Source organism: Nocardioides marmoribigeumensis (assembly GCF_031458325.1).
Classification (GTDB): Bacteria; Actinomycetota; Actinomycetes; order Propionibacteriales; family Nocardioidaceae; genus Marmoricola_A; species Marmoricola_A marmoribigeumensis.
Map to the genome: position 1 here is coordinate 1181689 of NZ_JAVDYG010000001.1, position 55405 is coordinate 1237093.

Genomic DNA, 55405 nt, shown 5'->3' on the forward strand with positions numbered 1-55405 from the left:
AGCAGCCCGCCCTTCTTGCACGCGGCGACCACCTCGTTCATCGCCGGGCTCGAGCCGCCGTACGGCGCCAGCGGGGCCTTGGTCTCCCGGTCGCTGACCAGCTCGACGGCCCAGAAGACGCCGAGGCCGCGGACGTCGCCGACGCACGCGTGGCGCTCCTTCAGCTCGGCGAGCCCGGGGCCGATCACCTCGCGACCGACGCGGGCGGCGTTGTCCACGATGCGCTCGTCGCGCATGGTCTCGATCGTGGCGACGGCGGCGGCGCAGGCCAGGGGGTGCCCCGAGTAGGTCAGGCCGCCGGGGTAGACCCGCTGGGCGAACGTGTCGTAGATCCGCTCGCCCACGATGACGCCACCGAGCGGGACGTAGCCGGAGTTGACGCCCTTGGCGAAGGTCACCAGGTCGGGCGTGACGTCGTGCGCGTCGAGCGCGAGCCACGAGCCGGTGCGACCGAAGCCGGCCATCACCTCGTCGAGGACCATCACGATGCCGTGCTCGTCGCAGAGCTCGCGAACCCCGGCGAGGTAGCCCGGTGGCGGCGGCATGATGCCCGCCGTGCCAGGAATTGTCTCCAGGACAATTGCTGCGACGGTCTGCGGACCCTCGAGCTCGACGGTGCGACGCAGGTGGCGCAGCGCGCGCTCGCACTCCTCCTCCTCGGTCGTGGCGTCGAACTCGGAGCGGTAGAGGAACGGTCCGAAGAAGTGGACCGTGCCGGCGGAGCCGTAGTCGCTGGCCCAGCGCCGCGGGTCACCGGTGACGTTGACCGCCACGTTGGTGCCGCCGTGGTAGCTGCGGTAGCGCGAGAGCACCTTGATGCGACCGGTGTGCAGCCGCGCCATGCGCACCGCGTGCTCGACGGCCTCCGCGCCGCCGTTGGTGAAGAAGACGCGCTCCAGGCCCTCCGGCGCGAGGCCGGCGATCAGGTGGGCGGCCTCGCTGCGGGCGTCGTTGGCGTGCTGCGGCGCGATCGTGCACAGCTTCGCGGCCTGGGCCTGGATCGCCTTGACCACGCGCGGGTGCTGGTGCCCGATGTTGGTGAACACCAGCTGCGAGGAGAAGTCGAGGTAGCCGTGGCCCTGGTCGTCCCAGACCCGGGTGCCCTCGGCCCGCTCGACCACCATCGGGTCGAGCGTCGCCTGGGCGGACCAGGAGTGGAAGACGTGGGCCCGGTCGAGGTCGTACGTGCGGCTCATGTGTCCCCCTACTTGTTCTGCGGGAAGGCGAGCTCGAGCCCGCCGGTGGGCTTGACGGCGGGGTCGTCCCAGCGCGAGGTGACCACCTTGCCGCGGGTGAAGAAGTGGACCCCCTCGGTGCCGTGGGCGTGGGTGTCCCCGAACAGCGAGGACTTCCAGCCGCCGAAGGAGTAGTAGGCCATCGGCACGGGGATCGGCACGTTGATGCCGATCATGCCGACCTCCACGTCGACCTCGAACTTGCGCGCCGCGCCGCCGGAGGAGGTGAACAGCGCCACCCCGTTGCCGTAGGGGTTGGCGTTGACCAGCGCGACCGCCTCGTCGTAGGTCTCCACGCGGACGACGGAGAGGACCGGGCCGAAGATCTCCTCGGTGTAGATCGACATCTCGGGCCTCACCTGGTCGAACAGCGTCGGCCCCAGCCAGAAGCCGTCGCCGGAGGCGTCGGCCCGGACCTCCCGGCCGTCCACGACGACCTTGGCGCCGGCGGCCTCGCCCTCCTCGACGTACGCCGCCACCTTGTCGCGGTGGGCCCTGGTCACCAGCGGCCCCATGTCGGTGCCCCGCGTGCCGTCACCGGTGCGCAGGCCGCGGGTGCGGTCGGCGATCTTGGCGACCAGGTCGTCGGCGACCGGCCCGACCGCGACGAGGACGGAGATGGCCATGCAGCGCTCGCCGGCCGACCCGAACCCGGCGCTGACCGCCTGGTCGGCGGCGAGGTCGAGGTCGGCGTCGGGCAGGACGACCATGTGGTTCTTGGCCCCGCCGAGGGCCTGCACGCGCTTGCCGCGGGCGGTCGCCGTCTCGTAGACATAGCGGGCGATCGGGGTCGAGCCGACGAAGCTGACCGCCTTGACGTCGGGGCTCTCCAGGAGCGCGTCGACCGCCTCCTTGTCGCCCTGCAGCACGTTGAAGACGCCGTCGGGCAGCCCGGCCTCGCGCCACAGCTCGGCCATCCAGATCGAGGCCGAGGGGTCCTTCTCGCTGGGCTTGAGTACGACGGTGTTGCCGGCCGCGATCGCGATCGGGAAGAACCACATCGGCACCATGGCCGGGAAGTTGAACGGGCTGATCACGCCCACCACGCCGAGCGGCTGCCGCTTGGAGTGCACGTCGACGCCGGTCGAGACCTGCTCGGAGTAGCCGCCCTTGAGCAGGTGCGGGATGCCGCAGGCGAACTCGACGACCTCGAGGCCGCGCGAGACCTCACCGGTGGCGTCGGCCAGCACCTTGCCGTGCTCGGAGGTGATGATCGCGGCCAGCTCCTCGCGGCGCGCGGCGAGGAGCTCGCGGAACCGGAAGACGACCTGCGTGCGCGCGGTGACCGACGTGGCCGCCCAGCCGGGCGCGGCGGCGCGCGCCGAGGCGATCACCTGCTCGGCGTCCTCCCGCGAGGCGAACGCCACGTGCCGGGTGACCTCGCCGGTGGCCGGGTTGGTGACCTCCCCGGAGCGGGTCGAGGAGCCGGTGAAGGTGGTGTTGTCGCGCCAGTGCGGGATCACGTCGTGCATGGGCACAGCCTGCCCCGGATCCGTCGCAGAATCCAGCCCGCCCCATGGATTCCGCGGCCGGATCGCCCTCCGACCGTCGGGATCATCCCTGAGCGCGGCTCCAGGCCTCGAAAGCGGCGACGGCGGTGGGGAGCGTCGGGAAGATCCGGTCCTCCCCCACCCGGTCGAGGAACCCGGTGGCGACCAGCTCCTCGCGCAGGTCCTGCTTGAGCCGCGCGAGGGCGACGACCACCCCGTCCTCGACCAGCTCCTGGCGCAGCGCCTCCAGGGCGTCGGCCGCGGTGACGTCGATCTCGATGTCGGCCTCGGTGTTGAGCACGAACCAGCGCACCGGGTCGGCCTGCTCCCGGACCGACCGCAGCGCGCGGTCGCGGAAGTCCTCGGCGTTGGCGAAGAACAGCGGGGAGTCGCCTGCAAGCCCCTCGTGGGCGAGCGGGGTCCAGGCCACCAGGGCGGTCGCGACCAGCATGCCGGCCAGGGCCGACGAGCATCGCGCTCGCCAGCCCGAGAGCGAGCACGAGCGTCGGCACGTGCACCTCACCGGCCTGCGCGAGCAGGCTGCGGGTCTCGGGGAGGAAGCCGTCGTCCTCGATCTCCAGCCCGGTCAGCTTGGCGTAGTGACTCGAGATCATCACCACCGCGGTCCCGGCCATGTAGCCGACCATCACCGGCCGGCTCAGCAGGTCCGAGAGCCCGGGCCAGCGCCCACAGCCCGGACACCGGGCTCAGACCCGCCACCTCGGCGTACGCCATCACCTGCGGGACGGCGTACGCCGCCACCGTCACGCCGGCGAGCAGGTCGCCGCGCAGCCAGGACCGCTGGTAGCCCGGGGGCCAGCCGAGCACGAGGCGTGCCATGGCTCAGGGTACGAAGGCCAGGAAGAGGAACGCTCCGAAGACGCTCAGGTGGATGGCCCCCTGCAGGACGGTCACCCGGCCGCGCTGGACCGTCATGCCGGAGACGAACACCGCGAGGATCAGCAGCACGATCTCGGGGGCGGTGAGCCCCAGCTCGAGCGGGATGTCGAGGATCAACGAGGCGACGGCGATGGTCGGGATGGTCAGGCCGATGCTCGCCAGGCCCGAGCCCAGCGCCAGGTTCATGCTGGTCTGGAGCCGGTTGGCCGCGGCGGCCCGCACCGCCGCCAGGGTCTCGGGGGCCAGGACCAGGACCGCGATGACGACGCCGACCGTCGAGGCGGGCGCGCCCACGGTCGAGACGATGTCCTTGAGCGTGGGCGAGAGCACCTTGGCCAGGCCCACCACTGAGACCAGGCAGGCCACGAGCAGGCCGAGGCTCGCCTGCGTGGTGCGCAACGACGGCTGGGCGTGCGCCGGGTCGTCGGCCCCGTCGTCCGGGTCCTCGGGTGCGTCGGGGACGAAGTAGGTGCGGTGCCGGGAGGTCTGGACGAAGACGAAGACGCCGTAGAGCGCGAGCGTGATCGCCGACATCACCAGCAGCTGCGCCGTGGTGTAGGCCCCGTCGTCGGCGCTGCGGGTGAACCGCGGCAGCACGAGCGTCAGCACCACCAGCACGGTGAGGGCGGACAGCGCCCCCGACGCCCCCGAGGCCTTGAAGTCCTGGGCGTGGTGCTTGAGGGTGCCCACGAGCAGGCAGGCGCCGACCACGCCGGCCAGGATCACCATCACCGCGGCGAACGCCGTGTCACGTGCCAGCGTCTCCGCCTCGTCCGGCGTGGTGAGCATCAGCGTGAGGATCAGCGCGACCTCGATCACCGTGACGGCGATCGCGAGCGTCAGCGTGCCGAACGGCTCCCCCACCCGGGCGGCCACCATCTCCGCGTGGTGGACCGCGGCGATCACGGCGGCGACCAGGACGACCCCGACGAGCGCGGCCAGCCAGCTCGGCAGGTCGCGGCCCCACGTGGCACCGAGAGTGGCGATCCCCAGCGCCGGCACGGCGAGGGACCAGGGTGGGTTCGTCGGGGAGGCCACGTCCCCACCCTAGGGAACGGGGCTCACTTGGTCGGGGCGACGACCACCGGCGCCACGGGGATGCGGATGCCCTCGTGGTCGAAGCGGGCCTTGATCCGTTCGCGCATCTCGCGGGACACGCGCCACTGCTCCAGCGGGGCGGTCTTGAGGGCCAGGCGGACGAGCACGCGGTCGGGGTCGAGGGCCTCCACACCCCAGACCTCGGGCTCCTCGATGATCACCCGGTGGAAGTCCTCGTCGCGCCACATGTCGTCGGCGACCTCCTCGAGCACCCGCTTCACGCGGGCGATGTCGGCGTCGTAGCCGACGGCCACGTCGATCACCGACCGGGCCCAGTTCTGGCTGGAGTTGCCCACCCGCAGGATCTCGCCGTTGCGGACGTACCAGACCGTCCCGTTGACGTCGCGCAGCCGGGTGATGCGCAGCCCGACCGCCTCGACCGTGCCGGAGGCCTCGCCGAGGTCGACGACGTCGCCGACGCCGTACTGGTCCTCGACGAGCATGAAGATGCCGGACAGGAAGTCCTTGACCAGCGCCTGGGCGCCGAAGCCCAGCGCCAGGCCGACCACACCGGCGGAGGCCAGGATCGGCGCGACGTTCACCTTGACCTCGGCCAGGCACATGATCAGGACGACGCCGAAGATGATGCCGCTGGAGATGCTCTTGAGCAGCGAGCCGAGGCTCTTGGCGCGCTGCGCGCGGCGCGAGCGCAGGTGGAGGTCGGCGTCGGCGCTGCTGCGGCCGAAGCTGCCCAGCCTGGAGGGGAGCACGCCCTCCTGGGCGCGGACCACCACCCGGTCGATGCTGCGGTGGGCCACCCAGCGCAGGACCGCGCCGGCGACGACGAGCAGCACGATCGTGACGACCGGCACCAGCGCGTGCTCGACGAACCACTCCGAGGCCTGTGCGGCGTCGGCGTTGCCGGTCCACGACATGACCGAGCGACAGGGGTTGAGGATGCCTTCTCCGCAGGTCGGGTCGGCTGCGGCGGCGGACGACAGAGGGACGGCAGAGGTGAACGACATGATCACCCCAGGCTAGGGAGGCGACCGACGGGAGTCGAACTCCTGAGGCGTGAGTCGGCTTACGTGAGCCACCCCACGGACGCCAGCCGGGCGGAACCACCCCCTCCGTACGCTTGCCCGGTGAACGACGGCCCCCTCATCGTCCAGTCGGACAAGACCCTGCTGCTCGAGGTCGACCACGAGCGTGCGGCCGAGTGCCGCCGGGCCATCGCGCCGTTCGCCGAGCTCGAGCGGTCCCCCGAGCACGTCCACACCTACCGACTCACGCCGTTGGGCCTGTGGAACGCCCGGGCCGCCGGTCACGACGCCGAGCAGGTCGTCGACACGCTGCTCACCTACAGCCGCTACGCCGTCCCGCACGCGCTGCTGGTCGACGTCGCCGAGACGATGGACCGCTACGGGCGCCTGCGCCTGGAGAAGCACTCGGTCCACGGGCTGGTCCTGGTCTCCACCGACCGCGCGGTCTTCGAGGAGGTCGTGCGCGCCAAGAAGGTCGCCGGGATGCTCGGCGACCGCGTGGAGGATCTCACCGTCGTCGTCCACCCCTCCGAGCGCGGCAACCTCAAGCAGGCGCTGCTCAAGCTGGGCTGGCCGGCCGAGGACTACGCCGGCTACGTCGACGGCGAGGCCCACCAGATCGACCTGGACCAGTCGGGCTGGGAGCTGCGCGGCTACCAGGCCGAGGCGGTCGAGTCGTTCTGGCACGGCGGCTCCGGGGTCGTGGTGCTCCCCTGCGGCGCGGGCAAGACGATCGTCGGCGCGGCCGCCATGGCACAGGCCAAGGCGACCACGCTGATTCTTGTCACCAACACAGTTTCTGCACGGCAGTGGCGCGACGAGCTGGTCAGGCGCACGTCGCTGACCGAGGACGAGATCGGGGAGTACTCCGGCGCCAAGAAGGAGATCCGCCCGGTCACGATCGCGACCTACCAGGTGATGACCACGCGCCGGAAGGGCGTCTACTCCCACCTCGAGCTGCTCGACGCCCGCGACTGGGGCCTCATCGTGTACGACGAGGTGCACCTCCTGCCCGCGCCCATCTTCCGCATGACCGCGGACCTCCAGGCCCGCCGGCGCATCGGTCTCACCGCGACCCTGGTGCGTGAGGACGGTCGCGAGGGAGACGTCTTCTCGCTGATCGGCCCCAAGAGGTACGACGCCCCGTGGAAGGACATCGAGTCCCAGGGCTGGATCGCCCCCGCGGAGTGCGTCGAGGTGCGCGTCTCGCTGCCGGACGGCGAGCGGATGGTCTACGCGACCGCCGAGCCCGAGGAGCGCTACCGCCTCGCCGCGTGCACCCGCGGCAAGACCCGGCTGGCCAAGCGGCTGGTCGAGAAGCACCCGGGCGAGCCGACGCTGGTGATCGGGCAGTACCTCGAGCAGCTCGACGAGATCGGTGAGGAGCTCGACGCCCCGGTGATCAAGGGCGAGACGCCGGTCAAGGAGCGCGAGCGGCTCTTCCAGGCCTTCCGCACCGGCGAGATCAAGCTGCTCGTGGTCTCCAAGGTCGCCAACTTCTCGGTCGACCTGCCCTCGGCCACCGTGGCGATCCAGGTGTCCGGGTCGTTCGGCTCACGCCAGGAGGAGGCCCAGCGCCTCGGCCGCCTCCTGCGGCCCAAGGAGGACGGCCGCTCGGCGCGGTTCTACACCCTCGTCACCCGCGACACCGTCGACGCGGAGTTCGCCCAGCACCGCCAGCGGTTCCTGGCCGAGCAGGGCTACGCCTACTCGATCACCGACGAGCACGACGTCTGACCCCACGCTCGTCGAGCCTGTCGAGACGCCTCACCGCAGGTGGAGCGAGCCCGAGACGTCGGGCTCCCACGGGAGCCGGCCGTCCTCCTCCACGCGCTGGTCGAGGGCGGCGGCGACGTCCTCGGGCCAGGGGGCGGTGCGCCGGGTCTCCATGTCGATGTGGAGGAAGATCTCCTCCATCACGAAGCTCAGCCGCTGGTGCGACTCGTCGAGCAGGTAGACCAGCGCGTGGGCGGCCCGCTCGGACCGCCCGAGCAGCCGGACCCGCGCCGACATCCGGTCGCCGGTGCGCAGCTCGGCGAGGTAGGTGAGGTGGTGCTCGGCGGAGAAGCACGCGTGCCCCTGCGCCGGCCACATCTTGGGGATGCCCTGGCCGATCAGCGACTCGTCGAGCCCCTCGCTGGCGATGCCGACGTAGTGCCGGACGTTGAGGTGCCCGTTGGCGTCCTCGAAGGCGGTGGGGACGGGCTGCTCGACGCAGGCGGGCAGCTCCACGAGCTGCTCGTAGGTCGGGTGGGTCACGTGCATGGGGCGACGATAGCCGGGCGCTCTCGACAGCCGCGCCCCGGCGGAGCACAGTGACCCCATGGCCGAGCCGTCGCAGGACCGCACCCTCGTCCTGCTGCGGCACGCCAAGTCCGACTGGTCCGTCGACGCGTGCGACGCGGACCGGCCGCTCAACAAGCGCGGCAAGCGGCAGGCCGCGGAGACCGGCCGCTGGCTCGCCCGGCACGTGCCCGTCGACCTGGCCCTGGTGAGCACCGCCAAGCGGGCCCAGCAGACCTGGCGCCGGGCGTGCGAGCAGATGCCCAGCACCGCGCCGTGCCGGGACTCCGCCGCGCTCTACACCCATGACGGGTCCGAGGTGCTGCGCGTGGTCCGCTCGTTGCCGGACAACGCCCGCTGCGTGGTGCTCGTCGGCCACAACCCCGCGCTCGAGGAGGCCGTGGACCGGCTGACCGGCACCTGGGTGGAGATGCCGACGTCCGCGCTGGCCGTCGTACGCCTGGCGGCGTGGCAGGACGCGGGGACGACCCCCGGCACACTCGCAAGCCACGGCCGGCCACCGGCCTGACCGTAGGGTCGAGACGTGGACGACCCCCTCCTCGCCGCACGCGCCTTGGTGCTGCACGACCTCGAGGTCACGTGCGGCGTCGACGCCCATCTCGTCTCGCTGCTCGAGGACGCCGTCGAGACCCGGCGGTGGTGGGTGGGGCAGTGGCCCGAGGGCAGGGCGTACGCCGCCGGGCTGGTCGCCCAGGACGTCCAGGACGCGTTGCTCGAGGAGATCGGCCGCTGGCCGCTGTGCCACGCGTGCGCCGACGAGGAGCCGCACTCGCTCTACGTCCAGCCCGAGATCGGCGGACCCGACCCGATGTGGGTCTGCGAGGTCAGCGGCACCGCGGTGGCGCCGCTCGGTTCGCTCGGCCCCTAGCCGGTCCGCTCCCCCACCCACTCGACCAGCGGACGGCCCGCCCGCCAGTCCGCCCGGACCCGGTCGGCCAGCGCCGGGGTGTGGATCACCTCGTCGAAGCCGTAGTCCGTGGTGAACGTGAGCGACTTGTGCCGCAGCAGGTCGATGCGCGGGTGGTCGGCGTCGTACCCCCGGGGTGTGGTCTTGAGCGTCTCGCCGCCCTGCTCCCACCCGCCCTTGCGGAGCTTGGTCACGATCCGCAGCAGCCTCGGCCCGGCGAGGTCGTCGTCGATGCCCTTCCTGATGGCCGCGAGCGACTCCTTCTCCGCGTGGTAGTAGCCGACGCTGACCCGGACGCCCGCAGCCGAGACCTGGACGTACCACCCCGTCGCCGGCCCGGCCTGGACGAACCCGCCCTGGTGGGTCTTGTAGGGCGTCTTGTCCTTGGCGAACCGCACGTCACGGTAGGGGCGGAACACCTTCGCCTCGCCGAACTCCGGCTCGAGCGCGGCACAGAGTGCGGCCATCGGCACGCGCACCGCCTCGTCGTACGTCGTCCTGTGGGCCTCCCAGAACGACTTGGTGTTGTCCACCTCGAGGTCGTCGTAGAAGTCCAGCGCGGCGACCGGGAATCCCGTGAACTCACCCATGCCCCGACGATAGGCACCGGGTCGCACGGTCAGGAGCCGAGGGTCCAGACCCGGAGGTAGCCGAAGTCGGCCTGGTGGCCGGCCTGACCCATCGCCACGAGACCCAGGCGCGCGCGCCCGAGCCCGGCATGGGTCCAGGCCGGGCCCCGGACCCAGCCCTCGTCGTCGCTGCGCGTCCAGGCGCGGTAGGTGACGCGGGTGCCGACCGTGCGGCGCACCAGCCGGAGCCGGGTGACCTGACCCGGCGGTCCGGCCGTGCTGGTGCCGTAGCGCGGCCAGCCGGCGGGACCGGTGGGCACCTGACGGCCGAGCACCGTCTGCCGGGTCCCGCCGAGGGCCACGTGCACCAGCTTCACGTACCTGCGGTCGGAGCCGTAGAGCACGAGGCCGGCCTGCGCGCCGTCGTACCCCTCCCCCGTGGCCGGGACGTCGAGGCGCACCGAGGTCTCGGCCACGAAGTCGCCCGGGGGCGCGGGCAGGGTCGGGACGGGCGCGGCGTCGGCCGAGCCGTCGAGCCGGCCCGGGGCGGTCGGCAGGTGCAGTGCTCCGCCGCTCACGGAGTACGCCGACGGGTCGGGTCGGCGCACCCAGGTCCAGCGGTCGTCGAGGTGGTCCCCGCCCAGCTCGTCGGACGCGGCGGCGACGGGGCTGCCGGGACGGTCCGGGACGGGCGCGACGGGGCGGTAGGCCGTGCGCTGGCCGGGCTTGGCCGCCGGCGCGCGCATCCGGGAGACCGAGGCACCGCGACCCGCGCGCACGACGGGCCAGCCGTCGCGCCAGTCGACCGGGTCGAGCATCGGCGGCCGCCGCGTGAAACCGGTGCGGGTCGCGAAGTAGGGGTCGGACTCGTCGATCGCGTGGTAGGCCACCCACCACTGGCCGCCCCGGTCGCGGAACATCGAGGAGTGGCCGGGCCCGACCCACGTGTTGCCGTTCATCACCAGCAGCGGGGTGCCCCCGCTGCGGGACCCGAGCAGCGGCACGCCGTCACGGTCCACGAACGGTCCGAGGGGGCGCGCCGCCCGTCCGCTGAAGACGCCGTAGCCGGACATCGCGCCGTTGCAGCACTGGCCCGAGGAGACCGTCAGGTAGTACCAGTCGCCGCGCTTGACGACGTTGGCACCCTCGTAGCGCGGCGCGGAGGCCAGCCGCACGGCCGAGCCGGTGCGCCACATCCCGGTCGCGCTCACGCGCACCGACTGGCCCAGGATCCCGCCACGGAAGCCCCCGAAGTAGAGCGTGCTCCCCGAGCCGATCGTGCTGCCGAGCACGTCGGGGTCGATCGTCGAGGCGAAGCTGCACCCGGGACCGGTGCGCCGAGGGGGCACCAGGGGACGCGGCGCGACGGCCCACGGCCCCGTCGGTCGGCGCGCGACCGCGACCCCGATCGCCGGGTCGACCTCGCACCTGGGCTCGCCGCTGACCGAGCTGCGGGTGTCGGTCACCGCGAAGAGGAGGTACCACCGGTCGTAGGTCCGCGAGTAGACGACGTCGGGAGCCCAGAGCTTGGCCGTGCTCCCCGCCCAGGCGGGCTTGGCGCTCAGCGCCGGGCCGACGTACCTCCAGTGCACGAGGTCGGTGCTGCGCATCGTCGGCAGGAGGTGGAACACCATCCGGCCGGTCGTCTCGGCGTCGTTGAGCGGGTCGGAGGTGCACCACATGAACCACGTGCCCGCCGAGGCGCCGCGCCCGCGCTGCACGGACGGGTCGGCGCAGCTCTGCACGGTCGCGCCGCTCGAGGTCGTCGGGCGCAGCGGGTTGGTGTAGCTCCCGGGCTGGGTGACCGCCGCCGCCTCGACCCGCTCGGCCCGCACCGCCAGGCCGGCGGACGCGAGCACCAGGGGGACGAGGAGGCACATCAGGACCCGAGGCATGGGCGCATCCTCGCGCACGAGCGCACTCGCGCGGTGCCCATCGGAGCACTCAGCCGATCGTCGCGGTGTACGGCGAGTACGCCGCCCGGCTCGTGTAGCCCGTCCGGGACGCGGTCACCCGCACCCGCATCCGATGCCCCTTGCTGATCCGCGGCAACGTGTAGGACCGCGACGTAGTCCCGCTGATCGCCGTCGTCCCGCGGAACCACTGGTAGCGGAAGGTCAGCGACCCCGGCGACCACGACCCCGGCGACGCGGTCAGGCTCGAGCCCACCCGCCGTACGCCCGAGATGGAGGGCAGCGTGCTGTTCGTGATGACCCCGGGCGCCACCGCGGCCGTTCGCGCAGACGTCGCGCTCCTCGAGATGTAGCCAGGGCGCGAGGCAGTCACCCGCACCGAGATCCGCTTGCCCCTCACCCCGACCGTCGGGACGTACGACGGTCCCGTCGCCCCGCTGATCACAGTGCCGTCAGCCAACCAGCGGTACGCATACGATCCCGACGGGCTCCACGATCCCGGCGACGCGGCCAGCCGGACCCCCACCCTCGGCGTACCGCTGACTGTCGGGGCAGAGGTGTTGATCATCCGGAAGGTGCGGGGGTCGCACGCGCTTGTGTCAGGGATGCAGGCGTCGGCGACGTAGTCGAGGAGCCGCACCCAACCGCCGTTCAGTCCCTCCTTGCCGACGAGCGCGCCGTCCTGCTGCACCGCGATGATCCGCTGGCCCGCCAGGGTTGCGGTCTTCGTGCCGCCGGTGAGCGTGACCCAGGTTCCGTCCAGGCGGTCCTTGCCGATCAGGTTGTCGTCCTTCTGCACAGCGATGATGCGCTCGCCGTCGACCGCCACCGAGCGGGTCCCGCCGGCCAGGGTCACCCAGGTGCCGTTCATCCCGTCCTTGCCGCGCAGCACCCCGTCGGTCGACAGCGCCACGATGCGCTGACCAGTCAGGTAGACGTTCTTGACCCCACCCAGCAGGTTCACCCAGGTGCCGCCGAGGCCGTCCTTGCCGAGCAGGGTCCCGTCCTGCTGCACCGCGACGATCCGCTCCCCCGCCACGGCTGCGTCGCGCGTGCCGCTCACGAGCGTCACCCACGTGTCGTTGAGACCGTCCTTGCCACGCAGGAACCCGTCGGTGAACAGCGCGACGATCCGTTTGTCGGTGGCGTACACCCGCTTGACCGAACGCGCGAGCGTGACCCAGGCGCCGTTCATCCCGACCTTGCCGACGAGAGTCCCGTCGGTCGTGATGGCTAGGATCCGGTCGCCGGCAACGGTGGCCCGGACGACGTAGTCGAGCAGGTCGACCCAGGCACCGTTCAGACCCTGCTTGCCGCGGAGCTTGCCGTCCTTGAAGAGGGCCACGATCCGCTCACCCGAGGAGTACGCCGCGGTGACGCCTCCGGTGAGCGTGACCCACTGGCCGTTCATTCCGTCCTTGCCGAGCAGCGTCCCGTCAGTCGTCACGGCCAGGATCCGGTTGCTGCTGGTGGGCCCACTGGCCGGAAGGTCCTTGAAGTGGATGAAGTTGTCCGGCCACCTGCCGGCTCTGGTGATCGTGCGGTGCCCGGACATGCTGTCCACCCGGGTCCCGTTCGGAAGCGTGATCGGGCCGTAGCCGGACTCGGTGACCCTGATCCAGCTCGCGTCCGGGGCGACCTCCTCGACGTAGGCCACGTGCTGGCTGTTCCACTGCGCGATCGACCCGACCGCCGGGGTGCCGTTGACCGGGATCCCCCGGGCACGTGCGTTGTCGTCCCACTGGTCGGCGTTGCCCAGCGACTTCCACATCGCCGGGTCGACCCCGTTCATGCGCAGTCGATAGGCCGCATAGTTCGTGCAGTTGTTCTTGTACTGGTCTACGACGTACGTCGCCTCGACCGCACCTCGGTAGCCGGTGTCGATCCCGCCAGCAGCCTGCCCACTGATGCAGGCAAAACTGTTCTTCACATAACAGAGGTAGGAGTCGGCCGACGCGGGCGACCTCGCGGCGCCCATCCCGATCATGGCCGCCACCGCCATCGTCAGCGCTGCACAGAGCCGAACGACACCACGGCGACATGTTCCCGAGACCATCAAGCTCCCCCGCTCGCACGGAGCCCACCCCGATGGCAACGTCCGCAGCCCGAGTCAAGTGCACCGAGTCCCGGCCCCGTCAGGGCCGAAGGACCTGCTCCCCGAAAGGGGGAACAGAGCCGACCCGCGGAGCCACGACGTACGACGGGGAGGGGCCCGGCGGACCGGACACCCTCCCCGTCGACGGAGGAGCGGGACCTCAGCCCCGGCGCCCCCACAGCCAGCGCAGGACGACGAGGGCGAGGACGCCCGCGACGATCTGCTTGCCGTACATGCGCGCGATGACCGGGAGCACCGTGGCCCCGAGGTCGAGCGCATCGTCCCCGGCCGGCGGTGCCGGCCGGGGCGCGGCGGCCTGTCGGGCGGCAGCAGGCTGGGCCGTCGGGCCGGGGTCGGGACGTGCACCCGTGGTCCCCGCGTCCGGCTCCGGCGTGGCGGGCGTCGCCTCCGGAGCCTCGGCACCGACCGCGGCGCCCTCGGGCGAGGACGCAGCGGCGACGGGGTCGTCGGCACCGACCGGCGGCGGAGCGCCGGCGCCCACACGCGCCTGCAGGCAGTCGACGAACTGCCCGAGCAGCTTGTCGCTGACCTCCTGCATCATCCGCGCGCCGAACTGCGCCGCCTTGCCGGTGATGGCCAGGTCGGTCGTCACGTCGACGCGCGAGGTGGAGGCGTCCTCGGCGGCGAAGGCCATCGAGACCGTCGCCCCCGCGGTGCCGTTGCCGCGCTTGTCCTTGCCCTTGGCCTCGAGCCGCATCGTGTGCGAGGACTCGTCCCGCGACAGGATCTCGCCGGCACCGGAGTACTGCAGCGCCACCGGCCCGAGCTTGATCTTGGCCGTGCCCTTGAACGTCTCGCCGTCGGACTCGGTGACCGTCGCGCCGGGGAAGCACTCGGCCACCGAGGCGAGGTCGCCGAAGGTCGACCAGGTCTCGTCGAGCCCGGCCGGGACGGTGAAGCTGTGCTTCAGCTCCACCGCCTCACGCCTCCGCAGCCGCGAGCACCGCGCGCCGTGTGAGCACGGGCGCGATGGAGCGGCGGTAGTCGGCGTCGCCGTTGAGGTCGCTCGGCGGCGAGGTGCCGTCGGCCGCCGACGCGCACGCCTGGCGTACGGCGTCCTCGGTCGCCGAGGCGCCCGCGAGCGCCTGCTCGACCGAGGTGGCCCGCAGGGGCCGGTCGCCCATGTTGGTGAAGGCCACCCGTGCCTCGCTGATCGTGCCGCCGTCGGCCTTGACCGTCGCGGCGACCGCGACGATCGCCCACTGGTGGGCCACGCGCACGAACTTCTCGTAGTGCGCGCCCCAGCCGGTGTGCTTGGGGAACCTCAGCGCCACGAGCAGCTCGCCCTCGTCGACCGCGGTGTCGAACAGGCCCTTGAAGAACTCCGAGGCCGGGACCTCGCGCTCCCCGCCCGAGCCGGCGATGACCATCGTCGCCTCGAGCGCGAGGGTCGCCGCGCCCACGTCACCGGCCGGGTCGGCGTGGGCGACCGAACCGCCCAGCGTGCCCCGGTGACGGATCTGCGGGTCGGCGATGGTCTCGACGACCTTGTGCAGCAGCACGAGGTGCTCCTTGACCGACGCGTCGTCGAGGACGGACTGGTAGGTCGTCATCGCGCCGATGCGGATCGAGTCACCCTCGTCGCTGATCCCCCGCAACGAGGAGACCTTGCCAAGGTCGATGAGCACCTCGGGGGCGTTCATGCGCATGCGCATCACCGGCAGCAGGCTCTGCCCGCCGGCGATGACCTTGCCGTCGTCGCCGGCCTCCGCCATCGCGGAGAGGGCCTCCTCGACCGTGGTGGGCGCCTTGTAGTCGAAGGCTGCGGGGATCACTGGCCGCTCCCGTCGCTCGATCCGGCGGAGGGATCGGCATTGGGTGCCCCCTCCTCGAAGTGGGGCTGTGCCGCCCCGGTGGAGGTGTCGTGCGCACCGGCGCCCTGGATCGCCTTGAACACGCGCTCCGGGGTGCAGGGCATGCGGATGTCGTCGACGCCCATCGGCCGCAGCGCGTCGACGATCGCGTTGACCACCGCCGGCGTCGAGGCGATGCAGCCCGCCTCACCGACGCCCTTGGTACCCAGCGAGGTGTACGTCGACGGCGAGACCGTGTGACCGGTCTTGAACGAGATCGTGTCGGCCGCGGTGGGCAGCGTGTAGTCCACGAACGACCCGCTCACCAGCGTGCCGGACTCGTCGTAGACCGCCTCCTCCCACAACGCCTGCGCGATGCCCTGGACCAGGCCGCCGTGCACCTGGCCCGCGACGATCAGCGGGTTGACGATCGTGCCGATGTCGTCGACGCAGACGTAGGAGCGCATCTTGGTCGCGCCGGTCTCGGTGTCGACCTCCATCGCGCACAGGTGGGTGCCGTGCGGGAACGAGAAGTTCTCGGGGTCGAAGGCCGCCGCCGCGTCGAGCGTCGGCTCGAGCCCGTCGGGCAGGTCGTGGGCGGTGAACGCCGCGGTCGCCAGCTCGGTGATGGCCACGCCCTTCTCGGTGCCCTTGACCGAGAACGACCCGCCCGTGAACTCCAGGTCGTCCTCGTTGGCCTCGAGCACGTGGGCCGCGATCTTCCTGGCCTTGTCGATCACCTTGTCGGCGGCGCGCACCAGCGCCTCACCACCGACGACCAGCGACCGGGAGCCGTAGGAGTCCAGGCCTCGCACCGACACCTGGGTGTCACCGTGCAGCACCTCGACGTCCTCGAACGGAACGCCCAGCTTGTCGGCCACGATCTGCGACCACGCGGTCTCGTGGCCCTGGCCGTGCGGCGAGGTGCCGGTGATGACCTCGACCTTGCCGGTCGCGAGCATCCGGATCTCGGCGTTCTCCCAGCCACCCGCGCCGTAGTTGAGCTGGCCCAGGATCCTCGAGGGGGCGAGGCCGCACATCTCGGTGAAGGTCGAGATGCCGATGCCCAGCTGGACGGGGTCCTCGCTTTCCCTGCGCCTCTTCTGTTCAGCCCTGAGCTCGTCGTAGTCGAACATCTCCTTGGCCTTGGCGGTGGCCGCCTCGTAGTTGCCCGAGTCGTAGGTCATGCCGGCGACCGTGGTGAACGGGAACTCCTCGTGCTTGATCCAGTTCATCTCGCGGACCTCGAGCGGGTCCTTGCCCAGCTCGTTGGCCAGCTCGTCCATGAGTCGCTCGATGGCGTACGTCGCCTCGGGCCGGCCGGCCCCGCGGTAGGCGTCGACGTAGGTCTTGTTGGTGTAGATGTTGTTCGTCGTGAAGCGGTAGGCGTCGAACTTGTAGATCGAGTTGAACATCCACGCACCCAGCACCGGCACGCCACCGCCGACGAGGGCGGCGTAGGCGCCGAGGTCGGCGAGCAGGTCGACCTTGAGGCCGGTGACCCGGCCCTCCTTGGTCGCCGCGAGCGTGAGCCGCTGGATCTGGTCGCGACCGTGGTGGCCGGAGACCAGGGACTCGCTGCGCGTCTCGGTCCACTTGACCGGCTTGCCGATCTTGCGGGCGGCGAGCCAGACCAGCCACTCCTCGGCCGCCACGGCGAGCTTGCCGCCGAAGCCGCCGCCGACGTCGGGGGCGATGACACGGATCTTGGACTCGGGCACGCCCGTGGTCGCGGCCAGCGCGAACCGCAGGATGTGCGGGACCTGGGTCGCGGACCACATCGTGATCTGCTCGCCGGTCGGGTCGACCACCACGGAGCGCGGCTCCATGAAGGCCGGGATGAGGCGCTGGTTGACGTACTCCCGCTCGATGACGATGCCGTCCGTGCGCGCCTTCTCGATCGCCTCGTCGACGTCGCTCCCCGAGCCCTGCGCAGCGGAGTCGAGCGTCCACACGGCCGACTGGTTGGTGCCGAGGTCCGGGTGGGCGAGCACCTCGTCGGCCGCGGCCTGCTTGAGGTCGATGACGGGCGTCAGCTCGTCGTACTCCACCTCGACCAGCTCGGCGGCGTCACGGGCAGCGGCCGCGGAACGGGCCACGACCATCGCGACGATCTCGCCGGCGAACGCGACCCTGCCGACGGCCATCGGGTTGTGCTGCGGCGACTTCTGCTCGTCGCTCAGCGGCCAGGCCGTGATCAGCACGCCCTGCTCGTCGGCGATCTCCTCGCCGGTGTAGACCGCGACGACGTTGTCGGCCGCCTTGGCGGCAGAGGTGTCGATCGAGCTGATGGTCGCGTGCGCGAAGGGGCTGCGGACCATCGAGACGTGCAGCATTCCGGGCAGCTGCAGGTTGTCGGTCCACTTGGTGCGCCCGGTGATCAGGCGCTGGTCCTCCTTGCGGCGGCGGGCCAGGCCGATCTCGCCGCTGGGACGCTCCGACGTGGCGGTCACGCGACACCCCCGGAGAACGACGGGACGTCGTCGACCTGCTGGCCCGAGCAGGTCTGCACCGCGCGCACGATGTGCTGGTAGCCGGTGCAGCGGCAGAGGTTGCCCTCCAGCCCCTCGCGGATCTCCTGCTCGCTCGGCTCGGGGTTCTCGTTGAGCAGGTCGATCGACTGCATGATCATGCCGGGCGTGCAGTAGCCGCACTGCAGCGCGTGGCACTCCCGGAACGCCTCCTGCATCGGGTGCAGCTCGCCGTCCTTGGCGAGGCCCTCGATGGTCGTGACCTCGGAGCCGTCGGCCTGCACGGCGAGGACGTTGCACGACTTCACGCTGCGACCGTCGAGGTGCACGGTGCACGCCCCGCAGTTGCTGGTGTCGCAGCCGACGACGGTGCCGGTCTTGCCGAGCTGCTCGCGCAGGTAGTGGACCAGCAACGTTCGTGGTTCTACGTCGTCGGTGTACTTCGCCCCATCCACGGTGACGCTGATCCGCATCAGACCTCCAAGATCGTGTGACGTGTCATAGGAGGACATTCCTACCTGGCTGTGACGGCCCTCACAAGGGGACGACGTCGTGCGTCGCGTGGTGGATCCGGCCCTCGAGCCGGCCGAGCCGCTCGCCCCGGCCGCCCCACCGCAGCGCGATGATCTCCGCGGCGATCGACACCGCTGTCTCCTCGGGCGTCCGGGCACCGAGGTCGAGGCCGACCGGCGACGACATGCGGGCGATCTCGTCCTCGGTCACGCCCGCCTCGCGCAGCCGCACCAGCCGGTCCTCGTGGGTCTTGCGGGAGCCCATCGCCCCGATGTAGGCGACCTCGGGCAGGCGCAGCGCCACCTCGAGCAGGGGCACGTCGAACTTCGGGTCGTGGGTCAGCACGCACAGCACCGTGCGCTCGTCGATGCGGCCGGCCTCGGCCTCCGCGGCGAGGTACTTGTGCGGCCAGGAGACGACCACCTCGTCGGCCTCGGGGAAGCGGGTCGCGGTCGCGAAGACGGGGCGCGCGTCGCACACCGTCACGTGGTAGCCCAGGAAGCTGCCGATCGAGGCGACCGCCGCGGCGAAGTCGATCGCGCCGAAGACGACCATGCGGGGCGCCGGCGCGAAGGCCCACACGAAGACCCGCATCCCCTCGCCGCGCCGCTCCCCGTCGGGCCCGTAGCCGAGCGTCGCGCTGTGGCCGCTGGCCAGCAGCCCCATGGCGTCGTCCAGCACGGCGTCGTCGATGCGGGAGGACCCGAGCGACGCCGAGGCCGGCTGGTCCGGGCGCAGGACCGCCCGCCGCCCGACGTACGCCGGGTCGGGGTGGTCCACGACCGTCGCGACCGCGACGGGTCGGCCGGCGGCCAGGTCGGCGGCGACCTCACCGAGCTCGGGGAACGTCTCGCGGCTGACCTTCTCGACGTAGACGTCGAGGATGCCGCCACAGGTCAGGCCGGCCTCGTAGGCGACCTCGTCGGACACGCCGTAGCGCTTGAGGACGGGGTCGCCGGAGGCCACGACGCTCTGCGCGAGGTCGTAGACCGCGCCCTCCACGCAGCCGCCGGAGACCGAGCCGACCGCGGAGCCGTCGGGACCGACCAGCATCGAGGCGCCGGCCGGGCGGGGTGCGGAGCGGAAGGTCGCGACGACCGTGCCCATGCCGACCGTCTCGCCGGCCTCCCACCAGGGCAGCAGCTGCTCGAGGACCTCACGCATCGCCGACCACCTCCAGGACTCGCTCGAACGCGGCCAGGGAGTGACCGGCCACGAAGTCGTCAACGTACGGCAGGGCCGCAGCCATCCCGACCTGCACGGGCTGGTAGCCGGCCGCTCCCTTGTGGGGGTTGACCCAGACGACCCGGTGGGCGAGCAGGTGGAGGCGTCGCATCTGCTCGGCGAGCAGGGCGGCGTCGCCGCGCTCCCACCCGTCGCTGAAGACCACGACCACGGCGCCGCGCACCATGCCGCGCTGCCCCCACCGCTGCAGGAACGCCTGCAGCCCCTCACCGAGGCGCGTCCCGCCCGACCAGTCGGGCACCACGTCGCCGGCGGCCCGCAGCGCCTGGTCGGCGTCGCGCAGCCGCATCGCCCGGGTCAGCCGGGTCACCCGCGTGCCGACGCTGAACGTCTCGGTGCTCATCGACCGGGTCATCCGGTGCGCCAGCCGCAGCAGGGCGTCGGCGTAGGGCCCCATCGACCCGGACACGTCGACCAGCAGGACCACCCGGCGGTCGCGGCGGGAGCGGTGCCGGTGCCGCAGCTCGAGCGGCTCCCCCATCCGCGCCAGCATCCGCCGCAGCGTCGCGTCGGTGTCGAGGGTGCCGCGACGCGCGGGACGGCGACGGTAGGACGTGCGGCTCGGTGGCCTGGGCGAGAGCCGGGCGAACTGCCGCGCCAGCCGGGCCCGCTCGCCCTCGGTCATCGACGCGATGTCGCGGTGGCGCAGCACCTCCACGTCGCTGGCCGCCACCCGCACCACGAGGTCGTCGCCGGGCCCGCCCTCGCCCGCGTCGGCGTCGTCCTCGCCGAGCGGCGCCTGCTTGGACGGCGGCATGGGCATGACGGGGCGCTGTGCGGTCCCGGTCGAGCCGTCGTCGGCGAACCACGCCCAGAAGACCTTGTCGTAGACCGGCAGGTCCTCGGGGCACGAGCAGAGCGTCGCGCGGCCCGCCCAGTAGGTGCGCTGCTGGTCGCCGAGCCCGACCCGCGCGGTGGCGGCGAGGAAGACCTGCGCGCGGTCCTGGGTGACCGCGATCCCGGCGGCACGCAGCGCCCGGGTGAACCCGAGCAGGGTCGTCTCGACGCCCGCCGCGGTCATCTCAGCCCGCCAGCATCCGGTCCAGGGCGGCGCGGACGCGGTCGGCGTCCTCGCGGTACTTCACCGCGACGCCGAGAGTCCGGGCCGCGGCCTCCACGTCGAGGGTGGTCGTGCCCAGCCGCTCCAGCGCCCGCGCCCAGTCGAGGGTCTCCGCGACGCCCGGTGGCTTGACCAGGTCGGCGCCGCGCACCTCGTGGACGAGCTCGACGACCTGGCGCGCCAGCTCGGCGGAGACCTCCGGCGCCCGCGACCGCACGATCGCCACCTCCCGCTCGAGCGTCGGGTGGTCGATCCAGTGGTAGAGGCAGCGCCGCTTGAGCGCGTCGTGCACCTCGCGGGTGCGGTTGGAGGTGAGCACCACGACGGGGGGTACGGCGGCCGCGACGGTCCCCAGCTCGGGGATCGTCACCTGCCAGGTCGACAGCACCTCGAGGAGGAACGCCTCGAACTCGTCGTCGGCCCGGTCGACCTCGTCGATCAGGAGCACCACCGGCGCCTCGCGCAGCGCCCGCAGGATCGGACGCGCCACCAGGAACCGCTCGGCGAACAGCCCGCCCTCGACCTCGTCGACGTCGAGCCGCCCGTCGGCCGCGGCCTCCACGGCCCGCAGGTGCAGGATCTGCCGCGGGAAGTCCCAGTCGTAGAGCGCCTGGGAGGCGTCGATCCCCTCATAGCACTGCAGCCGCACCAGCGGCAGCCCCAGCCCCTCGGCCAGCGCCTCGGCCAGCGCGGTCTTGCCCGTGCCCGGCTCACCCTCGAGCAGCAGCGGCCGGCCCAGCTCCATCGCGAGGAAGCCGACCGTGGCCAGGGCCTCGTCGCTGAGGTAGCCGGTCTTCTCCAGCCGCGCGGCCAGGTCGTCGGGCGAGTTCACCAGGCTCACGTGTCCATCTCCTCCGGCAGGTCGACGTCGCGGCCGGAGGCCAGGTCGGTGCAGTCCACCTCGACGAGGTTACGCCGGGGCCCGTGGTCGTCCTCGAGGTCGAAGTAGCGCTGCGCCCCCACGTCACCCCGGACCACGTCCAGCAGCCGGCGCCAGTGCGCCCGGCCGAGGAGGACCGGGTGGCCCGGCCTGCCGTCGTACGTCGCCCGGAGGAGCGCCTGGTGCCCCTCGCCGCCCTCGGCCCAGCGCTCGAGCACGCGCTCGACGACCGGGACCTCGAGGTCGGGCAGGTCGACGAGCGTCACGAGCGCGGCCTCGCTGCTCGAGCCGTGCAGCAGCACGTCGAGCCCGGTCCGCAGCGACTCCCCCATCCCCTCGTCCCACCGCGGCGCGTGCACCGACGAGACGCGGTCGTCCTCGGGGAGCCCCTCCTCGACCTCCTCGTGAGCCGCGCCGGTGACGACGAGGACGTCGTGGCAGCCTCCGTCGAGCAGCAGGCGGACGGCGCGGTTGGCCCACGTCTCGCCGTCGGTGTGCAGCAGCGCCTTGGGCACGCCCATGCGGCGGCCCTGCCCGGCGGCGAGGACGAGTCCCGAGATGGTCATCCCGGGAGCCTAGGCGCCCGGCGCCACGACGTCAGTCGTGCGGCTGGCGCACCATCGGCACCCACAGCGTGAACTTGTCCGCGCGGTAGGTGCTGCGCGAGACCGACACCGGGGTGCGGTCCGCGAACGCCCGGCGGGCGACCCGCAGGGCGGGGGCACCGACGGGTACGTCGAGCAGGCGCGCCTCGGTGGCGGCACAGACGCCGGCGTCGACCGAGTCCTCGCCCCAGGTCGGCTCGAGGCCACGCTCACGCAGCTCGGCGTAGAGGGACTCGGGGAGGTTCTCCAGCATGCCGGGCACCAGCGCGGCGGGGAGGTAGGCGTCCTCGATGCACATCGGGGTGCCGTCGGCGGTGCGCACCCGCTGCCAGTGGATGATCGGGTCGCCCTCGGCGATCTCCAGGGCCCGGGCGACCCCGGGGCCGGCGGCCTCGAGCCGCGCGACGACGGTGCGGGACCCGGCGGTGTGGCCACGGCGCTGCATGTCCTCGGTGAACGACGTGAGCCGCGCGACCTCGGCGGCGCGGCGCTGGGCGACGAACGTGCCGCGGCCCGGGATGCGCTCGAGCAGCCCCTCGCCGACCAGGGCGTCGAGGGCCTGGCGCACGGTCATGCGGGCGACACCGAACTGGTGGACGAGCTCGCGCTCCGAGGGGGCCGGGTGGCCCGGAGGCGCACCGGCGAGGAGCTCGCGGACGTACTCACGGACCTGGACGTGCTTGTGGACCACGGAGCGCTCCGAGGGGCCGACGGTCGCACGAGGCACCGACACGGCAGCGTGGGCCATCGCGTGATCCTCTGTTCGCCGGCTGGTGTGGTGCACACAACACTAGGCGTCTTTACGCTGGGGCACACGGGACTGTGGACCCGGTGCGAGCGGCTGGGCGGACGTAGTTGGAGGGGCATAGGTCCCGCCCCGGCCCGCCCTGCCCTACTCGGTGGTGATGGCCTCGAGCACGTCGAGCCGTGCCGCGCGACGTGCCGGGAGCACCGCGGCGAGCACCCCGATCACCACCGAGGCGACCACGAAGGCGACCAACGACCCGACCGGGACGGCCAGGTCGGTGATGCCCTCGTCCTTGAGCGACTTGACCAGCCCCACCCCGAACGCGATGCCCATCCCCACGCCCAGGAGCGCCCCGAAGACCGCGATCACGATCGACTCCAGCCGGACCATCGTGCGCAGCTGCCGCCGGCTCATGCCGATCGCACGGAGCAACCCCACCTCGCGCGTCCGCTCGATCACCGAGAGGGCGAGCGTGTTGACCACGCCCAGCACCGCGATGAGCACCGACAGCGCCAGCAGCACGTTGACGAAGGTGAGGAACTGGTCGGTCTGCTTGCGCTGCTCGTCGGCGAAGCCCTGCAGGCTCTGCAGCTTCACCGTCGGCAGGTCCTTGGTGATCGCCTCGACCCGCTTGGTGATCGCCGCCCTGTCGGCCCCTGGCTCCTGGACCAGGAAGACCATCGAGTCCAGCGGCTTGATCCCGCCCTTCTCCAGCGCGGCCTGGCTGACCACCCACGAGGACGGGATGCCGCCGGCCTGGTCGAAGAAGCCGGCGACCCGCAGCGACTGCGGCCCGGCCTGGAACCTCACCTGGACGCGGTCGCCGAGCCCCACGCCGAGCTTGTCCGCCTGCTTCTGCCCGATGAGGATCGAGTCCTGCCCGAGGTCGGTCAGGGCACCGGCGACGAACGGCACGTCGGCCATCACCGCGGCGTAGTCCTGCGGGTCGACCCCGACCAGGAAGACCGTGCCCGCCCCCTTGACCTTGGCCTGGGCGTAGCGCAGCGAGGCGACCGTCCGGATCCCGTCGATGCGCCGCGCCTCCCGCGCCACCGCCGGCGAGAACGGCGTGCCGACGGCGTTGGAGATCACCAGCTGGGACCGGTAGGCGTCCTTGAGGGTCGAGTCCGTGCTGGCCGAGGCCGAGGCCCCGAAGATCGACATCATCGACATGAGCGCGAGGCCGACCATGAGGGCGGACGCCGTGGCCGCCGTACGCCGGGGGTTGCGGCGGGAGTTCTCCGCCGCGAGCCGGCCGACCGTCCCGAACGGCTTGAACAGCACGTCGAACAGCGAGATCACCGGCCGCGCGAACAGCGGCGACAGCAGCGCGACGCCCACCAGCACGGCGAGCATGCCCCCGGCGATCTCCACCAGCACCTCGCCGCCGAGGTCGAGCAGCCCGGCGGCCATCGAGCCGACGCCGGCGACCACGAGCACGCCGCCGACGACGATCCGTCGCCGCATGGTGCTCTCGGGCAGTGCGACGTCGTCGCGCAGCGCCGCGACCGGCGGGATGCGGGACGCCCTGCGCGCGGGACCGTACGCCGCGAGGGCGGTCACCACGATGCCCACGGCATAGGCCGCGACGACCGCCGGCCACGTCAGGTCGAACGACGCGCTGCTGAAGTCGGCGCCGAAGAGCTTGAACAGCGCCGACAGCCCGCGGGCGAGCAGCCAGCCCCCGAGGAGCCCCAGCGTCGAGCCGATCAGGCCCACGCCCACGGACTCGGCGAGCACCGACCGGTTGACCTGGCGACGGCTCGCGCCGAGCGCCCGGAGCAGGGCGAGCTCGCGGCTGCGCTGCGCGACCAGGATCGAGAAGGTGTTGATGATCAGGAAGGTGCCGACCACCAGGGAGACCCCCGCGAAGACCAGCAGGAACGTGTTGAGGAAGCCGAGGATCCGGTCGAGGGCCTTGCGGTTCTTCGCCACCACCTCGTCGCCGGGGCGGGCCTCGACCCCCGAGGGCAGCACCTTCTGGATCGCGTCGGCGGCCTCGCGCTGCGAGACCCCGTCGGCGATGTCGACCGAGATCTGCTGGTAGACGTCACGTCCGCCCACGAGGAGCTGCTGGAGGTAGGCCTTGGGGAAGACGGTGAGCGTCGCGCCGTTGAGACCACCCTCCCCGAACGCGAAGACGCCGGTCAGCCGGGCCTTCACCGTCGGGGGGTCGCCGGGCGTGACGAGGGTGACCGTGTCGCCGACCTCCAGCTTGCCGCGCTCGGCCGTCGTCTCGTCGACCGCGACCTGGCCGGCCTCGGTCGGGAACGCCCCTTCCTGCAGCCGGAAGATGCGGTCGCCGCTCATCGAGGTGACGTCGCTGGCCACCACCGCGAGACCGGGCGGCCCGTTGCCGCCGACCACCTTGCCGTTGCTGCCGAGGACGAACAGCGAGGAGCTGCTCAGTCCCGGGTAGGCCTTCTCGACCTCGGGCAGGGCCTCGACCGCCTTGACCACCTCGGGCCCGAAGGTGCGGCTGTCCTCGGCGGAGTCGAAGTCGCCGGCCCCCTTGAACGCGACCTCGACGTCGGCGGTGGAGTCCTCGATGATCCCGTCGAACACGGCGCCGATGGCGTGGGTGAAGACCATCGCACCCGACACGAACGAGACGCCCAGCACGATCGCGAAGGCGCTCAGCAGCAGGCGCAGCTTGCGAGCGACCAGGTTGCGCCAGATGACGCGGACCACGGCTCAGACCTCCGCGGCCGCCGCGAAGGACGACATGCGTTCCAGCACGCGCTCGGCGGTCGGCTCCCGCATCTCGTCGACCACCTTGCCGTCGGCGAGGAAGACCACGCGGTCGGTGTAGCCGGCCGCGACCGGGTCGTGGGTGACCATGACGACCGTCTGCCCGAACTCGCGCACCGACCGCTGCAGCAGGGTCAGCACCTCGCTGCCCGACCGGGAGTCGAGGTTGCCGGTCGGCTCGTCGGCGAACACGATGCTGGGACGGGCCACCAGCGCCCGCGCCACGGCCACACGCTGCTGCTGACCGCCCGACATCTCGTTGGGCCGGTGGCGCAGCCGGTCACCGAGACCGACGGTGGCGATGACCGAGTCGTACCACTGCTTCTCGGGCTTGCGGCCCGCGATCGACAGCGGCAGGAGGATGTTCTCCTCCGCGGTGAGCGTCGGCACCAGGTTGAAGGACTGGAAGACGAAGCCGATCGCGTCGCGACGCAGCCGGGTCAGCTCCTTGTCGTTGAGCCGGCTCAGCTCGGTCTCACCGATCGTGACGGTCCCGCTCGTCGGCTCGTCGAGCGCCGCGCAGCAGTGCATCAGCGTCGACTTGCCCGAGCCCGACGGACCCATGACGGCGGTGAACTCACCGGCGCCGAGATCGAGGTCCACGCCGTCGAGCGCGCGCACCTCGGCCGCCCCCTCGCCGTACACCTTGGTCAGTCCCCGAACGCGTGCAGCGACCTCCCGGCCGGTGTCACGCGAGCTCTGGACGCTCCCCTCGTTCATCTCTGCCCTCCTTCACGGTCACGCTAGCGGGGACGGACGAAGGCACGCGATACGGTTTCGCTCCCCCGGCAGAAGGCGGCGTTCTCGTGGCACCTCCCCTCTCTCCGCGCGCCCTCGTGGTCGCGGCGACCGCGCTCGTGCTGCTCACCGCAGGCTGCACGTGGTCGGACGACTCCTCCGCAGCGCCTCCGCGCACGACGCCGTCGTCCTCGACCCCGGCACCCAGGGCGGGCTTCGACCCCGAGACGGGCACGGTGACCCGGGTCGAGGCCGCGTTCAGCGTGCAGACCGGCAACGTGCGCACGCGAGCCTGCTACGAGCCGAGGAGCAGCGAGCTGGCGTCGATCGACTACACCTGGCGCGCCGCCGCCGACGTCGAGGTGACCGAGGTCGAGCTGATCGACGGCACGGGCATCCGCCTGGTCGGCACCCCGGTCACGGTGCCACCGGTCAACTACGGAGGCCGCATCGACCTCGGCGGTGAGCTCACCTGGGCCGGTCACGAGAAGCGGCTCGCGGGCAACCACCTGCTCTCCTGGCCGGGGCACGAGAGCGTGGCCGACCACGTGTTCAGCCGCGGCCAGACCGGGCTCTTCGTCCTCCACGTCCGCCGGTCGATGGGCCACGGTTCCTCGCACGGTCTGCGCGTGACCTACCGGGTCTCGGGCCCGGGCGACGGCAACACCTACACCGCCGAGGTGCGCAACCAGGTGCGCTGGCAGGTCGTGCGGCACGGCACACGCTGCCGGGTCTGAGGTCAGGAGCCGGTGAAGGCGTCCCGGTAGATCTTCTCGAGGTCGGCGGACCACGGAGCCGAGAAGCCGCACACCATCACGGTGTCGTCGTTGGCGGCCACGAGGTAGCGCCGCTCCTTCTCGAAGGCGAAGTAGCCGGTCAGCGACGTCGGCACCTTGGCGAGGTCGAGCTGCACCTGCGCAGCGTCGCCGCCGCCGGCGTACCACTGCCGGACCGCGAGGGTGACCGTGTCGCCGTCCATGCGGAGGACCTCCCCGTCGAACGCGGTCTGGGCGCGACCGAGGGTCTCCGGGTCGACGGGCATGCAGCGGCCGTTCTCACGTGAGGGCAGCGCGAGGGTGACGGCCTGGGGGTCGGCCCCGCTGGTCGCGGTCGGCTTCGGGGACCCGGAGTACATCTGGTCGTCGCGCACCAGCCAGGAGCCGAAGGCGATCACCAGCACCAGCCCGAGCACGGCCAGGGCGCCGTAGACGGGTGCCCGGCTGGTCTTCTCGGGCTGCGGCTCGGTGGGCGTGGGGGTGATGGTCATCGTCGGCTCTCGGGTCGGGAGGAGGGCGACGTACCCTCCTGCGGTGCGCACCCCGATCGTCTCACTCACGACCAGTGTCGCGCGCGCCGCGGGACCCGCGGGGCCGTCGTACGCCCGGGTCGGCAACGCCGGGTTCGCGTGGCGCAAGCGCGACGCCACCCTCGCACTCAGCCGCTGATCTGTCGAACACCTGTTCGACCCTGGGGTACAGTCGCGGCATGCTGAGCCTGCAGGGATCGCTGTTCGACGCGGTCGACGCACCGGCGGCCGTCTGGCGGCCGCTGGACACCGCCCGGCGCACTCCCCTCAGCGCGGGGGCCTGGGTGGACCACCTCCCGGGCTGGCTCGCCGGCGGCCCTGAGGGCGCCGACGGGCTGTTCGAGCGGCTCTCGACCGACGTGCCGTGGCGCGCCGAGCGACGCCAGATGTACGACCGCGAGGTCGACGTGCCGCGGCTCCTGGCGTTCTACGGCGAGGACGCTCAGCTCCCCCACGCCCTCCTCGTCGAGGCACGGTCCGCACTCTCGACTCACTACCGACCCGAGCTGGGCGAGGGCTTCCGGACCGCCGGCCTGTGCCTCTACCGCGACGGCTCCGACAGCGTGGCGTGGCACGGCGACCGCATCGGCCGCGGGCGCAGCGCCGACACGATGGTCGCCATCCTGTCACTGGGCGAGACCCGACGACTCATGCTGCGGCCCGAGCCCGGAGTGCCGGGGTCCACCCGGGCGTTCGCCCTCGGGCACGGCGACCTGGTCGTCATGGGCGGCTCGAGCCAGCGCACCTGGCAGCACGCCGTCCCCAAGTCCTCCACCCCCTGCGGACCGCGGATCAGCGTCCAGTTCCGCCCCCGCGGCGTGCTCTGAGTTTCCACATCTATCGAACGTGCTTGCGATTGTCGTCACGGGCTGCTAGGATCGGCAGATGCCGACCGCACTCCCCGACCTCGACGCCAGTGGCCTCCTGGCCGCGATGGCGGACAGGGTGCGCGCACGCCGACTGGCCGAGGTCGACGAGCTGGACGCGTTGGGCGCGTGGGCCGACCTGCACTCGTGGGATCCCACCACCGGTCCCGACGGCAAGCACCAGCGCCGGATCGGCAACGTCCTGCGGCCCGTGGGCGGCGAGGGCACGCCGCTGGTGCAGGACTTCTGCCTCGGCGAGATCGCGATGGCCCGGGGCGCGGGGCGCACCGCGACCACCAACCTGATGGCCGACCTGCTCGACCTCCGCCACCGGCTTCCCTTGACCTGGGCGGTCTGCCTGGCGGGCGATGCGGAGGTCTGGGTGGCCCGCCGCGCGGCGAAGCTGTCCCGACACGTCCCTGCGGACCGGGCGTGGGTGGTCGACCAGGCCGTCGCGCGCGTGATCGCCCACGAGGACGCCTGGCGCACCATCAAGCTCGCCGAGGCCAAGGTCATCGAGGCCGACCCCGAGGCGCACGCGGCCAAGGTCGCCGAGCGCAAGGCCCGTCGCTACGTCGGGCTGTCGCGGCCCGACGAGCTCGGCCTGCGGATGGTCATCGCCCAGATCGAGGCCGGCGACGCCGCCGTGCTGTGGGCCCTGCTCGAGCTCATCGCCGACATCCTCGCCACCCGCGTCACCGACCACGCCGGCGGCGACGGGTGCGGGCCCTCCCGGGACGAGCTGCGGGCGATGGCGTTCGGCTACGTCGTGCGGCCGGTGCAGGCGATCATTCTCATCCTCGAGCACCAGCTCGCCCAGCAGGCCACCTCCGACCTCCAGCCGGAGCCGGTCGTCGAGGCGCCCGTCGAGGCAGCCACCGTCGAGCCCGAGCCCGAGGATGAGCCGGAGGATGTCGAGCCGGAGCCGGACCCGGAGGCGCACGTGCTGCACTCCGCGATCGCGTTCCCCGCCGATCTCCTCGAGGCCCTCAAGACCGCCGACTGGAGCGCCTGGGCGCCCCGTTGCGACCTCTACGTCCACCTGCACCAGGGCACCCTCGCCGAGCCCTCCCTCGGGACCGCGCGGGTCGAGGGCCTCGGCCCGATGGACCTGGTCCAGCTCCAGGGACTCCTCGCCGGGGCCAACGTCACGGTCAAGCCGGTGCTCGACCTCTCCGACCGCGTCCGCACCACCGCCTACGAGCACCCCGAGTCGCTCAAGGAGCGCGTGCACCTGGTCAGCGGCGGCGACTACTGGCCCTACGCCACCTCCACCAGCCGCAAGGTCGACTACGACCACCCCACTCCCTACCTCGATCCCGACGAGGGCGGGCCACCCGGTCAGACCGGCACCCACAACTCCGGACCACTCGGACGCACCCACCATCGCTGGAAGACCCATGCGCGCTATCGCGCTCGCCAGTCCGGAGCCGGCCGCTACGTCATCACCACGCCCCACGGGCTGGCCTACCTGCGCGACCACCGGGGCACCCGGCCGATCCCTCTGCGCGAGGCCGAGGCGATCATCGGTGCCGGCGACGGGGTCGAGCTCTACTTCCCACCCGACCCCGACCTCCGGGTCGAGATCGACTTCTAGGGCGGAGCGGTCAGCTCCGCTCGCCCGACAGGACCGGCGCGGCCTCCGCGACCCTCAGGCCCTGCGCGGGCCCGGGGATCGTGACGGTGCCGTCGACGTCCTGCCACGCTCCCCCGCCCACGCGGAACCGCGCGCCGTAGACGACCGACACCGCGGGCCGCACGGTCACCCCGGCGTGGGAGTAGCGGTGCACCACGTCCTTGCTCGGGTAGGCCGCGCCGGGAGTCGTCGTGGTCAGCCCCGTCCCGTCACCGAAGGACCACACGTACGTCGTCGGGGTCGCCTCCACCTCCACGGCCTGCCCGAGGATCGTGAGGTCGACGTCCACCGGCCGCGGCTCGGTGAAGAAGATCGTGTCGAGGTTGACCAGGGTCTTCCCCGCCGGTTGCACCGACACGTCCAGCGCCGGCAGCCCCACCCGCCGCAGCTCGCTCAGCACCATCGCCGGGGTCACCGTCGGGGGCACGTACGCCGGCGGCCGCGCCCCGAAGCACTGTGACCGGATGAAGACCCAGCCTCTGCCCGCAACTCGTCCGTACAGGTCCCACGAGCGATCTACAGGGTTGGGGCACACAAGGGCAGCCCCACAGTCGTCAAGCGCCGTTACACCGTTGGCCGCGCCTGGGCACGGCCAACGCCATTCGTAGTCGAGGTATGGCGAGGAGTCATCGCCAACTTGCAGCGGCGATCCAGAGCCACCGACGTTGGTTCCGTCAACCGTGCATTTACCAGGAACGGCCAGTCCCCCGAGACCTGCGACCACATCAGCGCCACAGCTCTCTTCTGCGATAGCGGGCCGCGCCGTGGACCCCAGCACCAGAACCGCTAGCGCTAAAACACGCGCGATCACGAGACGCCCACGATCTGCGCCACCGACCAAGAGCCACCCCTCAGTACAAGATCGAAGGTGTACGACGTCCGGTTGGCCCGCACGTTCTTCCGCTTACCTGAAGGAAAGACGACCTGGAGATCATCGACGTTGATGAGTGCTCGAACTTGTCGATGCCCTGCTGCAGACGGCAACTCTTCCATCGAGTCGATGACCCAATGACCACCCTCATAGCGACGGCCGGCCTCATTCATGTTCCTCACGATGCGGAAGATGAGTCGACAGGTCTTGCACTGCGCCTCACTGCGACGTGCCATTTCCGCGGAGTCAAGATTGTCGCTTGTGTAGTTGATCAGCGAGACGTAGTAGCGCACGAACGCCTTGGCGGCCGCGGGAGTGGTGCCCTTCGCGGCGGCAGGAAGCGTGGGCGGCCCGGAGGGTGCGGCACTGCTGGTGGGGCTGCTCGACGCCGAGGGCGGCGGAGCGGCGGCGGGCGGGTCGTCGCTGCAGGCGGCGAGCACGGGGAGCGCGAGGACCGCGGCGGCCGCGAGGCCACCGACCCTGCTCACCTGCACCATGACGCTGCTCGTCCCCCCGAACGACGTTGACTGGACCTGACCCGGACGAACCGGACATCGGCAACTTACCCGAGCTCGGCCCGACTCACCCGCTCGGTCTCACGACCCTTGTGGAGAAGCGCCGCGAGGGGCCCGGCCGGAGCCGGACCCCTCGCGGGTCGTACAGGGAGTGGCGTGGATCAGAAGTCCATGCCGCCCATGCCGCCGTCGCCACCGGGCATGGCCGGGGTCTTCTCCGGCTTGTCGGCCACGACGGCCTCGGTGGTGAGGAACAGCGCCGCGATGGACGCCGCGTTCTGCAGCGCCGACCGGGTCACCTTGGCCGGGTCGAGGATGCCCTCGGCGATCATGTCGACGTACTCGCCGGTCGCCGCGTTGAGGCCGTTGCCCGCGGTGAGCGAGCGGACCTTCTCCACGACGACGCCGCCCTCGAGGCCGGCGTTGACCGCGATCTGCTTGAGCGGGGCCTCGGCGGCCTTGAGCACGATGTTCGCGCCCGTGGCCTCGTCACCCTCGAGCTCGAGCTTCTCGAACGCCGCGGTGGTCGCCTGGATCAGCGCGACGCCGCCACCGGCGACGATGCCCTCCTCGACGGCCGCCTTCGCGTTGCGAACGGCGTCCTCGATGCGGTGCTTGCGCTCCTTGAGCTCGACCTCGGTGGCCGCGCCGACCTTGATCACCGCAACGCCGCCGGCCAGCTTGGCCAGGCGCTCCTGCAGCTTCTCGCGGTCGTAGTCGGAGTCGCTCTTCTCGATCTCGGCACGGATCTGGTTGACCCGACCCTGGATCTGGTCGCCGTCGCCGGCGCCCTCCACGATCGTGGTCTCGTCCTTGGTGAGGACGACCTTGCGCGCCTGGCCGAGCAGCTCGAGGCCGGTGTTCTCCAGCTTGAGACCCACGTCCTCGCTGATCACCTGGCCACCGGTCAGGATCGCGATGTCCTGCAGCATGGCCTTGCGGCGGTCACCGAAGCCCGGCGCCTTGACCGCGGCGGACTTGAAGGTGCCGCGGATCTTGTTGACGACCAGGGTGGCCAGGGCCTCGCCCTCAACGTCCTCGGCGATGATCAGCAGCGGCTTGCCGCCCTGCATGACCTTCTCCAGGACCGGGAGCATGTCCTTGACGTTGGAGATCTTCTGGTTGGCGACCAGGATGTAGGGGTCCTCGAGGACCGTCTCCATGCGCTCCGGGTCGGTCATGAAGTACTGCGAGATGTAGCCCTTGTCGAACCGCATCCCCTCGGTCAGCTCCAGGTCGAGGCCGAACGTGTTCGACTCCTCGACGGTGATGACGCCTTCCTTGCCGACCTTGTCCATGGCCTCGGCGATGATCTCGCCGACCTGGGTGTCAGCGGCGGAGATCGAGGCGGTGGAGGCGATCTGCTCCTTGGTCTCGACGTCCTTGGCCATCTCGAGCAGCTGCGAGGACACGGCCTCAACGGCCTTCTCGATGCCGCGCTTCAGCGCGATCGGGTTGGCGCCGGCCGCGACGTTGCGCAGGCCCTCGCGGACCATCGCCTGGGCCAGGACGGTCGCCGTCGTCGTGCCGTCACCGGCGACGTCGTCGGTCTTCTTGGCGACCTCCTTGACCAGCTCGGCGCCGATCTTCTCGTAGGGGTCCTCCAGCTCGATCTCCTTGGCGATCGAGACGCCGTCGTTGGTGATCGTGGGGGCGCCCCACTTCTTCTCCAGGACGACGTTGCGACCCTTGGGGCCGAGAGTCACCTTGACCGCGTCGGCGAGCGTGTTCATGCCACGCTCGAGACCGCGGCGGGCCTCTTCGTTGAAAGCAATCAGCTTCGACATACTCCTGCGGTTCCTCACGCTGAGAGTCGGGGTGGGAGACGTAGCCGCCCGCGACGGCCGACCCGGCTGCCCGACGGACCCTTCCCGCCGGCGCTTCGGGCCTCAACCACGAATCCCCATTGTCACTCTCGGGTCGAGAGTGCCAACTCATGTTTAGCACTCGGCACCCACGAGTGCAAGAACGCGCCGACCGTCCGGGAACGCCCACCTGACCTGCGCGGACCTGCCGCTGGGCCGTCGTGCGAGGAGCGCGGTCTAGACCGAGGTGGGGAGCCTGCGCAACTCGTTGCGCCCCCCGATCGCACGCGCCTAACCTGAGGGCACCTCGTGGGTGCGACGGGGTTTGGCCGGAGACGCGCAAGCGTCTCCGGCCGTTTACGTTCTCGGGCCGTCCGCGAGGGCGCGCAGCAGCCTCATGACGCCGTCGGGACCGTCGACCACCAGGTCGGCGTGCTCGACCAGCGCGCGCTGCTCCTCCGAGCCGGAGCACACCAGCAGGCCCGGCAGCCCGTCCTCGCGCAGCTCCTCCACCGCGGCGAAGCCCGGGAGGTCGCCGAGGTCGTCGCCGACGAACACGACGGCTGAGGGCCGGTGCTCCTCGACCAGCTCGCGGACCACCGCGCCCTTGTCCATCCCCGGGGCCCGGACCTCGACGACCATGCGGCCGGGCTCGAGGGCCAGGTCGAGCTCGGCGGCCACGGGCGCGAGCGCCTCCGCGAGCCGGCCGGCCGCCGGGGTCGCGTCGTCCAGGGAGCGGGTGTGGACCGCGACCGCGAGCCCCTTGTCCTCCACGCGGGCGTCCGGGGCGTCGGCGTCGTCGAGCAGGTCGGGCAGCCGGTCGCGCAGCTCGTCGAGCCCTGGCGCTGCCTCGGGGGTCTCGACCTCGCCGGTCTCGCCGTCCCAGCGCTCGGCGCCGTACTGACCACGCACGAGCACCCAGCCGCCACTGTCCTCCAGCCGCGTGGCGAGGAGCTCGAGGCCGCCGAGCACGATGACGTCGCGGGCCGGGCGGCCGGTCACGATCGCGATGCCGAGCACCCGCGCACCGAGGGCCGCCAGCACCTCGGGGCCGTCGGGGTGGATCCGCGCCTGGGACGGGTCGTCCACGATGCGGGCGAGAGTGCCGTCGAAGTCGAGGCAGACCAGGCACCGCCCTAACCCGTCGAGGACCGCGTCCCAGCGCTCGTCGGCGTGCTCGGAGGCGGGCTCTGCGAAGGACGGGGCGCTCACGCTCCCAGCATGACTCAGGCGAAGTCGGCGGTGAGCACCACGGTCAGGCGGTCCATGCTCATCGGGTCCTCGGCCGGGATGATCCGGGCGATGCCGAGGTCCTTGCCGAGCAGGTGGGCGGCGGCCTTGAGCTGCGGCGGGTAGTAGACCGTCGTCGCCGGGATCGTGCCGACCCAGTTGTCGGTGGTCACCAGCTGCCACCCGGCGGCGGTGATGCGGGCGCCCGTGGCGCCGGCGAGGCCGGTGACGTTGGTGTTGTTGTAGACCTCGACGTAGACGTCGGTGCGCTTGACCACGGGCTTGACCTTCTTGGCCACGATCGTGGTCTGCGGCTCGACGCGCGCCGGCGCGTCGACCAGGGCGGCCTCGCGGCGCTGCTGCTCGCGGGTGCCGTCGGTGGCGACGAAGGCCGCACCGGCGAGCGTCACCGCGGCGGCGGCCATGAGGGCGATCGGGGAGGACATCGCGAAGCCCTGGTCGGGACGCGGCCTGCGGCGGGCCTCGGCCCGAGCGGCCCGGGCGCGCGCCCGTGAGGCGCTGAGCGGCTCCACCTCAGACCTCGATGCCGAGACGGCGCGCGGAGCGGGCACGCTGGCGCGCGGCGCGGAGGCGACGCAGGCGGCGGACCAGCAGCGGGTCGTGCTCGAGCGCCTCCGGACGGTCGATGAGGGCGTTGAGCACCTGGTAGTAGCGGGTGCTGGACATGTCGAACTGGTCGCGGATCGCCTGCTCCTTGGCGCCGGCGTACTTCCACCAGTGACGCTCGAACTCGAGCACCGCCTGGTCCCGGTCCGACAGCTCGGCCGACGTCACCGGGTCGTGGAGGCTGTTGGCGTTCGCGCTGTCCATGCGCGTCATGCTAATGACGAACCACAACGATGTCATTCAGCCCACGCCGGGCCGGGGTGGGCAGCTGGTTCCTCACCCCCAGGGAGACGTGGTGCGGGGCGCCTAGGGTGAGGACATGACCTCCACGCGCACCCAGGGCGACCACGACCTGGTCGTGGTCGCCAACCGGCTCCCGGTCGACCGGGTGGTGGGCGAGGACGGCGAGACCACGTGGCGCCGCTCCCCCGGCGGGCTCGTGACGGCGCTCGAGCCGATCATCCAGCAGTACGACGGGGCGTGGGTCGGCTGGGACGGAGGGTCCGACGGCCCCGAGGAGCCCCTGGAGCAGGGCGGGATGCACCTCTTCCCCGTGGCCCTGTCCCCGCAGGAGATCGAGGAGTTCTACGAAGGCTTCTCCAACGGCACCCTGTGGCCGCTCTACCACGACGTGGTCGCCAAGCCCGGGTTCCACCGGGAGTGGTGGGACTCCTACGTCACGGTCAACCGGCGCTTCGCCGAGCGGGCCGCGGCGGAGGCCGCCGACAAGGCGCTGGTGTGGGTGCAGGACTACCAGCTGCAGCTGGTGCCGGCGATGCTCCGCGAGCTGCGCCCCGACCTGCGCATCGGCTTCTTCCTCCACATCCCGTTCCCGCCGAGCGAGCTGTTCGTCCAGCTCCCCTGGAGGTCGCAGATCCTCGAGGGCCTGCTCGGCGCGGACCTCGTCGGCTTCCAGCGCCGCGGCGGCGCGCAGAACTTCGTCCGGCTGGTCCGCCAGCGCCTGGGCCACAAGACCCACAAGGACCTGATCTACCTCGAGGACGGTCGCACGGTCGCGGCCGAGTGCTTCCCGATCTCGATCGACGTGGCCGAGCTGGAGAAGCTGTCGGTCTCGGACCCGGTCGCCGAGCGGGCCCAGCAGATCCGCAGCCAGCTGGGCGAGCCGCGCAAGCTCCTGCTCGGCGTCGACCGCCTCGACTACACCAAGGGCATCTACGACCGGCTGCGCGCGTTCGGCGAGCTGCTCGAGGAGGGCGCGCTGAGCGTCGAGGACGCGGTCTTCGTCCAGGTGGCGACCCCCTCGCGCGAGCGCGTCGACGAATACCGCCGCCTTCGCGACGAGATCGACCGCCTGGTGGGCCGGATCAACGGCGACCTCGGCCGCATCGGACGCCCGGCGATCAGCTACCTGCACTCCTCCTACCCCCGTGACGAGATGGCCGCGCTCTACCGCGCGGCCGACATCATGGTCGTCACGCCGCTGCGCGACGGCATGAACCTCGTCGCCAAGGAGTACGTCGCGTGCCGGCACCGCGACGACGGCGCGCTGGTGCTCTCGGAGTTCGCCGGGGCCGCCGACGAGCTCAAGCAGGCCTTCATGGTCAACCCCTACGACATCAACGGCATGAAGGCCGCGATCCTCGAGGCGGTCGACGCACCGCCCAAGGACCTGACCAAGCGCATGAAGGCGATGCGCAAGACCGTGCGCTCCCACGACGTCAGCGACTGGGCCGAGGAGTTCATCGGGATGCTCAAGCAAGCCCGCCCCGACCACCGCAAGCGGCTGAGACCGTCCAAGCTGCTCGCCTGATCCACAGGTATCCTCCGCCGCATGGATCTGATCCCGAAGCCGGACCAGATCGTCGCCGCCTCCGCCAACGTCGCACACAAGCTGCTGTACGGCGGAGTGGCCGATCTGAGACCCATGCCGCGCACGCTCATCGACGACGGCATGCTGCGGGAGGTCTACCACTACCGGCCCGTCGCGAGGACCAAGGAGACCGGTGACCCGGTCCTGCTGGTCACCCCGCTCGCAGCCCCCTCGCTCTGCTTCGACCTGCGCCGCGGCTGCTCGCTGGTGGAGCACTTCGTGCAGCAGGGACGCCCCACCTACCTGGTCGAGTACGGCCAGGTCTCGTTCAAGAACCGCAACCTCGGCATGGAGCACTGGGTGGCCGAGGTGCTGCCCGAGGCGATCCGCCAGGTCAGCAGCCACGCCGGCGGGCGACCCGTGCACCTGGTCGGCTGGAGCCTGGGCGGCATCTTCAGCCTGCTCACCGCCGCGGCGTTCACCAGCCTCCCGATCGGGTCGGTGACCACGGTCGGCAGCCCGATCGACATCCGGCAGGTCCCGCTCATCGCCCCGGTGCGCCCGCTCCTCGGGGTCGTCCCCGACCGGGCCTCGATCATCACGCTGGCCTACCGCGCGATGGGCGGCGTGCCGCAGCCGCTGGTGCGCCGCGCCTTCCAGCTCTCGGCGTTCGACAAGCTGATCTCCAAGCCCTTCGTCCAGCTGGCCAAGCTCGACGACACCGAGTTCCTCGCCCAGGTCGAGGCGGTCGACCGGTTCACCGCCAACATGCTCGCCTACCCCGGCCGCACGTTCGGGCAGCTCTACCACCGCATGGTCAAGGGCAACGAGCTCGCCCGCGGCCGGGTGAGCTTCGAGGGCCGCGACATCTCCTTCGCCGACATCACCGTGCCGGTGCTGTCCTTCGGCGGCGCCGGCGACACGATCGCCCCGGTCAGCTGCGTGCGCCCGATCGTCGACCTCGTCCCCCACGCGGCGCAGATGCGCTTCGAGGTCGTCCCCGGTGGCCACCTCGGCATGCTGACCGGTCGCGCGGCCCGCCACACGACCTGGCGGATCATGGACGAGTTCATCGAGGAGCACTCCTCCGACCACGCCGCGCGCCGCGAGGCCGCCGCGCGCGCTGAGCGCAAGGCCGCCAAGGCCGCGGCCAAGTCGGCCGCCAAGTCGGCGGCCAAGCCGAAGAAGAAGGCTGGGACCACGAAGGCGGACACCAAGGAGCCAGCCGCCGAGAAGCCCGCCAAGAAGGCGAGCAAGACGAGCACGGCGGCCGAGCCCGGCATCGGCGCGAACCCGCAGCGGCGCTTCTCCTCGGCCAGCTCCCGCAGCCTGTCCACCGCGCGTCCCGCCAAGCGTGACGCGGGCTGAGGCGCCGCGTCGCCGGTCCGTCCTCGCGGGCGCCCTGGCCGCGCTGGCCCTCACCTCGGTGCTCACCGGCTGCGACACCGGCAACGCCCAGCCCCCGCAGGCCGGCGCGTCCGTCCGGCGCGACGGGGGCGCGGTCGCGGACGCGGACGCGGACGCACCGAGGACGTACGTCGCCCTGGGCGACTCCTACAGCTCGGCCCCCTTCGTGCCGGTCACCGACGTGGCCGGTGGGTGCTTCCGGTCCTCCGGCAACTACCCCAGCCTCGTGGCCGCGCGGCTCGAGCCCTCGCGGGTCGTCGACGTGACCTGCAGCGGCGCGGACAGCGGCGACCTCGTCGGCCCCCAGCGCGTGGGCGGCGGCGAGGGCACGGTCCCGGCCCAGGAGCGCGCGCTGCGTCGCGACGCCGACCTGGTGACGGTCGGCATCGGCGGCAACGACGGCAACCTGTTCTCCCGGCTGGTCTGCTCGTTCTCCCGGCAGCAGCTCCCGCAGTGCGGCAGCCTGCCCGGCACCGGCGACGTGGACGGCACCCTGGCCCGCACCCGGGCCGACGTCACCGCCTCGCTGCGTCGCGTCGTACGCCGAGCAGCGCCCGACGCGCTCGTGCTGCTGGTCGGCTACCCCCGCCTGGTCGACCCCTCCCGCTCCTGCCCCTCGCTGCCGTTGCGACGCGACCAGCGGGAGCAGTTCTCCCGGGTCGAGCAGCGCCTGCGCGCCACGATCCGCACCGCGGCCGCGCGCGCGGGCGTCGCGTTCCTCGACCTGTGGCCGGCCTCGCGCGGGCACGAGGTCTGCAGCGACGACCCGTGGGTCAACGGCAAGGACACCGACCAGCGCAAGGCCCTGGCCTACCACCCGTTCGCTGCCGAGCAGCGGGCGGTGGCCGACCTGGTCGTCGAGCGGTGGGAGCGCCGATGAGCACACTCTCGAGCCTGGTCGACCGGGGACTCGTGGCGCCCGACTGGGCCGAGGGGCTCGCCCCCGTCGAGGAGGACCTCGCCCGCATGGGCGACTTCCTGCGCGCCGAGCTCGCGGCGGGGCGCGGCTACCTCCCCGCAGGCGACCTCGTGCTGCGGGCGTTCCAGCGGCCGCTGGCCGACGTGCGCGTGCTGATCGTGGGGCAGGACCCCTACCCTCGGCCCGGCCACCCCGTGGGGCTGTCCTTCTCCGTCGCGCCGGACGTGCGGCCGGTGCCGCCGAGCCTGGTCAACATCTTCAAGGAGCTCGTGGCCGACCTCGAGGTCCCGGCGCCCAGCAACGGTGACCTCACGCCCTGGGCCGAGCGCGGCGTGCTGCTGCTCAACCGGGTGCTGACCGTGCAGCCCGGGAAGTCCAACGCCCACAAGGGCAAGGGCTGGGAGCGCGTCACCGAGCGCGCGATCGAGGTCCTGGCCGCGCGCGGCGGACCGTGTGCCGCCATCCTCTGGGGCAGCCCCGCCCAGACCCTCAAGCCGCTGCTCGGCCCGGTGCCGTGGGTCGCGTCGGTGCACCCCTCGCCGTTGTCGGCGCGGGGTGGGTTCTTCGGCTCGCGCCCGTTCAGCCGGGTCAACGACCTGCTCGTGCAGCAGGGCGGCGAGCCGGTCGACTGGTCGCTGCCCTAGCCCGGGCTCACTCGGGCCGGTCGAGCCCCGAGGCCGCGAGCCGCTGGAGCACGTGGCCCATCAGCTCACGCAGCCGCTCCACGTCCTCGCCGCACAGCCCGTCGAAGACCAGCGAGGCCACCGTCCCCACGTGACCCGGGGCAGCGTCGGCCAGGACGTCGTACCCCTCCTGCGTCAGGCGTACGACGGTCACGCGCCGGCTGTGCGCGGCGGGCGAGCGGGCCACCCAGCCCCGGTCCTCGAGCTTGCGCACGACGTGGGACAGGCGCGACGGGGAGGCGTTGACCGTGCGGGCCAGCTCGCTCATCGTCGTGGTCCACTCGGGCTCCGCGGACAGCATCGCGAGGCAGAGGTACTCGAAGTGGGTCAGCCCGCTGTCGCGCTGCAGCTGCTGGTCGAGGGCGGTGTTGAGGCGCAGCATCACGCCGGCGAGCGCGAGCCAGGAGTCCTGCTCGTCCTTGGTCAGCCATCGGGTCACGGAGGAATACTAGCCAAACACTTGACGTTTCAAGTAATGTTGCCCCTGAAGGAGACCCCATGACTGCCACCCAGGACCGCATGCCCGCCCTCTACCTCGGGCACGGCGCCCCTCCCCTGCTCGACGACCCGATCTGGAGCGGGGAGCTGCGCACCCTCGCCGCACGCCTGCCCCGGCCCACCGGCATCCTCATCGTGTCGGCCCACTGGGAGTCCGCACCGCTGTCGCTGAGCGCGACCGCCGCGGCCACGCCGCTGGTCTACGACTTCGGCGGCTTCGCCCCGCGCTACTACCAGATGACCTACCCGACGCCGGACTCCTCGGCCCTGGCGAGCACGGTCGCCTCGCTGATGCCCGACCACGAGCCGGTGCACCAGCACCCCAGCCGCGGCCTCGACCACGGCGCCTGGGTGCCACTCAAGATCATGTACCCCGAGGCCGACGTCCCGGTGGTGCAGATGTCACTGCCGACGCACGACCCGGGCCGCCTGGTCCAGATCGGCGCGCGGCTGCAGGAGCTGCGCGACCAGGGCGTGCTCGTGATCGGCTCGGGCTTCCTCACCCACGGGCTGCCGTTCCTCACCGAGTGGCGCATCGACGCCGCCGTGCCGGGCTGGTCGAGGGACTTCGACCTCTGGGCCGCCGAGGCGATCGGCAAGGGCGACGTGGACACGCTGGCCTCCTACCGGAGCCTCGCCCCCGGCATGCCCTACGCCCACCCGACCGTCGAGCACTACACGCCGCTGTTCGTCGCGCTCGGCGCCGGCACCGACCTGACCACCCCCGCGGAGCAGGTCATCGACGGCTACTGGATGGGGCTGAGCAAACGCAGCCTGGTGATCACCTGACCCCGAGCTTGCGCATCGCGCGCAGCGAGGTGACCGTCTGCTTGGCGTACTTCGCGTAGTCGACGGACGGGTCCGGCGTCAGCACCTGCTTCTTGAGCACGGCCACGTTGATCGGGTCGGTGTACTTCAGCATGCCGGCGTCGCCGTGGCGCCCGCCGACGCCGGACTGCTTGATCCCGCCCGAGGGCGAGGCCTTGCTGGCGTAGGAGGCGGCGAGCGAGTCGTTGATGTTGATGTTGCCGGCCTCGATGCGGCGGCCGAGCGCCTCGGCGGCCTCGAGGTCGGTGCCCCACACGCTGGCGTTGAGGCCGTAGTCGGTGTCGTTGGCCAGCTCCACGGCGTGGTCGAGGTCGTCGTAGGTGTGGATCGAGGTGACCGGCCCGAACGTCTCCTGGACGCCGTGGACCATGTCCTTGGTGACCCCGCGCAGCACGGTCGGCTCGTAGAAGGTAGGCCCCAGGTCCGGCCGCGCACGCCCGCCGGTGAGCACCTCGGCGCCCTTCTCCCGCGCGTCCTCGACGTGCGAGGAGACCCGCTCCAGCTGGGCGGTCGAGATGAGGCCGCCCATCATCGGCTCCCAGTCGTAGGTCGCCCCGAGCGCGATCTTGCTCGCGCCGATGACGAAGCGACGGGTGAACTCCTCCTCCATCGACCGCGGCACGTAGATGCGCTCGATGTGCATGCAGGCCTGGCCGGCGTTGAGGAACGACCCGAACAGCGCGCCGGGGACCACCTCGTCGAGGTCGGCGTCGGGCATGACGATGAGCGGGTTCTTGCCGCCGAGCTCGAGCGTGCAGTCGATCAGGTTGGCCCCGGCCCGCTCGCCGACGAAGCGGCCGGTCGCGGTCGAGCCGGTGAACATGACGTAGTCGGCGCCGTCGATGAGGGCCGGGCCGACGTCGGCGCCCTCGCCGCACACGACCTGCACGAGGCCCTCGGGCATCCCGGCCCGGTGGAGCAGCTCGACGCCGAAGGTCACGCAGAGCGCCGACTTGTTGTCCGGCTTGAGCACGACGCCGTTGCCCGCGATGAGGGCCGGCATCGAGTCCGAGAGACTGGTGGCGAAGGGGAAGTTCCACGGCGAGATGACCGCCACGACCCCCTTGGGCACCCGCACCTCGGTGCTGGTCGACACGAACGGCACGACCCCGCCGCGCTTGTGCTCGCTGAGGATGCGCTTGGCGTGCTTGAGGTAGTGGCTGGTGGTCATCGCGACGTCGCAGACCTCCTCGAAGGACATGCGTCGCGCCTTGCCGGTCTCGGCCTGCATCAGGTCGACGACGGTCTCCCACTCCTTGAGCAGCAGCGAGTGGAAGGTGCGCATCACCGCCAGCCGCTGCTTGAGCGGCCACGAGCGCCACTCGCGCTGCGCCACGCGCGCGTCGGCGTACGCCTGCTCGATGTCGGCCGGGCTGGACTGCGGGAGCTCGCAGATCAGCTCACCGGTGTAGACCTCGGTGAGCTTGTACGTCGAGGCGCCGTCCGCCGCGATGGCGCCGGTCAGGCGCGCGAGCAGGGCGTCGTCGATCGAGACGGGAAGGCTCATCCCAGAACTGTAACAAGTTCTAGTTCTGTCCGACAGAGGTCGGGCGGGCCCTCAGGCGGCGACGGCGTGGATCGGCTCGGAGTGCCCGTCAGGGGCGAGGAAGTAGCCGTCGTCGAACACGATCACGCCGTTGCAGAGCTTGGTCCAGCCCTGCTCGGAGTGGTCGACCACGACATGAGCGGTCCAGCAACAGCTCTCGGTGGCCTCAGGACAGGCCGGCATGTGTGCACACATCGTTGTGTACCTCCCAGAAAGGTTGCCCCTCTCCCAAAGGAGCAACAGTGATCCAACGCTACAGGCCCTTGGTCCTGAACCACGCGGGACTGGGTGATGTGCGTCGCATGGTCTGGACCAGAGCATTGGATCGATGCTAACTCGCTGTTGGTCACATGTCCGAGAACCACAAGTCCTGAATTGTGTTTCGTTCCAATTCGGTTCCATCCGGGCGCCGGTGCGCCCGCGCCTCACGAGGCGGTCAGGTCGTCCAGCCAGCTGTCGATGTCGACGTCCTCGTGGCCCCGCGGGACGACGGTGTGGGTGAGGCGGATGAACTCGCGGGTGTTCCACCACGGCAGCCGCAGCATCTCGACGTCGCCCGTCTCGCCCAGGTGCGAGACCTCGGTCAGCACGGAGGTCGCCTGCACCTGGATCGCCCCGGCCCCCACCGGCGCCATCGACCGCAGGCCGTCGGCCAGCAGGTCGCGGGCGAAGACCCACGTGTCCTCCCGGGACTCGCCGGTGATGTGCAGCGAGACCGCGAGCGGGTCGGCCGGGTCGTAGGACATCCGGACCTCGACGGTCTCGGCGTCACCGACGCTGCGGATCCAGCCGGCGGTGTCGATCGTGATCTGGTTCATGTAGGTGCCTCCATCCTCAGCCGGTCAACGAGGAGGGACCGTGGATGGTTATCGGTGGAGGCGTGTCGGCTAGGCCACCCGCGGCAGGGGGTTTCGCCCGGTGTGCCCGAGGAGACAGCCCCGACCTGCTCGGACGCGACCCGGACGGCACCCGCGGTGGCAGGATGAGGGCATGAGCAACAGCGCCGACGAGGGCTGGGGACTCGACCACAGCGAAGAGCTGGACCAGCTGCAGGCCGGGGACACCCTGGACGACCGCGGGGTCGAGGACATCCTCGACGAGGGCATCGTGACGCGCGAGCGCTGGTCGCCGGGCGAGGGGTTCGGCAACACCCGTGCCGAGATGCGCCAGGGCGAGACCCTCGCGATGCGGATCGCTCAGGAGGAGCCCGAGCCCGACCCGGCCACGTGGGACGACGAGGACCTCGACGACCGTGAGGTCGGCGACCGGCGCGCCGGTCGGCTGTGGTCCGACGACGGCGACGGCAGCACCCCCCACGACGACCGGTTCGCCCACGACGCCGGCATCGACGGCGCCGCGGCCTCTGCGGAGGAGGCGGCCATGCACGTCATCGACGAGGACGAGGACTGGTGAGCGCGGCAGGCTCCGCCGCATGAGGCTCGCCGTCGACCCGCAGTCCGCCGAGCCGCCGTACGAGCAGGTGCGCCGGCAGGTGACCGACCACGTCGCCGCCGGGTCGCTGCGACCCGGTGACCGGCTGCCGACCGTCCGGGGGCTCGCCGGCGAGCTGGGTCTCGCGGTCAACACCGTCGCGCGGGCCTACCGCGAGCTGGAGTCGGCCGGGGTCATCGAGACCCGGGGACGAGCGGGCAGCTTCGTGACCGGCGACGACGTGGAGCGCAGCGCCCGGCAGGCAGCGACCGAGTACGCCGCCAGGGCGCGCGCCCTGGGCCTCTCGCGGGAGGACGCGATCGCCCTGGTGACCCGGGTCTGGAGCCGGTGACAGGAGTCGAACCCGCGACATCCTTATTACAAGTAAGGCGCTCTACCAACTGAGCTACACCGGCGGGGCCGCCACGCCGGGCGGCCAGCGCACATCGTAGTCAGCCCGTAGGCGTAGGGTCGGGGTCGGCCGTGCACCGCGGCACCGGCGGGAGACCCCGAGTGGGCAGCACAGCACTCGCCGCGACGACCAACACGAACGTGTTCAGAAAGAGACCGAGGAGTCGAGATGGCAGAGACCTGGAGCGGCGAGTTCTACTGCGTGAAGTGCAAGGAGAAGCGCCAGGCCGAGGGTGAGGTCAAGGTGAACGAGAAGGGCACCCGCATGGCCAAGGCCGTGTGCCCCGTGTGCAGCACCAACCTCAACCGGATCCTCGGCAAGGCCTGACGCCACGATCCCCGTTCGGAGGGCGCGACCTGCGGGTCGCGCCCTTCGACGTTCCCGGACCCCCTCCGCCGGTGCGGGTCGGGCCGGAATCCGTGCACCTGTGGAGGCTCGCGCCCCCGGAGGTCCGGAGGGGGTGAGGCTGCCGGCATGCAGCCGCTCCTCCTCCCCGGCACCCGGGTCCTGCGTCGCGACGCCCACCACCTGCAGGTCGGGCTCGACCCGGCGACCCGGGTCGTCCTGCCCGACAGCGCCGACCTGCGACGCCTCGAGTCCGGCGCGGGTCTCGTCGGGTCGCCCGCGCTGCTCAGCCGGCTCGAGCCCGTGCTGCTGCCCGACGACGCCGCGCTGAGGTCGGCGCTCCCGCCGGCCGGCGACCCGTCGTACTCCGGCGACGAGGGGTGGAGCCGTCACGCGCTGGCCGCGGTCGCCCGCGAGCACCCGCGCGAGCCCGACGTGCTCGCGCGGCGCTCGTCGTGCTCCGTGGTCGTGCAGCCCGCCTCCCGCCAGCGGCACGGCCGGCCCTCCGGCCTCGACGAGGCCCTGGCCGAGCAGCTGCGCGCCCTGTGCCGCCGCAGCGGGCTGCGGGCCGGGGCCCACCTGCCCGGCGGGCCGCGCTCGCTGCGGCCCCCCGTCGTGCGGGCGCTGGTGTGCGTCGGCGAGCCCGACCGTCGCCTGCTCGACGACTGGCAGGAGCCGCACCTGGTCGTGCGCTTCGTCGAGGGCGCAGGCCTGGTCGGCCCCTTCGTCGTGCCCGGCTCGTCCACCTGCGTGCGCTGCATCGACGGGCACCTGGCCGACCGCGACCCCGCCTGGCCCCTCCTGCTCGAGCAGTACGCCCGCCACGCGGGCGCCGACCGGGCCGACGGCGTGCCCGAACCGCTCGACATCGCCCTCGTGGCGTTCTGCCTGGCCCTGGCCGCCCGTGACCTCGCCTCGTGGGCCGAGGGAGCGACCCCGGCCCGGCTCGGCAGCACGCTGACGGTGGGTCCCAGCCTCGACGGGCACACCGTCCAGAAGTGGCCGCGGCGGCCGGACTGCGCCTGTCTGACCGGCTGACTCGACCGGACCCGGCAGAATAGGGGACATGGCAGACCTTCCACGCAAGGCCGTCACGCGCACCGCGCGGATGGCGGCTCTCCCGCTGGGGTACGCCGGTCGTCAGGCCCTCGGGGTCGGCAAGCGCCTGGGCGGGGCGCCGGCCGAGGTCGTGATGAACGAGGTGCAGACCCGGACCGCCGCCCAGCTGTTCAAGACCCTCGGTGAGCTCAAGGGCGGCGCGATGAAGTTCGGGCAGGCCCTCTCGATCTTCGAGGGCGCACTGCCCGAGGAGATCGCGGCGCCCTACCGCGAGCAGCTGACCAAACTGCAGGACTCCGCCCCGCCGATGAGCCGGGCGGTCGTGCACCAGCAGCTGGTCCGCGAGTTCGGGGCGGGGTGGAAGCGCAAGATCGTCGAGTTCGACGAGGAGGCGGCGGCCTCGGCCTCGATCGGGCAGGTCCACCACGGCCGCTGGGTCGACGGCACCGAGGTCGCGGTCAAGCTGCAGTACCCCGGCGCCGAGCAGGCGATGCTCGCCGACCTCAAGCAGATCACCCGGCTCGCCCGCACCTTCGGCGGTCTCCTGCCGGGCATCGACGTCAAGCTCCTCGCCGAGGAGCTGCGCGACCGGGTCGCCGAGGAGCTCGACTACCGGCTCGAGGCCGAGGCCCAGTCGCGCTTCGCCGAGGTCTACGCCGACGACCCCCACTACGTCGTCCCGCGGGTGATGGAGTTCTCCCAGCGGGCCATCGTCACCGAGTGGGTGCCCGGCACCTCCTCGCTGGCCAAGGTCATCTCCGGCGGCACCCAGGAGGAGCGCGACCACTGGGGCGAGCTCTACGCCCGCTTCCTCTTCGAGAGCCCGGCGCGCACCGGCCTCCTCCACGCCGACCCGCACCCCGGCAACTTCCGCCTGGTGCCCGGCGAGGGTGGCGCTCCCGACCGGCTGGCGGTGCTCGACTACGGCGCCGTCGCGCGCCTGCCCGGAGGCGAGCTGCCCGTGGCGCTCGGGGTCCTCTCCCGGCTGTCGCTGGGTGACGACTGGGACGCGGTCGTCACGTTCCTGCGCCAGGAGGGCTTCATCAAGCCCAACATCCGGGTCCGGCCCGACGACCTGCGCTCCTACCTCGGCCCGTTCACCGAGCCGGCGCGCACGCGCACCTTCCGCTTCTCCCGCGACTTCCTGCGGGCCCAGCTCGCCCGCGTGCAGGACCCGTCCTCCCCCGAGGTGCAGGTCGCCTTCCGGCTCAACCTGCCGCCGGAGTACCTCCTGGTCCACCGCACGTGGACCGGCGCGGTCGGGGTGCTGTGCCAGCTCGAGGCCGAGGTGCCGTTCCGCGAGATCCTCGAGGGCTCCCTGCCGGGATTCGCTACCAGCCCCGGCTGAGGTCGAGCTTGCCCTCCACCACCCGGAGGTGCTCGCGCGTGCAGCTGTCGCAGAAGCGCTTGGCCTGGCCCGCCTCCATCGAGAGGGACCAGGTCAGCGGCGGCGCGTCACCCTCGTGACTCGCCCCGCACAGGTCGCAGACCACCATCGCGCCAGCGTACGACGCCGGCACGCAGAAGCCCCCGCCGTCGCGGTGCCGCGACGACGGGGGCCGGTGGTGCTGCCCGTGCGCTCAGAGAGCACGGGCAGCGGCGAGGCGGGCCCGGTGGGCCGCCCGCTCGGCACGCTCCGACAGCCGGTGGGCCATCAGGAGCCGACGTCCACGTCGTTGTGCCCGCGCCTCTCCGAGGCGCTCGGACATCTGTGCACGAGCCAGGTCTTCGAACATGAGGTTCATGGCATTGCTCCAGTTCAGGGAAGAAGTCATCGGTGTGGTGTCTCGTCGTCGGGTCGCGGCCCTCACGCCGCCACCTCGTTCTTGCGAGGCCGTCCACGGGGTCGTTTCCGTGGGATCACGGCTCCCTGGAGGAGCAGCTGTCCACCCCACACGCCCCACGGCTCGCGGCGTCCGATCGCCTCCTCGAGGCAGGCGGCCCGGATCGGGCAGCTCCCGCACATCGACTTGGCCAGCTCGACGTCGCTGGGCGACTCCGCGAAGAAGAGGTCCGGCTCCTCGCGACAAGGGAGCTCGGCGAGCTCGGTCGACTCGGCTGACAGCGCCGGCACCTCCAGCAGTGCGGTCATCATCTGGTTCCTCCTGGGTAATTCGTTTCTCTGCACTTCGGTCGGTGTGACAAACAGAAAGGCCGCGGATCCCGGTCTGGGGTCCGCGGCCTGGAGGCTGCCGAGCTGAGAGCTGGTGCTCTAGATCGGTGGACTCCAGGCGGGCTGACCCGTGGCGGCGATGTGGCCATCGACTCGCACGTCACCCCAGACACCGGTGGTGTCGAGCTGGGCGCCGAACGGCGTGACGACAGACGGGGCCGAGGTCAGGACGGAGGCGACAGGGGCGGCGTAGCCGGCGCACGGACGAGGCGTGGACACACGAGTGCCACGCTGGATGCTGGTCGCGTTGATGGTCATCATCTGGTCCACCTCCTGGTCTCTCTCGGTCCTCGGAGCTCTCGGCTGTCCAAGGGGCTCAGGCGCCATGCGTGAGCGTGACAAGCACGGTACTCGCGCACGTTCTGCGTTGGCAAACGATTTATTGCGTGGATCTTCCGCGGGTTCTCTCACTCGCCGGACGCGGCGATCAGGGCCAGCACCTCGTCGCCGTAGCGCTCGCGCTTGGAGGCCCCGATGCCGTTGACCCGCAGCAGCTCACGCTCGCTGCGCGGCTGCACCTCGGCGAGGGCACGGAGGGTCGCGTCGGTGAAGATCACGAACGCGGGGACCGACTCCTCGCCGGCCTTCTCGAGCCGCCAGGCGCGCAGCCGCTCGAAGAGCTCCTCGTCGTAGGGCGACTCGCACGTCTCGCAGCGACCGAGCTTGCGCGCCAGCGTCGTGGTCAGGACGGCGCCGCACACCCGGCAGGTCGCGGACTTCTTGTTCTTCTGAGAAGAAGTGGGGCGCTGGGTGGTGGTGAGGGCCTGGGGGGCGATGCCGTCGAAGAAGCGCGAGAGCTTGCGGGAGCCGCGTCCACCCGGGTTGCGGGTCAGCGACCACGAGACGGTGAGGTGCTCGCGGGCGCGGGTGACGCCGACGTAGCAGAGCCGGCGCTCCTCCTCGATCGCGGTGGGCGAGTCCATGGCATAGGTGATCGGGAGCGCCCCCTCGTGGGCGCCGGCGAGGAACACCGCGTCCCACTCCAGCCCCTTGGCCGTGTGGAGCGTCGCGATCGTGACGCCCTCGGCGACAGGCGCGTGCTGCTCCGCAGCGCGGCGGTCGAGGTCGTCGACGAACGCCGCGAGGTCGGCCTCGGGCTGGGCGTCGGCGAACGTGCGCGCGAGGGTGAGCAGGGCGTTGAGCGACTCCCAGCGGTCGCGCACGTTGCCCCGGCTGGTCGGCGCCTCGTCGGTGAAGCCCATGCCGCCGAGCACGTCGCGGGTCTGCTGGACCAGCTCGTCGCCGGTGAGGCCGGCGCCCTCCCCCGACCGCGCGCTGCCCCGCACGAGGGTGACGGCCTGGCGCACCTCGGCGCGCTGGAAGAAGCGCTCGGCGCCGCGGACGACGTAGGGCACGCCCTCCGCGGCCAGGGCCTCCTCGAACGCCTCGGACTGGGCGTTGATCCGCACCAGGACCGCCACCTCGCGGGCCGGGGTGCCCGCGCGCAGCAGCGCCTTGATGCGCCCCGCGACGAACGCGGCCTCGGCGACCTCGTCGGGCTGCTCGGAGAAGGCGACCTCGGGCCCGGCCGGGCGCTGGGCCTGCAGCCGCACGGCGGACCCGTCCGAGCCGGGCCGCCCGGACGCTCCCATCACGGCGTTGGCCGCGGCCACGACCTGGGGCGTGGAGCGATAGTTGCGGACCAGCTCGACGCTGGTCGTGCCGGGGTGGCGCTGCGGGAACTCCTGGAGGTGGCGGGCGCTCGCCCCGGCGAAGCTGTAGATCGTCTGGGCGGGGTCGCCCACCACGCAGAGCTCGTGGCGGCCGCCGAGCCACAGGTCGAGCAGCGTGGCCTGGATGGGCGAGACGTCCTGGAACTCGTCGACGACGAAGTGGGTGTACTGGCGGCGGATCTCGGCGGCGACGCGCTCGTCCTCGCTGATCACCGCGGCGGCGCACAGCAGGACGTCCTCCATGTCCATGCGTCCGGCCTCGCGCTTGGCGTCCTCGTAGGAGGAGAACACCCGGGCCACGGTCGCGGGCGGGACCGAGATCTCACGACCCCTGGCCTCGGCGACGCGCTCGTAGTCCTCGGGGCGGACGTTGCTGACCTTGCTCCACTCGATCTCGCCGGCCAGGTCGCGCAGGGTCGCGGCCGAGGTGTCGACGCGGTTGCGGCTCGCGGCGCGTCCCACCAGCGAGAGCTTGGAGTCCATCAGCTCCGGGAGCGCGCCGGCGTAGACCTTGGGCCAGAAGTAGCGCGCCTGCCGCAGCGCCGCGGAGTGGAAGGTGCGGGCCTGCACGCCCGGTGCGCCCAGCACCCGCAGCCGCTGCCGCATCTCGCCCGCGGCCCGCGTGGTGAAGGTGACCGCGAGGACCTGCTGCGGGACGTAGACGCCGGTGGCCACGCCGTAGGCGATGCGGTGGGTGATCGCGCGGGTCTTGCCGGTGCCGGCGCCCGCGAGCACGCGCACGGGTCCGCGCAGCGCCTCGGCGACCGCCCGCTGCTCGGGGTCGAGCGCCTCGAGCAGGGCCTCGGGTGAGGGCGGGGGTGACGTCGGCGACATCGCGGGCATGCGGGAACAGGCTCCTCGGGGTTTGGTGTTGCTCCCCCAGTGGGGACGATCGTTCCCGACCCTAAGTCTTCGGAGGGACAGTTCATGGCCAGCGTCACGATGTACTCCACACCCTGGTGTGGCTACTGCCACCGCCTGAAGGGACAGCTGGAGCGCGAGGGCGTGCACTTCGAGGTGGTCGACATCGAGGAGAACCCGGCCGCGGCCGAGGTGGTCATGCGGATCAACAACGGCAACCAGACCGTCCCGACCCTCGTCTACGCCGACGGAACGGCCCACACCAACCCGCCGGCCAAGCAGGTCCTCGCCAAGCTGGCCGAGCTCGACGAGCTCAGCGCCTGAGAGCCCTATGTCAAGCGGCCTGGTGTTGGAGGTCGTTGAGGCGGCCGTGTAGGTCGGGGTTGTAGGGCTGGTGGTCGGTCCAGCAGCGCCAGAGGATCCGCGTCCAGCCCTGGGCCAGGATCCGTGCTGCGTGGGGGTGGCGTGCGCCGCGTTGGCGGGCGCGGTCGTAGGTGTCGCGGGCCCATGCGTTGGCGCGTGGGGTGTCCTGGGCCCAGTCGACGAGGGCGTCGCGGAGGTGTTTGTTGCAGCCGCGTCGGTAGCCCACGTTGCGGAAAGTCCCGGACTGCCGGGTGGAGGGTGCGACGCCGGCGGCGGCGGCCAGAGCGCCCGCGTCGGGGAAGCGAGCCCGGCAGTCGCCGATCTCGGCGAGCAGGGTGGCGGCGCGGACGGTGCCGGAGCGGGGCAGGGACTGGAAGATCGGTCCGTCGGGGTGGGCGAGCAGTGCTTCTTTGATCCGGGTCTCGAGCGCGGTCTGCTGGCGGCGCAGGGTGGTGAGCAGCTCGACCAGGGTCAGGACGATGAGCTCGCTCGCCTCAGCGGCTGCTCCATCGACGCGTCCGGTCGCGGCCTCATGGAGATGTGCCACGAGCTCGGCGGGTGTCTGGCGTCCGCAGTAGGCGTTGGCCTTGAGCCAGTGCGCCAGCCGGCTCTGCGAGAGCCAGGCGGCTTTGGCCTCGGAGGGGAAGCGGCGCAGGAACGCCAGGCTGATGGCGATGTCGAGGCCGCTGAACAGGCCGATCGCGCCGGGGAAGTTGTGCTGCAGCACGGCGAGCAGCTGGTTGTGGACCGCGATCCGGTGCCCGACCAGGTCTTGGCGGGCGCGGACCAGCATCCGAAGCGCCACCGTCTCGGGGGTATCGGGACGCACGATCGCCCAGCGTCCGGCGTCGGTGCGCAGCGCGTCGGCCAGGACGAAGGCGTCGAAGCGGTCGTCCTTGTTGCCCGCCGAGCCATAGCGGACCCGCAGGGACTTGACCTGGCGTGCGGAGATCACGACGACCTCGAACCCCTCGCGCAGGAGGTGCTCGACGACCGGTCCGTCGCCACGTTCGATTCCGACCTGCGTGATCTCGTGGCGGCGCAGCAGCGCGGTGATCTTGGCCAGGCCGGAACGCGAGTGCGGGAGCGTGGCTTCCTCGAGCCGGTGACCCTGCGCGTCGATCACGCAGACCGCGTGGTGCTGCCAGGACCAGTCGATCCCGGCAAAGGTGATTCGTGCGGGCGTAGCCTCCATGTGAGTGCTCTCCTTCCGTCTAGCCCACGGATTCAGCACTCCGGTCCGGGACGTGACGGTCGGTCGCTCACTGAGGCGCTCCAGGCCGGCAAGCCTTGGCGCAAAGCCCTATGGCCGATCTGCACGTCCCGGGCCACCGAGCCCCGCAACTCTCAGGCAGGTCGTCCCAGACGGGCGACTCGGTCAGCCTGGCAGTGACTCGGCAGACCCGGGGTGCAGACAGAAGGCCTACTCCTGTCGTGGACCAAGGTCCACCAGTGAGGGTCACCAGGACCCCGGCACGACGCCGCCGTACCACGCCTCGACCAGCGACCGGCTGATCGAGAAGCCGCCCGGCGTCACCAGCTCGCCCGACTCTCCCCCGCGGCGTACGTCGTCGCGGGTGAACCAGCGCGCGGCCTCGAGCTCGTCGTCGTCGACGTGGATGTCGGTGGTGAGCGCCCGGCCGAAGAAGCCGACCATGAGGCTCGAGGGGAACGGCCAGGGCTGGTTGCCGAAGTAGGCGACGTCGCCGACCTCGATGCCGGCCTCCTCCATCACCTCGCGCCGGACGGCGTCCTCGAGGCTCTCGCCCGGGTCGACGAAGCCTGCCAGCGTCGAGTAGCGGCCCTGCGGCCACGACGGCTGACGACCGAGCAGGGCGCGGTCGTCGTCGTCGGTGACGAGCATGATCACGGCCGGGTCGGTGCGGGGGAAGTGCTGGCGCCCGCAGGAGGGGCAGGTCAGGACGTAGCCCCCACCCGACGGGTCCAGCAGGTGGCCGCAACGTCCGCAGTGGCGGTGGGACCGGCGCCACTCGTCGAGCGCGACCCCCTGGACGACGAAGCCCTGGTCCGGCGCCGACAGCTCGGGCCCGTGGGAGCGCAGCGTACCCCAGTCGTCGGGGGCCCGGAAGCCGCGGGGCAGGGCGAGGAAGTGGACCAGCCCGTCGCGCTCCCCCAGCAGCACCCGCTCCGCGCCCGGCACCAGGTCGTCGGTCTCGCGCGGCGAGAGCCAGCGCACGGTCGTGCCTCCCGGGGCGAGGGGGAAGCGGCCGCCCGCCAGCACCAGCACCCGGGTCGCGGTGTCGGCCCACTGCTCGGCCAGCCACTCGTCATCGGTCCGGCGGTCGCCGATGCGCTCGTGGGAGCGGGTCGAGAGGGCCACGTCCACGGAGTACGGAAGGGGGAAGTCGGTCACCCCGCGAGCCTACGTAGGGTGACGCCATGAGCACGCACATCGGCGCGAAGGCCGGCGAGATCGCACCCCACGTCCTCATGCCCGGCGACCCGTTGCGAGCCAGGTGGATCGCGGAGAACTTCCTGGACGACGCGACCTGCTACTCCGAGGTGCGCGGGATGTACGGCTTCACCGGCACCTGGAAGGGGCAGCCGGTCTCGGTGCAGGGCTCCGGCATGGGCATGCCGTCGATCTCGATCTACGTCAACGAGCTGTTCACGGACTACGACGTCCGGTCGGTCACCCGCGTCGGCTCCTGCGGCGCGCTCTCCGAGGAGCTCGAGCTGCGTGACCTGGTCATCGCCAGCGGCGCCTGCACCGACTCCTCGATGAACCGGATCACCTTCGAGGGCCTCGACTACGCGCCGGTCGCCGACTTCGACCTGCTCCGCCGCGCGTGGGAGGCCTCCCAGGGCCTGCCCGTCACCGCCAAGGTCGGGCTGATCATGAGCAGCGACTCCTTCTACGCCTCGCGACCCGAGCTCACCAGCCGCATGGCGGAGTACGGCGTGCTGGCCGTCGAGATGGAGGCCGCCGCCCTCTACACGCTGGCCGCCAAGCACAAGCGCAAGGCGCTCGCGGTCTGCACGGTCTCCGACCACATCCTCACCGGGGCCGAGACCACGGCGGCCGAGCGGCAGGAGACCTTCGGCCACATGGTCGACGTCGCGCTCTCGGCGATGCTGTCCTGATCGCTCCCCCGATGCAGGCAACCCTGCTCGGGGTCGCGGCGTGTAGGGGGTCATGGACGGACAGACCGTGACCGCACGGCCACCCACCGCCCCTTCCCCCGAGGAGGGGTTCGAGGACTGGGTCCTCGCCAGCGGCGCCCGCCACAAGCGGCTGGCCTACCTGCTGACCGGGGACCTGCACGAGGCCGAGGACCTGCTCCAGACGGCGTACGCCAAGGTGCTGCCGAGGTGGAGCCGGGTCTCGGCCTACGACTCTCCCGACGCCTACGTGCGTCGGGTCATGGTCAACCTGCGCACCTCGCGCTGGCGGCGGCTGCGCGACCGCGAGTGGACGACCGAGGCGGTGCCCGAGCCGCGCTCCTCGACCCCGGACCTGTCCTCCCTGGTCGTCGAGTCCGACGCGCTGCTGCTGGCGCTGCGCCGGCTGCCCGCGCGCCAGCGGGCCGCGGTCGTGCTGCGGCACTGGTGCGACCTGTCCGAGGCGGAGACCGCCTCGGTCATGGGCTGCTCGCCCGGCACCGTCAAGAGCACCACCTCGCGCGGCCTCGCCGCCCTGCGCGGCCACCTGACCGACCCCGACCTCCGGGAGGGAGGCACCGCATGACCACCACCGACCCCCTGCACGACGCCTTCGACGACCTGGCCCGCCGGGCAGACCTGGACCCTGCCCCCGACCGGCTCGCCGGCATCGCCCGCAAGCGCCGGGCCCAGCGCGACCGCCGCCTGGGCGCGGGCGCCGGCCTCGCGGTGCTCGCGGTCGTCGCCGGCCTCGGCATGCCTCACCTGCCGAGTGGGAGCCCCGACCGCGACGCCACCGTCGCCACCACCGCCCCGAGCCCGTCCAGAGGGCCCGACCTCGGGCTGGAGGTCCAGCTGCACGTCACGCCCACGGTCGGCGACGGGTTCCGCGTGAGCCTCGACGTCACGGGGACCGCCATGCCGGTGGTCGACCGCCGCACCGGCCGGCCGGTCGAAGGGGGTGGGGTCCGCGGGACCCGGATCCTGCTCGACGGCAAGGAGGTCCGCGGCACGGACGCCGGTGACGTCGAGTGCTCGACGACGGGTGCTCCGGAGCGCTACGACCAGACGTTCGGCCCGTTCACCGTCGACATCCCGCCGGGCGACCACACGGTGCGCGCTGTGGCCGGGTGGTGCG

At 72.0% G+C, this 55405-nt stretch carries 58 protein-coding genes, 1 tRNA gene and 2 pseudogenes (2 of these 61 running past the window's edge); 21 read left to right on the forward strand and 40 right to left on the reverse strand.

The annotated features are described in order from the left end of the window. The 7 genes and pseudogenes from J2S63_RS05715 to J2S63_RS05740 form a co-directional block, all read right to left on the reverse strand. Positions 1-1196: the 5' portion of an aspartate aminotransferase family protein gene (locus J2S63_RS05715; protein ID WP_310299741.1), read on the reverse strand. Its footprint begins 127 nt before the window's first position; 1196 of the gene's 1323 nt are visible here — the first part of the coding sequence; the start codon lies at positions 1194-1196; its stop codon lies off the left edge, out of view. An 8-nt stretch (positions 1197-1204) separates the two neighbouring features. Further along, entirely contained in the window at positions 1205-2707 is a 1503-nt protein-coding gene (locus tag J2S63_RS05720) for a CoA-acylating methylmalonate-semialdehyde dehydrogenase (protein ID WP_310299744.1), read from the reverse strand. Positions 2708-2789: 82 nt separating this feature from the next. After that, positions 2790-3176 carry an STAS domain-containing protein gene (locus J2S63_RS05725; RefSeq protein WP_310299747.1) on the reverse strand — a complete coding sequence of 129 codons (387 nt, stop codon included), beginning with the start codon at positions 3174-3176 and terminating at the stop codon, positions 2790-2792. A gap of 22 nt (positions 3177-3198) precedes the next feature. Further along, positions 3199-3390, reverse strand: a pseudogene (locus J2S63_RS05730) (SulP family inorganic anion transporter); the annotation flags it as partial. A gap of 28 nt (positions 3391-3418) precedes the next feature. Next, a pseudogene (locus J2S63_RS21265) lies at positions 3419-3565 on the reverse strand (SulP family inorganic anion transporter); the annotation flags it as partial. A gap of 3 nt (positions 3566-3568) precedes the next feature. Continuing rightward, positions 3569-4663, reverse strand: coding sequence for a calcium:cation antiporter (locus tag J2S63_RS05735; protein ID WP_310299749.1), 1095 nt, complete (start codon positions 4661-4663; stop codon positions 3569-3571). Positions 4664-4686: 23 nt separating this feature from the next. Further along, positions 4687-5688, reverse strand: a complete 1002-nt coding sequence (locus tag J2S63_RS05740; RefSeq protein WP_310299750.1) for a mechanosensitive ion channel family protein — start codon at positions 5686-5688, stop codon at positions 4687-4689. A gap of 120 nt (positions 5689-5808) precedes the next feature. Between J2S63_RS05740 and J2S63_RS05745 the strand changes: the two genes are divergently transcribed. Next, a complete protein-coding gene (locus J2S63_RS05745) occupies positions 5809-7443 on the forward strand; it encodes a DNA repair helicase XPB (protein WP_310299753.1) in 1635 nt (544 codons plus the stop codon). A 30-nt stretch (positions 7444-7473) separates the two neighbouring features. Here the strand turns inward: J2S63_RS05745 and J2S63_RS05750 are convergent, their stop codons facing one another. Further along, complete coding sequence (locus J2S63_RS05750; RefSeq protein ID WP_310299757.1) at positions 7474-7971, reverse strand: thioesterase family protein; 498 nt, start codon at positions 7969-7971, stop codon at positions 7474-7476. Positions 7972-8029: 58 nt separating this feature from the next. On the opposite strand from J2S63_RS05750, the gene J2S63_RS05755 reads away from it, so the two are divergent. Both J2S63_RS05755 and J2S63_RS05760 read left to right on the forward strand, forming a co-directional pair. Next, positions 8030-8518: a SixA phosphatase family protein gene (locus tag J2S63_RS05755; RefSeq protein ID WP_310299760.1), complete on the forward strand. Its 489-nt coding sequence runs from the start codon at positions 8030-8032 to the stop codon at positions 8516-8518. A 15-nt stretch (positions 8519-8533) separates the two neighbouring features. Then, positions 8534-8878 carry a DUF8819 family protein gene (locus J2S63_RS05760; RefSeq protein ID WP_310299763.1) on the forward strand — a complete coding sequence of 115 codons (345 nt, stop codon included), beginning with the start codon at positions 8534-8536 and terminating at the stop codon, positions 8876-8878. On the opposite strand, the gene J2S63_RS05765 is transcribed toward J2S63_RS05760, so the two are convergent. From J2S63_RS05765 to J2S63_RS05830, 14 genes are all read right to left on the reverse strand, one after another. Next, positions 8875-9507 (reverse strand): DUF2461 domain-containing protein, encoded by a 633-nt coding sequence (locus J2S63_RS05765; RefSeq protein WP_310299765.1) that lies wholly within the window; start codon positions 9505-9507, stop codon positions 8875-8877. The genes J2S63_RS05760 and J2S63_RS05765 overlap by 4 nt on opposite strands. A gap of 29 nt (positions 9508-9536) precedes the next feature. After that, positions 9537-11381 carry a family 43 glycosylhydrolase gene (locus J2S63_RS05770; protein ID WP_310299768.1) on the reverse strand — a complete coding sequence of 615 codons (1845 nt, stop codon included), beginning with the start codon at positions 11379-11381 and terminating at the stop codon, positions 9537-9539. Between the two features lie 49 nt (positions 11382-11430). Next, positions 11431-13386: a CHAP domain-containing protein gene (locus J2S63_RS05775; protein WP_310306603.1), complete on the reverse strand. Its 1956-nt coding sequence runs from the start codon at positions 13384-13386 to the stop codon at positions 11431-11433. A 268-nt stretch (positions 13387-13654) separates the two neighbouring features. Further along, the gene (locus J2S63_RS05780) at positions 13655-14431 is read right to left on the reverse strand and encodes an SRPBCC domain-containing protein (RefSeq protein WP_310299771.1); all 777 of its coding nucleotides are present in this window, start codon (positions 14429-14431) and stop codon (positions 13655-13657) included. A 4-nt stretch (positions 14432-14435) separates the two neighbouring features. After that, on the reverse strand, positions 14436-15290 hold the full coding sequence (locus tag J2S63_RS05785) for an FAD binding domain-containing protein (RefSeq protein ID WP_310299773.1): 855 nt from the start codon (positions 15288-15290) through the stop codon (positions 14436-14438). Next, the gene (locus J2S63_RS05790; protein ID WP_310299775.1) at positions 15287-17761 is read right to left on the reverse strand and encodes a xanthine dehydrogenase family protein molybdopterin-binding subunit; all 2475 of its coding nucleotides are present in this window, start codon (positions 17759-17761) and stop codon (positions 15287-15289) included. The genes J2S63_RS05785 and J2S63_RS05790 overlap by 4 nt, the downstream gene beginning before the upstream one ends. Then, positions 17758-18252: a (2Fe-2S)-binding protein gene (locus J2S63_RS05795; RefSeq protein WP_344116454.1), complete on the reverse strand. Its 495-nt coding sequence runs from the start codon at positions 18250-18252 to the stop codon at positions 17758-17760. The genes J2S63_RS05790 and J2S63_RS05795 overlap by 4 nt, the downstream gene beginning before the upstream one ends. Before the next feature lie 61 nt (positions 18253-18313). Beyond that, on the reverse strand, positions 18314-19456 hold the full coding sequence (locus tag J2S63_RS05800; protein WP_310299778.1) for an XdhC family protein: 1143 nt from the start codon (positions 19454-19456) through the stop codon (positions 18314-18316). After that, on the reverse strand, positions 19449-20558 hold the full coding sequence (locus tag J2S63_RS05805) for a vWA domain-containing protein (protein ID WP_310299781.1): 1110 nt from the start codon (positions 20556-20558) through the stop codon (positions 19449-19451). The genes J2S63_RS05800 and J2S63_RS05805 overlap by 8 nt, the downstream gene beginning before the upstream one ends. A 1-nt stretch (position 20559) precedes the next feature. Further along, a complete protein-coding gene (locus J2S63_RS05810) occupies positions 20560-21438 on the reverse strand; it encodes an AAA family ATPase (protein WP_374725105.1) in 879 nt (292 codons plus the stop codon). Then, positions 21435-22043 (reverse strand): nucleotidyltransferase family protein, encoded by a 609-nt coding sequence (locus tag J2S63_RS05815; RefSeq protein WP_310299784.1) that lies wholly within the window; start codon positions 22041-22043, stop codon positions 21435-21437. Before J2S63_RS05815 ends, J2S63_RS05810 begins: the two co-directional genes overlap by 4 nt. A 31-nt stretch (positions 22044-22074) precedes the next feature. Next, entirely contained in the window at positions 22075-22830 is a 756-nt protein-coding gene (locus J2S63_RS05820; RefSeq protein ID WP_310299787.1) for a GntR family transcriptional regulator, read from the reverse strand. A gap of 144 nt (positions 22831-22974) precedes the next feature. Then, complete coding sequence (locus tag J2S63_RS05825) at positions 22975-25521, reverse strand: ABC transporter permease (protein WP_310299790.1); 2547 nt, start codon at positions 25519-25521, stop codon at positions 22975-22977. Between the two features lie 3 nt (positions 25522-25524). Then, the gene (locus J2S63_RS05830) at positions 25525-26301 is read right to left on the reverse strand and encodes an ABC transporter ATP-binding protein (RefSeq protein WP_310299792.1); all 777 of its coding nucleotides are present in this window, start codon (positions 26299-26301) and stop codon (positions 25525-25527) included. 86 nt (positions 26302-26387) lie between these two features. Between J2S63_RS05830 and J2S63_RS05835 the strand changes: the two genes are divergently transcribed. Beyond that, positions 26388-27056, forward strand: coding sequence for a hypothetical protein (locus J2S63_RS05835; RefSeq protein WP_310299795.1), 669 nt, complete (start codon positions 26388-26390; stop codon positions 27054-27056). Positions 27057-27058: 2 nt separating this feature from the next. On the opposite strand, the gene J2S63_RS05840 is transcribed toward J2S63_RS05835, so the two are convergent. After that, on the reverse strand, positions 27059-27586 hold the full coding sequence (locus J2S63_RS05840) for a hypothetical protein (protein WP_310299797.1): 528 nt from the start codon (positions 27584-27586) through the stop codon (positions 27059-27061). Between the two features lie 43 nt (positions 27587-27629). Between J2S63_RS05840 and J2S63_RS05845 the strand changes: the two genes are divergently transcribed. From J2S63_RS05845 to J2S63_RS05855, 3 genes are read left to right on the forward strand one after another with little or no spacing between them, the layout of a single operon-like run. Then, positions 27630-27764, forward strand: coding sequence for a hypothetical protein (locus J2S63_RS05845; protein ID WP_310299801.1), 135 nt, complete (start codon positions 27630-27632; stop codon positions 27762-27764). A 40-nt stretch (positions 27765-27804) separates the two neighbouring features. Further along, on the forward strand, positions 27805-28452 hold the full coding sequence (locus J2S63_RS05850) for an alpha-ketoglutarate-dependent dioxygenase AlkB (protein WP_310299804.1): 648 nt from the start codon (positions 27805-27807) through the stop codon (positions 28450-28452). Between the two features lie 58 nt (positions 28453-28510). Then, positions 28511-30088, forward strand: coding sequence for a hypothetical protein (locus J2S63_RS05855; protein ID WP_310299807.1), 1578 nt, complete (start codon positions 28511-28513; stop codon positions 30086-30088). A gap of 10 nt (positions 30089-30098) precedes the next feature. Here the strand turns inward: J2S63_RS05855 and J2S63_RS05860 are convergent, their stop codons facing one another. The 6 genes from J2S63_RS05860 to J2S63_RS05885 form a co-directional block, all read right to left on the reverse strand. Beyond that, a complete protein-coding gene (locus tag J2S63_RS05860) occupies positions 30099-30542 on the reverse strand; it encodes a hypothetical protein (RefSeq protein ID WP_310299810.1) in 444 nt (147 codons plus the stop codon). Between the two features lie 392 nt (positions 30543-30934). Continuing rightward, positions 30935-31495: a DUF6318 family protein gene (locus J2S63_RS05865; RefSeq protein ID WP_310299813.1), complete on the reverse strand. Its 561-nt coding sequence runs from the start codon at positions 31493-31495 to the stop codon at positions 30935-30937. Positions 31496-31674: 179 nt separating this feature from the next. Next, complete coding sequence (gene groL / locus J2S63_RS05870; RefSeq protein WP_310299816.1) at positions 31675-33300, reverse strand: chaperonin GroEL; 1626 nt, start codon at positions 33298-33300, stop codon at positions 31675-31677. 375 nt (positions 33301-33675) lie between these two features. Beyond that, positions 33676-34530, reverse strand: coding sequence for a trehalose-phosphatase (gene otsB / locus J2S63_RS05875; protein ID WP_310299818.1), 855 nt, complete (start codon positions 34528-34530; stop codon positions 33676-33678). Between the two features lie 14 nt (positions 34531-34544). Beyond that, a complete protein-coding gene (locus J2S63_RS05880) occupies positions 34545-35081 on the reverse strand; it encodes a LytR C-terminal domain-containing protein (protein ID WP_310299820.1) in 537 nt (178 codons plus the stop codon). Between the two features lies 1 nt (position 35082). Beyond that, positions 35083-35379: a DUF3263 domain-containing protein gene (locus J2S63_RS05885; RefSeq protein ID WP_310299823.1), complete on the reverse strand. Its 297-nt coding sequence runs from the start codon at positions 35377-35379 to the stop codon at positions 35083-35085. A 115-nt stretch (positions 35380-35494) separates the two neighbouring features. Between J2S63_RS05885 and J2S63_RS05890 the strand changes: the two genes are divergently transcribed. The 4 genes from J2S63_RS05890 to J2S63_RS05905 are packed head-to-tail and all read left to right on the forward strand — an operon-like array spanning position 35495 to position 39916. Continuing rightward, on the forward strand, positions 35495-36946 hold the full coding sequence (locus tag J2S63_RS05890; protein ID WP_310299826.1) for an alpha,alpha-trehalose-phosphate synthase (UDP-forming): 1452 nt from the start codon (positions 35495-35497) through the stop codon (positions 36944-36946). Between the two features lie 21 nt (positions 36947-36967). Next, complete coding sequence (locus J2S63_RS05895) at positions 36968-38314, forward strand: polyhydroxyalkanoate synthase family protein (RefSeq protein ID WP_310299829.1); 1347 nt, start codon at positions 36968-36970, stop codon at positions 38312-38314. Next, on the forward strand, positions 38301-39233 hold the full coding sequence (locus J2S63_RS05900) for an SGNH/GDSL hydrolase family protein (protein WP_310299832.1): 933 nt from the start codon (positions 38301-38303) through the stop codon (positions 39231-39233). The genes J2S63_RS05895 and J2S63_RS05900 overlap by 14 nt, the downstream gene beginning before the upstream one ends. After that, a complete protein-coding gene (locus tag J2S63_RS05905) occupies positions 39230-39916 on the forward strand; it encodes a uracil-DNA glycosylase (RefSeq protein ID WP_310299835.1) in 687 nt (228 codons plus the stop codon). Before J2S63_RS05900 ends, J2S63_RS05905 begins: the two co-directional genes overlap by 4 nt. Before the next feature lie 7 nt (positions 39917-39923). Here J2S63_RS05905 and J2S63_RS05910 read toward each other — a convergent pair whose 3' ends face one another. Next, on the reverse strand, positions 39924-40394 hold the full coding sequence (locus tag J2S63_RS05910) for a MarR family winged helix-turn-helix transcriptional regulator (RefSeq protein ID WP_310299838.1): 471 nt from the start codon (positions 40392-40394) through the stop codon (positions 39924-39926). A 59-nt stretch (positions 40395-40453) separates the two neighbouring features. Here J2S63_RS05910 and J2S63_RS05915 point away from each other — a divergent pair, with 59 nt between their 5' ends. Beyond that, the gene (locus J2S63_RS05915) at positions 40454-41242 is read left to right on the forward strand and encodes a dioxygenase family protein (RefSeq protein WP_310299840.1); all 789 of its coding nucleotides are present in this window, start codon (positions 40454-40456) and stop codon (positions 41240-41242) included. On the opposite strand, the gene J2S63_RS05920 is transcribed toward J2S63_RS05915, so the two are convergent. From J2S63_RS05920 to J2S63_RS05930, 3 genes are read right to left on the reverse strand one after another with little or no spacing between them, the layout of a single operon-like run. Beyond that, positions 41235-42788: a succinic semialdehyde dehydrogenase gene (locus tag J2S63_RS05920; protein ID WP_310299843.1), complete on the reverse strand. Its 1554-nt coding sequence runs from the start codon at positions 42786-42788 to the stop codon at positions 41235-41237. The two genes, J2S63_RS05915 and J2S63_RS05920, sit on opposite strands and share 8 nt — an antisense overlap. A 51-nt stretch (positions 42789-42839) precedes the next feature. Continuing rightward, positions 42840-43229 (reverse strand): DUF5999 family protein, encoded by a 390-nt coding sequence (locus J2S63_RS05925; protein WP_310299846.1) that lies wholly within the window; start codon positions 43227-43229, stop codon positions 42840-42842. A gap of 23 nt (positions 43230-43252) precedes the next feature. After that, positions 43253-43645: an SsgA family sporulation/cell division regulator gene (locus J2S63_RS05930; RefSeq protein WP_310299849.1), complete on the reverse strand. Its 393-nt coding sequence runs from the start codon at positions 43643-43645 to the stop codon at positions 43253-43255. A 172-nt stretch (positions 43646-43817) separates the two neighbouring features. Here J2S63_RS05930 and J2S63_RS05935 point away from each other — a divergent pair, with 172 nt between their 5' ends. Both J2S63_RS05935 and J2S63_RS05940 read left to right on the forward strand, forming a co-directional pair. After that, positions 43818-44240: a DUF5709 domain-containing protein gene (locus J2S63_RS05935; protein WP_310299852.1), complete on the forward strand. Its 423-nt coding sequence runs from the start codon at positions 43818-43820 to the stop codon at positions 44238-44240. Positions 44241-44259: 19 nt separating this feature from the next. Beyond that, positions 44260-44610 carry a GntR family transcriptional regulator gene (locus J2S63_RS05940; protein WP_310299854.1) on the forward strand — a complete coding sequence of 117 codons (351 nt, stop codon included), beginning with the start codon at positions 44260-44262 and terminating at the stop codon, positions 44608-44610. Here J2S63_RS05940 and J2S63_RS05945 read toward each other — a convergent pair. Continuing rightward, a tRNA-Thr gene (locus J2S63_RS05945) sits at positions 44599-44674 on the reverse strand. The two genes, J2S63_RS05940 and J2S63_RS05945, sit on opposite strands and share 12 nt — an antisense overlap. Positions 44675-44838: 164 nt before the next feature. Between J2S63_RS05945 and J2S63_RS05950 the strand changes: the two genes are divergently transcribed. From J2S63_RS05950 to J2S63_RS05960, 3 genes are all read left to right on the forward strand, one after another. Further along, on the forward strand, positions 44839-44997 hold the full coding sequence (locus J2S63_RS05950) for a DUF5679 domain-containing protein (protein WP_224127705.1): 159 nt from the start codon (positions 44839-44841) through the stop codon (positions 44995-44997). 147 nt (positions 44998-45144) lie between these two features. Further along, complete coding sequence (locus tag J2S63_RS05955; RefSeq protein ID WP_310299859.1) at positions 45145-46053, forward strand: hypothetical protein; 909 nt, start codon at positions 45145-45147, stop codon at positions 46051-46053. 28 nt (positions 46054-46081) lie between these two features. After that, positions 46082-47422: an ABC1 kinase family protein gene (locus J2S63_RS05960; RefSeq protein WP_310299861.1), complete on the forward strand. Its 1341-nt coding sequence runs from the start codon at positions 46082-46084 to the stop codon at positions 47420-47422. Here J2S63_RS05960 and J2S63_RS05965 read toward each other — a convergent pair. From J2S63_RS05965 to J2S63_RS05975, 4 genes are all read right to left on the reverse strand, one after another. Then, complete coding sequence (locus J2S63_RS05965) at positions 47406-47570, reverse strand: hypothetical protein (protein WP_310299864.1); 165 nt, start codon at positions 47568-47570, stop codon at positions 47406-47408. The two genes, J2S63_RS05960 and J2S63_RS05965, sit on opposite strands and share 17 nt — an antisense overlap. An 84-nt stretch (positions 47571-47654) precedes the next feature. After that, entirely contained in the window at positions 47655-47978 is a 324-nt protein-coding gene (locus tag J2S63_RS21375) for a putative WhiB-interacting protein (RefSeq protein WP_510184750.1), read from the reverse strand. Continuing rightward, entirely contained in the window at positions 47882-48166 is a 285-nt protein-coding gene (locus J2S63_RS05970) for a WhiB family transcriptional regulator (protein ID WP_374725106.1), read from the reverse strand. The genes J2S63_RS21375 and J2S63_RS05970 overlap by 97 nt, the downstream gene beginning before the upstream one ends. 488 nt (positions 48167-48654) lie before the next feature. Continuing rightward, entirely contained in the window at positions 48655-50763 is a 2109-nt protein-coding gene (locus tag J2S63_RS05975; protein WP_310299870.1) for an ATP-dependent DNA helicase UvrD2, read from the reverse strand. Positions 50764-50847: 84 nt separating this feature from the next. On the opposite strand from J2S63_RS05975, the gene J2S63_RS05980 reads away from it, so the two are divergent. After that, positions 50848-51105, forward strand: a complete 258-nt coding sequence (locus tag J2S63_RS05980; RefSeq protein ID WP_310299873.1) for a mycoredoxin — start codon at positions 50848-50850, stop codon at positions 51103-51105. 10 nt (positions 51106-51115) lie between these two features. On the opposite strand, the gene J2S63_RS05985 is transcribed toward J2S63_RS05980, so the two are convergent. Together J2S63_RS05985 and nudC are read right to left on the reverse strand one after the other, a co-directional pair. Continuing rightward, positions 51116-52339, reverse strand: coding sequence for an IS110 family RNA-guided transposase (locus tag J2S63_RS05985; RefSeq protein WP_310299192.1), 1224 nt, complete (start codon positions 52337-52339; stop codon positions 51116-51118). Between the two features lie 264 nt (positions 52340-52603). Continuing rightward, complete coding sequence (gene nudC / locus J2S63_RS05990) at positions 52604-53518, reverse strand: NAD(+) diphosphatase (protein ID WP_310299876.1); 915 nt, start codon at positions 53516-53518, stop codon at positions 52604-52606. Positions 53519-53544: 26 nt separating this feature from the next. On the opposite strand from nudC, the gene deoD reads away from it, so the two are divergent. The 3 genes in view from deoD to J2S63_RS06005 are tightly spaced (at most 52 nt apart) and all read left to right on the forward strand, a layout consistent with a single transcriptional unit that may run on beyond the window. Continuing rightward, a complete protein-coding gene (gene deoD / locus J2S63_RS05995) occupies positions 53545-54249 on the forward strand; it encodes a purine-nucleoside phosphorylase (protein ID WP_310299878.1) in 705 nt (234 codons plus the stop codon). Positions 54250-54301: 52 nt separating this feature from the next. Then, positions 54302-54853, forward strand: a complete 552-nt coding sequence (locus J2S63_RS06000; RefSeq protein WP_310299881.1) for a SigE family RNA polymerase sigma factor — start codon at positions 54302-54304, stop codon at positions 54851-54853. Continuing rightward, positions 54850-55405: the beginning of a hypothetical protein gene (locus tag J2S63_RS06005; protein WP_310299884.1), read on the forward strand. Its footprint extends 557 nt past the window's final position; 556 of the gene's 1113 nt are visible here — the first part of the coding sequence; its start codon is at positions 54850-54852; its stop codon lies beyond the right edge, outside the window. The genes J2S63_RS06000 and J2S63_RS06005 overlap by 4 nt, the downstream gene beginning before the upstream one ends.

Coding starts and splice junctions, on each gene's coding strand:
- J2S63_RS05740 (WP_310299750.1), bottom strand. CDS start 5,688: ATGTCGTTCACCTCTGCCGTCCCTCTGTCGTCCGCCGCCGCAGCCGAC.
- J2S63_RS05970 (WP_374725106.1), bottom strand. CDS start 48,166: ATGACCGCACTGCTGGAGGTGCCGGCGCTGTCAGCCGAGTCGACCGAG.
- J2S63_RS05815 (WP_310299784.1), bottom strand. CDS start 22,043: ATGACCATCTCGGGACTCGTCCTCGCCGCCGGGCAGGGCCGCCGCATG.
- J2S63_RS05775 (WP_310306603.1), bottom strand. CDS start 13,386: ATGATCGGGATGGGCGCCGCGAGGTCGCCCGCGTCGGCCGACTCCTAC.
- J2S63_RS05855 (WP_310299807.1), top strand. CDS start 28,511: ATGCCGACCGCACTCCCCGACCTCGACGCCAGTGGCCTCCTGGCCGCG.
- J2S63_RS05765 (WP_310299765.1), bottom strand. CDS start 9,507: ATGGGTGAGTTCACGGGATTCCCGGTCGCCGCGCTGGACTTCTACGAC.
- J2S63_RS06000 (WP_310299881.1), top strand. CDS start 54,302: ATGGACGGACAGACCGTGACCGCACGGCCACCCACCGCCCCTTCCCCC.
- J2S63_RS05935 (WP_310299852.1), top strand. CDS start 43,818: ATGAGCAACAGCGCCGACGAGGGCTGGGGACTCGACCACAGCGAAGAG.
- J2S63_RS05950 (WP_224127705.1), top strand. CDS start 44,839: ATGGCAGAGACCTGGAGCGGCGAGTTCTACTGCGTGAAGTGCAAGGAG.
- J2S63_RS05865 (WP_310299813.1), bottom strand. CDS start 31,495: ATGGTGCAGGTGAGCAGGGTCGGTGGCCTCGCGGCCGCCGCGGTCCTC.
- J2S63_RS05720 (WP_310299744.1), bottom strand. CDS start 2,707: ATGCACGACGTGATCCCGCACTGGCGCGACAACACCACCTTCACCGGC.
- J2S63_RS05960 (WP_310299861.1), top strand. CDS start 46,082: ATGGCAGACCTTCCACGCAAGGCCGTCACGCGCACCGCGCGGATGGCG.
- J2S63_RS05795 (WP_344116454.1), bottom strand. CDS start 18,252: ATGCGGATCAGCGTCACCGTGGATGGGGCGAAGTACACCGACGACGTA.
- J2S63_RS05800 (WP_310299778.1), bottom strand. CDS start 19,456: ATGCGTGAGGTCCTCGAGCAGCTGCTGCCCTGGTGGGAGGCCGGCGAG.
- J2S63_RS05725 (WP_310299747.1), bottom strand. CDS start 3,176: ATGCTGGTCGCGACCGCCCTGGTGGCCTGGACCCCGCTCGCCCACGAG.
- J2S63_RS05915 (WP_310299840.1), top strand. CDS start 40,454: ATGACTGCCACCCAGGACCGCATGCCCGCCCTCTACCTCGGGCACGGC.
- J2S63_RS05925 (WP_310299846.1), bottom strand. CDS start 43,229: ATGGAACCGAATTGGAACGAAACACAATTCAGGACTTGTGGTTCTCGG.
- J2S63_RS05850 (WP_310299804.1), top strand. CDS start 27,805: ATGCTGAGCCTGCAGGGATCGCTGTTCGACGCGGTCGACGCACCGGCG.
- J2S63_RS05805 (WP_310299781.1), bottom strand. CDS start 20,558: ATGACCGCGGCGGGCGTCGAGACGACCCTGCTCGGGTTCACCCGGGCG.
- J2S63_RS05980 (WP_310299873.1), top strand. CDS start 50,848: ATGGCCAGCGTCACGATGTACTCCACACCCTGGTGTGGCTACTGCCAC.
- deoD (WP_310299878.1), top strand. CDS start 53,545: ATGAGCACGCACATCGGCGCGAAGGCCGGCGAGATCGCACCCCACGTC.
- J2S63_RS05920 (WP_310299843.1), bottom strand. CDS start 42,788: ATGAGCCTTCCCGTCTCGATCGACGACGCCCTGCTCGCGCGCCTGACC.
- J2S63_RS05770 (WP_310299768.1), bottom strand. CDS start 11,381: ATGCCTCGGGTCCTGATGTGCCTCCTCGTCCCCCTGGTGCTCGCGTCC.
- J2S63_RS05885 (WP_310299823.1), bottom strand. CDS start 35,379: ATGGACAGCGCGAACGCCAACAGCCTCCACGACCCGGTGACGTCGGCC.
- J2S63_RS05840 (WP_310299797.1), bottom strand. CDS start 27,586: ATGACCATCACCCCCACGCCCACCGAGCCGCAGCCCGAGAAGACCAGC.
- J2S63_RS05905 (WP_310299835.1), top strand. CDS start 39,230: ATGAGCACACTCTCGAGCCTGGTCGACCGGGGACTCGTGGCGCCCGAC.
- J2S63_RS05820 (WP_310299787.1), bottom strand. CDS start 22,830: ATGGCCCACGCTGCCGTGTCGGTGCCTCGTGCGACCGTCGGCCCCTCG.
- groL (WP_310299816.1), bottom strand. CDS start 33,300: ATGTCGAAGCTGATTGCTTTCAACGAAGAGGCCCGCCGCGGTCTCGAG.
- J2S63_RS05750 (WP_310299757.1), bottom strand. CDS start 7,971: ATGCACGTGACCCACCCGACCTACGAGCAGCTCGTGGAGCTGCCCGCC.
- J2S63_RS05755 (WP_310299760.1), top strand. CDS start 8,030: ATGGCCGAGCCGTCGCAGGACCGCACCCTCGTCCTGCTGCGGCACGCC.
- J2S63_RS05830 (WP_310299792.1), bottom strand. CDS start 26,301: ATGAACGAGGGGAGCGTCCAGAGCTCGCGTGACACCGGCCGGGAGGTC.
- J2S63_RS05955 (WP_310299859.1), top strand. CDS start 45,145: ATGCAGCCGCTCCTCCTCCCCGGCACCCGGGTCCTGCGTCGCGACGCC.
- J2S63_RS05985 (WP_310299192.1), bottom strand. CDS start 52,339: ATGGAGGCTACGCCCGCACGAATCACCTTTGCCGGGATCGACTGGTCC.
- J2S63_RS05975 (WP_310299870.1), bottom strand. CDS start 50,763: ATGCCCGCGATGTCGCCGACGTCACCCCCGCCCTCACCCGAGGCCCTG.
- J2S63_RS05895 (WP_310299829.1), top strand. CDS start 36,968: ATGGATCTGATCCCGAAGCCGGACCAGATCGTCGCCGCCTCCGCCAAC.
- J2S63_RS05930 (WP_310299849.1), bottom strand. CDS start 43,645: ATGAACCAGATCACGATCGACACCGCCGGCTGGATCCGCAGCGTCGGT.
- J2S63_RS05890 (WP_310299826.1), top strand. CDS start 35,495: ATGACCTCCACGCGCACCCAGGGCGACCACGACCTGGTCGTGGTCGCC.
- J2S63_RS05965 (WP_310299864.1), bottom strand. CDS start 47,570: ATGGTGGTCTGCGACCTGTGCGGGGCGAGTCACGAGGGTGACGCGCCG.
- J2S63_RS05940 (WP_310299854.1), top strand. CDS start 44,260: ATGAGGCTCGCCGTCGACCCGCAGTCCGCCGAGCCGCCGTACGAGCAG.